Genomic DNA, 57,671 nt, shown 5'->3' on the forward strand with positions numbered 1-57,671 from the left:
CGGCGATGATTTCGGCGATGATTTCTTTTACGGGCAGGATGCTCTTGATGAGGCCGGCCACCTGCCCTATCTCGAGCTCGCCTTCGACGAGGTCGCCCTCGAACATGCCGCGTTTGGCGCGGGCGCGACCAAGCAATGCGGTCAGGTCTTCTTTAGACGGCGCTTTGGTGTATAGTTCCTGGACGTCGTTGTAGAACTTGTTCTTGATCAGCCTCACGGGCGCGAGTTCTTTCAGCGTCACATGTGTCTGCCCTTCTTCGAGCCCTACGACGAGGTTCTTAAAGTCGGTATGGGCCGAACTTTCCACTGAAGCGGCAAACCGGCTGCCCATCTGCACGCCATCGGCGCCGAGGACCATGGCGGCGAGCATGCCCCGTCCGGTGCCGATGCCTCCTGCGGCGATTAGTGGGATGGCGATCTTTTCCTTGACGAGCGGGATCAGTGTAAAGGTGGTGGTCTCTTCCCTGCCGTTGTGCCCTCCGGCTTCAAAACCTTCGGCCACGACGGCGTCGACGCCTGCTTCCTGTGCTTTTAGCGCGAATTTCGAACTGCTCACGACGTGTACCACGGTGATGCCGTGTTCTTTCAGGAAGGCGGTCCATGTTTTTGGGTTTCCGGCGGAGGTGAATACGATCTTCACGCCTTCTTCGACCAGGATGTCCATGATTTCTTCGACATTAGGGTAGAGCATCGGGACGTTTACGCCGAAAGGTTTTGTGGTGGCGGCTTTGCATTTCCGGATGTGGCTGCGAAGCACATCGGGATACATCGAACCGGCGCCGATCAGGCCGAGCCCGCCTGCGTTGCTTACCGCTGCTGCGAGTTTGTATCCGCTGTTCCATATCATCCCACCCTGGATGATCGGGTATTGGATGTTGAAAAGGCTGGTGATTTTATTCATCAGGTTTTGGTTATTGTTTCAGGATTTTTCCACTGGTGACGTTGTTTCCGGCGGTAATGCTATAAAAGTATACGCCCTTCGGCAGTTGCTGCAGGTTGACGGGTGTGGTATCGGTTTCAAAATGCAATGTGACGACCTGTTGGCCCATTGCGTTGTACAAAATCAGGTCGGATGGCATGGCCGTGCCGTTGTTCCTGATGTACAATTGCCCGCCGGCGGGGTTTGGGTATACCGTAAACATTTCCTTACTCGTGTTGCCAATGCCTAATTGCGAATTCATGGCGGCACCGAAATCGGGTATGCCATAGCCGTAGAATGTGTCGGGGCTGCTGAAACGGTCCGCATACTGCCGGATGAGTCCGACAATCTGCGCATTGGTCTTGTCCGGGAATACCTGCCATAGGCAGGCGGTCATGCCTGCGATGATAGGACCCGAGAACGAGGTGCCATTGGCGGCGATGATTGCCCCATTGCTGTCGGCGATGATGGTTTGTTGCCCCTGTGCGGAGACGTCGGGTTTTACCCTGCCATCGTAGCTTGGTCCTAGGGAGCTGAACGCGGCGCGTACTTCATCGGCATCGACGGCCCCGACTGCGAGGACGTTAATCCCATCTGCGGGTACTCCGATGTGCGGATCGGTTGCGGAGGCGCCTGAATTCCCGGCGGAGGCCACGACGATGATGCCGCGCGAGAACGCGATATCGGCGCCGCGCGTGATAAATGCAGTGGTGCCGTTCATGTCGTCGTAATTGTAGTTGTAATTGGGGTTTACGAAGTGGAAATACCCGAGCGATGTCGTGATGATGTCTACGCCGAGGCGGTCTGCTTCTTCCGCTGCTTCGACCCAAAGGGATTCTTCAAGCGGGTTTTCATCGGTATTGCTTTCGGTGATGAATAGGTAATAGTCAGCGTCGGGTGCGGTGCCCACCAATTGGTCTTCTACATAACCGCCCATGGTGGAGAGTACGGCGGTACCGTGGCCATTTGACGTGTAAAAGTTGGACGAACGGGCGACGAAGTCATAGCCTCCTAGAATGTGTCCGTTGGCCCTGAGCCTTGCGAAGGCATCGAGCACATCGACGCCCGGAAACCCGGCATCGAGCACGGCGATGACTTTGCCGTTGCCGGTGTAGTCCTGCTGGTGTAGTTGTTGCCCATTGAGCATGTTGATTTGGCTTTGTGAGGTACCGTATGGAAAGTCGGCGAGGGTTTCAAACTTCTGCTGGAATGCTGCGGGGCGGTTTGGTGCGGGGCGGTTGCCGTTGTCGATGGCGTTGTCCGCAAAGTCGACGCTGGCGACAAAGGGCAGCTGTGTCAGTGCCTGGATGTCGGCGATTTCACCGCGCACGTGGACGGCATTCAGCCATTTGGATTTGGCGTATACGGTCACGCCGGATTGGGATGCGACGGTATTGATGTAGTCCTGGCTGACGGGAACGTCCTTCAAGTCCAGTGGAATGTTCTGTGCGGTGCGGCGGTCGAGGGAACGCTGGGAGAGCATCGTCAACGGGTTGGCGAGGTAGGTATCGGCGTTGGGTTTATCGGTGAAGTAGACCCATGCATCCTGCTGTGCGAACGCCGCTGCGGACAGGGTAAGCCATAATAAGAGTATTGCTTTTTTCATAGCGATTGAAAAGATAGTCAAATTTAGGAAAAAAGATTGGAAGTTGAGGAGGGAGTTCGGAAGATGGGGAGATCGGAAGATCGGGAGATTGGGAGATCGGAAGTTAAGGAGAAAGAAATGGTGGAACCCGACCGCAAAGTCTCGTAATTTAAAAGCGAAGCCCTGTAATTTGACCGCGAAGCCTTGTAATTCCATCGCGAAGCCCTGTAATTCGACCGCGAAGCCTTGTAAAGCGCTTGTCCAAGAATCTGTGGGGATTGTTTCATTAATGGTGGCAACGTTTTCGGGAAATAGAAGTTTGTTGGTGTTTTGTGGGTTTGTAGGCTGTGTATACTTAGGGGTTGCGGTGACTGAGCCGCATTAAATCTCAATTGTGGACCGAAAGATGATAAGCCATGTAATCCTTAATCTGATACTTTCCAGTGTTTTAATTTCAGACTGGTGTCTTCCTGACAGGTCAACGGCCGAACGGAGAGCAGTAAAATGTGGCTTTTCGTGGGGAATGTAAGTGCTTTTTCTATAACAAACATGCGTACGTGGGATCCTTCGTGCCTCAGGATGACAAAATCCTGGGAGGGAGTTTTGAGTGGTATGGATGGATGCTTTTTGAGAGGGGTAATGATCGCATCGCCAGTAAGTCTCCCCCCCTTTGTAAAATGTAAGTGCTTTTTTAATAACTTCGTTTTGCCTCGATGAAATAATCAATTCCAAATGCCGCAACTGACGATAAGTCGCCGGACGGTAGCTGCCATATTAGAACGAACCAGCTTTAAATGAAAAATATCCTAATAATAATGTTAAGTTTGACACTTATTCAATGTGCGACAAACAAGCAAGTCATTTCCAAAACAAGTGAAAATACAAAATTCAACCTTGACACTTTAACCTTGTTCGATAAAAGTAGAAACCGAGAAATTCCTATTGCGATCTATCAACCTAAAGACTCAAAAATATCAAATAAAATCCCAATTATTTTTAGTCACGGTTATGGAGAAAATAATGGAAAAGATTATTTAAGAGATTACACTTACCTTACAGAATTTTTAGTTTCAAACGGCTATTTTGTTGTTAGTATTCAACACGAACTAAAAACGGACGAACTTTTGGCTATGACTGGAAAACTTCAAGAAACAAGAAGACCAAATTGGGAAAGAGGAGCTCAAAATATCTTTTATGTTTTGCAAGAAATTAAAAATAGATATCCAGAATTAAAATTCAATGAATTATCTTTAATTGGACATTCAAATGGTGGAGATATGACAGTTTTATTTGCTCATAAATATCCTAATATTGTCAAAAAAATAATCTCAATGGACAACAGGCGAATGGAATTACCAAGAACATCTGCTCCAAAAATTTTCACATTACGTTCAAACGATTGTCCAGCAGATGAAGGAGTTTTGCCCACAGAAGAAGCGCAAAAGAAGTACGGCATAACCGTAGAGTTTACAGATATAAAACATAGCAATATGGACAATGATGCAAACGAAACCGAGCGAAAATACTTAACCAGCAAAATTTTAGAATACTTGAAAAAATAAATACGTCAGCTAACAACGGTTTCACGCACACGAGAATACGCAGTTCCATCCCGAAGGATCGGGAGCTGCAACTGACGGGAAGCCACCTGGCGTTATGCCCAATATTACCGTAGACTCAACACCACTATGCAGAATTCAAAATTTATTTTACTTTTTATTTTAACCGTTTCCAGTGCCTTTGGACAAAATGTAACCAATCCTTTACCGGCACTTGAAAAAGAAGTTATTCAATGTATTAAAGAAAATAGTAACGAAGAAGTGAACTGTTATAAGGAATATTATCAAGAGCTTCAATTTTGGGAAACTGAGGTTTTTGATGCTGTTTTTGAAATGTTATCGAAGGATAAAACGGAAGATGAAAAAACAGCATTTACAGCAAAGCAAACCGCATGGAAAGAGTCAACCTATTGGTTCTTCACAAAGACCATGAAGGAATTCCAGAAAAAACATCCAAATAAATTTGTATGGGATAAAGACCCTAAATTGAAGGCTGATGCCATAGTGTTTTATCAAAAAAACACGAAGTATTATATTGATAGGATTTCTTATTTGTTAAGTTTAGTAGCAATCAAATAAAGCTATTATTTCAAACGATGCAGCATTGGAAAAAATAAATATACCCATGAGATTATTTAAGCTTCTTTACATAACAATGACAACGATTTGTTTTGTTAATAATGTAGCAGCCCAGGACACACAGCAGTATACCATGATTCCCGATATTAATTTTGAGAAATTCTTAAGAGAATATGGTTACGATGACTATAAAGCACCTGACGGAAAAGTTCTTACATCAAAAATCGCGGAGATAACTTCGTTGAATATTGAAAATAGAAGAATAAACGATTTAACAGGTATACAGGACTTTGTGTCTTTAACCGTTTTGATTTGCAATAAAAATGGATTGACCACCCTGGATTTATCCAATAATAAGGCTTTGGTTCATTTAGACTGTTCCGAAAATAGATTGACCGCTTTGGATATCAACGCAAACACCAATTTGGCTTCGTTAGATTGTGGACAAAATAAATTATCTAATTTGGACGTAACGCAAAATATCAACTTAACTTTTCTTGGATGTGGTAGAAATCAATTGGCCGTCCTGGATATTTCCAAAAATACCGCTTTAACCCATTTGCGATGCTGGGTTAACAAATTAACAACTTTAGATACCTTTAAAAATACCTCCTTAAAAGGTTTGGCATGTGCCCAAAATCAATTAACAACATTGGATTTATCGCAAAATACAAATTTGATAAGTTTAGAATGTAACGATAATCCATTTCACGATTTGGATTTGACCCATAATACCGCTTTGCTTTATTTATCCTGCTCGAAGAATCCGTTGACCACTTTGGATCTTAGTAAAAATAGTGCTTTAACCACAGTAGTTATTAATGAAACTGAATTGACATCCCTGGACGTCACTCAAAATAGTAATTTGGATTTTTTGGATTGCTCAAGAAATCAATTAATTACATTGAGGGTATCCAATACGCCTTTGACAGAATTAGTTTGTTATAAAAACAATTTGACTACTCTGGATCTGAGCCAAAATCCGGCTTTACGCACTTTGGAATGTTCAAATAATCAATTTACAAGTTTAGATGTTTCCAAAAACATTTCCTTATCGCGTTTTTATTGTTCCAATAACCAAATAGCCCATTTAGATGTTTCTGGAAACATTAATTTAGTATCCTTTGAATGCAAATCGAATCGATTAATCAGTTTGAATATTAAAAATGGAAACAATAAAGAATTGCACCACGTATATTCGTTCTTTAATCCTGACCTTACTTGTATTCAAGCGGATAGCGATATTATGCCTCCTAATGACTGGAGAAAAGACGATATCGCAAGTTTTAGCACCAATTGCAAATAAACCAATTGGATGGTTTTATTGTAAAATGTAATTGCTTTTTTGATAACTTCGTTTTAGCCCTATCCCGAAGCGTCGGGAGCAGTAACTGACGTGAAACCTGCGGACGTTAGGCGGGTTTGCAAAAAAACGCATAAAATGAAATATAGTAATGCCTGGTTAATTGATCGCTATGAAAACGGCGACAGTTTAAAATTTATTTATTTCTGGGGAAATACCGACAAAATGGATCTTGTGACAAAGGCCTGCTTTAGCCAATGGTATGATAGTCCATTTTCGGTAAACAATCACACCTATTTAACTGCGGAACACTGGATGATGGCCCAGAAAGCCCTTCTTTTCAATGATCAAAATTCACATGATAATATCCTCAATGCTGTCAAGGCCGGTGAAGTAAAGGAAATCGGGAGGCAGATTAAAAATTTCAATCAGGACGAATGGGATAAGAGGAAACGCGAAATTGTCAGGGTTGGAAACATCCATAAATTTAACCAGCATAAAAACCTTGCCGAATTTCTTTTGAACACCAAAGAACGAATTCTTGTCGAATCAAGCCCCGTGGACACTGTATGGGGAGTCGGTCTTTCGCAGGACAACCCCGATATTGAAAATCTTTATCTTTGGAGAGGTGAAAATTTACTTGGCTATGCATTGATGGAAGCCAGGGATTTTTTGTCGGACTTTGGGCATTTTACCAGCGACATCGATTTACCAACGCTGCCGTGGCTCAAATATCCAAACGTTGAACGATCCGATATGTTTTGGTGCATGGGATTTGGCGAAGATTATTGGCATGATTTTAAAAACGAGTACATGAAACTCGACGAGCGACAAAAGACTATTTATCAGTTAAATCAAATCGCGCCTCCAGGTTGGGAAGATTTCCTTTAATGGCTTTCAGCCTCGGGTGCTTCACCAATCGCTAGCGCTCTGGTCACGCCATTGATGGCTTTCCTGTAAAATGTAATGCTTTTTTAATACCCTTTGTGTGTGAGTGCTGTGCCTGGAATCCCTCGGGATGACAACGTCCTGAGGGGAAGTCGGGAGTCGTATGGCCGTTTTGAAGCGTGTGGTGTATGCAAGTTTTTTTTTATACATTCGTTTTTAGGAGGTGTTGCCCGCACGGATTATAAATCTGCGCCATCCGAATTAGAAATTCGTGCTATCCTGGCGGTGTAACGGTAGTGGTCCGGGCGACAGCGCCCCGATGCATTGGGAGGTGAAGCAAGCTGGCAGATGTTAACTATATTTTACCCATAAAAAATGAAAAATACAATACTTTTTATCCTATTATTATTGAATGGTTTGTGCTATTCACAAAGTTTAAACTTAAACCAGGGAACCATTAAAAATGAAGATTACTTCGTTGAGTTGCCGTTTGAATATGTCAATGGTAAGATTATTATACCGGTCAAAATCAATGATAAAACCTATAAATTTTTGTTGGATACTGGAGCGCCAAATTGTGTGTTTAAAAATTTGAATACCGTTTTAAATCCTGAAATAGTACAAAGCATTAGCGTTTTAGACGCAAACAACAACAAAAGCACCATGAATGTCGTAAAACTGCCGGACATAGCAATTGGCAACATTATTTTTCAAAATGCTGTAGCATTGTCGTCGAATGACGAAGGGAATTTAGTTTTGGATTGCTTTAAAATTGACGGTTTTATTGGCAGCAATATGTTAAGAAATTCAATCATCCAAATTGACACAAAAAATAGGATCTTGCGGATTACCAATAAAACAGAAAAACTAAATTTTAATAAGAAAAGTAAAATCAAACTTTCATTAATTGGGATTCAGAGTAATCCATATATCAGCTTAGCGATAAAAGGTAAAAAATCTATAAAGGAGAAAGTATTGCTAGACACCGGAATGAAAGGATTCTATGATATTTCAAAGAAAACTTATGATTTATTAAAAAGTAAAAATATCGTGGCTGTTATTAATACCGGAAGTGGGACACAGGATATTGGACTGTTTGGAAACGCGAACATGAATGAGCAATTAAGAGTACTGATTCCTAAAATCAACCTTGCTAATTCCACTTTTTTAAATATTACAACCGTTACAACCGATGATAGTAATTCCAGAATTGGTATCAATCTGTTTGAACAGGGTATCGGTACCATAGACTATCTTCATAAAAAGTTTTATTTTGATAGTTATGATGAAAATACAGTTGATTTAACGGAAAAATTAATGGGCTTTTCACCCACAATTATAGGAAATAAACTTGCTGTCGGAATTGTCTGGGATGAGAATTTAAAAGATCAAATATATACTGGAGACGAAATTATAGAAGTGAACGGGATAAATTATGAGCACTTTCAAATTTGTGATTTTTTATCTCAAAAATCTATTTTTAAAAACGTCGTGATTAGTGAAATTACCGTGAAGACAAAAAGTGGCGCGTTAAAAACAATAAATCTGTAAAAAACTACAGCCCAAGGCTGTTTCACGAAATTGCGGGGGTGTTGGACGTATCCGTATTGTTAGTTCCTGAAACTGAAGTTGCCTGTTTGTGGTGGCGTGCGCGAAGATGCTACGCCTGTTCGGGCTAAAGTCCTCGGATGGCCGTGCGTCAGGATGGTAAAGTCCTGAACTGGAAGTCCTGCTTCGTAAGGAAGTACAAATCTATGCCATTCGGAGACTTGCGGTGTCCCGCAGCGCGCACTCGGTTCTAATTTGAAAGATCGGGAGCCGAAATTGATAGCCCTGAGCGACAGCATCCGACGTTTCGGGAGGCGACGCATGCCGCCGCAGGTAGGCAGCCAGGACATCGCTTTTCCATTTAAAAGACAATAATATTTTTATTTTTTTTGACCTTAGATTGAAAAATATTTAATATTATTTTGAAATAAATGTAAAATATATAAAATTTAGTCTACCTTCGCACCTTTATTAATATTTATTTTTTATGAACGAAGGAACAATTAAGTTTTTCAATGAGGCCAAAGGCTTCGGATTTATCACTCCAAATGGTGGAGGCAGCGATGTGTTTGTACATGTAAGTGGCCTTAATGGTACAGTACGTGAGAACGACACGGTAACTTATTCCGTAGAAAACGGACAAAAAGGACCCACAGCAGTGAATGTAAACGTTATCTAAGATATATTTTACTTGTACCAATTAAGCCAGTCTTTACCAGACTGGCTTTTTTTTATTGCATCAATTCGGCAGCCTTCCTCCCCGGTTTCGCTGCGCGCTGTTTGACCACGGAACTTGTCTTTAGGTTTGACTTAGGGAAAGTTCGCACGGTTGCGGCTCATCTTATAAAAACAACCCTTTTTCCATCACTGCTGTCATAACTGTGAATGCTACGCCTGTTCACGCTAACGCCCTACTGGTCCTGTATCTTTGGATGAAAAAGTACTTAAGGGAAATTCTGGATCGTGCGGACGGAAGCTGGGTTATGGACGATCTGGCGTTATTTTGTTAGTGGTTTTGACGGTTGCGATGGATGTTAGTTTTTTTTTATTACTTCGTTTTGTATCCCGGTGCCGCGGCTGACGTGAAGCCGCCGAACGTTACAGGAAAACTTTTACCAAGTTTGCGCAAAAAAAAATATTTATTAAGTATTTTTCGATATTTTTGGGTAGACAAATCATAGTCACAGGACGATACCTCTACGTTTTTATGGATTAATTTGAAGTTGACAATTTAGGCTAAGCGCTTAAAATGTATAGCGTTACGTACCTTAAACATTGCCGGATAATCTAATCATTATTTAGAATTGGATATTCTTGATTGGAAATATGAAGGATGGTTAGCGATAACACACAGGTACCTTAAGACGGGGAAAATAAGCCGAACAGAAACCCAAAAAAGATAGTAGGCAAAACTAAACTTTACTTATAATGAAAACACTAAAAAATTCCGTATTTGCATGGTTTGTTATTATCATTTCAGTATCCGTAATTACCAGTTGTTCAAAACAAGATGACGCCTTAATGAGTCAAAATACTAAAGTCGACAACTATTTAAAACAATTTTATGGCAAAAATATCCAACTTGGAACGTCGTTAGAGACGAAATTTGACCTGCCCAATTTGTCTACCGCAAGATCGGTTGAATCAGAAAACATCATCATTACCGAAGTATTTGTTGGTAACGACAGCCGGGCAAGAGGTTATGTAATAAGCGATAAAGAGACAAACGACTTTATATACTTTATTGATGTTAACAGAGTAGACTACAAGTTAACAACATATAAGGTGGAAACGGATGATACCATAGTATTTGACGATATTAACCAACTTGAAAAATACTTAAATACCGATGAACTGGATTATATCAAAATTGCAGAGGACTACAATAGCGGACAGTCCGCTGAAAGAAGATTTTGGGGTTGGCAAAAATGGGTCGACTGTGATAAAGCAACCGGTATGGGAACAGTAATGGAAACCTATTATGTTTTTGGCGTCGGTGTGAAAACCAGACCGATTCGTGGATTAGATGGCGGAATTATGGTTGAACCGTGTGCTGGTGGCGCCCTTAATGATTAATAATCAACTTAGGCCATTTTATTTTTTTAAAATGGCCTATTAAATACCTATCTATGAAGTATTTTTTTTTCTTTTGCTTTGGTTTCATTCCTTTAATGGTTCATGGACAGGTCTCGGTAACCATCAAAAGCAAAGAGACCGGGGAACCCATATCGTATGCGAATGTTTGGAAATCAAATAAAATTTATGCATCGTCGGATTCTTTAGGCACTTTTTCCATTGGTGAAAATGAGTTAAACATACCATTTAAAATTTCAGCTTTAGGATACAAAACGAAAGACAGCATTTTGATCAATGAGGCAAAAACCATTTATTTGGAAGAAGACTTTATTGAATTGAAAGAAGTATTGTTGTCAAAAAAAGTCAATGCCAAAAAAATCAAAGTGGGTAAGCTAAAAAATGGGGATGTAGGCGTTGTTTCTGAAATGAACAAAGAAACCGCTCAAATTGGTCGATTTTTTTCAAATGATTCGGGAGAAACATTGTTTTTAGATAAATTCAGGTTTAAAGCAATTTGCGCTACCAGGAATTGTATTGTAAATATCTTAATATACGCCGTGGGAAAAAATGGCGAACCAGCTGAAATTATAAATCGCAACAACATTCCGTGTAAGGTAAAAAAAGGACACCATATAAACGAAGTTGACCTAAGTGATTTAAATATTCAATTTCCTCCTGAAGGCATATTTATAATGGTAAATTACCTTTTTTTAGAGCAAAACAAACTGTTCGGTAATAAAAATGAAAACTGGTATTATTATGAGCCATCCATTGACGCTGCGTCTGTTGAAAGCTATACAGATACCTGGTACAACTACAACAATGAATGGAAAAAGAATGATAAATATTCAGTGTGTTTTCAATTGTCTTTAACGAATTAGGCCACCATTATACTGCGTAAAAACCGAAAGAAAAAAGGCTTCCAGTAACATGATCTGTTTAACAAAAATTAGTTTTTTCACGCCATGGCTATTGTCTATTGTAAAATGCAACCGATTGCTTCATAACCAATATGCCTGGATAGGATTGCTGCGCCCTTTCGGACCAGCGCCCTTGCGTCCTCCTGCCCCCGGTGACAACGTCCTGAGGGTGTGTCCTGAGTAGGAAGTACGGTGACAGATTGTGGGGCATTTGCATAGGTGAGAGGCCGTGGTGGATGTGTGTGTTTTTTTTATAACTTCGTTTGGGTCCAGGGAATTCTGAATTCTAACTGTTGCAGGTGACGTGGACACACCTGAGGTTAGCCTAAATTTTTTACTAATGATCGTACCCATCTTAATTTTAAGTGCCGTTTTTATTGCCATTGCATTTACTGTAAATGAAAATAATGCGAAATATTTGCTTTCGGGATACAACACCATGTCTGAAGTGGATAGGGAGAATTTTGACATTAAATCCTACATGGTTTATTTTCGAAAGTTCCATATTTTTCTTGGCGTAACGTTACTGCTCATTGCTGTAGGCTTATTGTACTTTGTAAATTCAGATTGGAGTGGCCTGTTTTTGGGAACTTATCCCCTATTTGTTTATATTTTCTTTATTTGGAAATCAAATCAGTTCACAAAAAATAAAAGCAAGAAACAGCGCCTCACCACATACATCGCCATGGGTGTGATGTCTTTACTTTTGCTAATCATTTTGTATGAATTTAAAAGCTGCCTGACATACAATGGCATTATAGTTCATAACGATCAAATTGAAATCACCGGTGAATACGGAACAGCAATAAATATTAGTGATTTAAAGTATATTGAATTGGCGGATCAGTTGCCTGAAATTTCGTCTAAAACAAATGGGTTTGCCCTCGAAACCATTCAAAAAGGGTATTTCAGGACGGCAGGTGGTGAAAATGTAAAGCTTTTAATTAACTCTGAAAAAACACCTATCCTCTTATTCACGACAAATGACAATCAAAAAATATATTACTCCTCTAAAGACAAGTCTAATGAAGAAATATATAAAGCAATAAAAGGAAAAGTAATCCATTAATAACTGACTTACGCCAAATAACAATTTATTACTGCCCGCAATATTAGATGATTGACAGATACAGATACCACGAATTTTATACTGGGAAAGAAAACGAGTTGGCGTACCAAATCGTTCAATCGCCAACATATAAAAATATCAACTCAGAAAATCTATTTATACAATGTTTGTCGCCTGCGGTAATTAAAAAAGGGTCTGAAAAAGAAAAGACACTGATCGCGGAATGGGATGAAATATTCCAAACGCTGGACAAAGTTAAGAGACTCAAAATAAACATCTTTAATCAGGAGATTTTAAACGTACTGCATAAAATTCCCAACTTAACGGAATTGATCATTGAGAATTCATCTGTTGAAGATGTTTCGCCTTTAAGTAAACTAGAACAATTAACACGGTTAGAAATCTACCACAATACAAAACTGACTGACATCGCATCGATTGGAGATCTTCATCTCAAACAATTGAAGTTTGAGAATTGTTTTAATATTGTCAATTATGAAGTAATCGGAACAATGAAGTCTTTAAAAGGGCTGTCGCTGAATGGAAACTGGACTGCGCCCAAAAACTTAAAAATCAATTCGCTGGTGCCTTTCGAAGGATTGGAAAATTTAGAGCACCTGGATTTGGATTATGCTATTGTCGTGGATAAATCGTTCGAAAGCATTTTAAGAATGACCAAATTAAAACGCTTTGACTATCTGGCAACCATAAAAAAAGAAACCAGGATTAAAATAAAAACTAACCATAAAGCTTTAGTTGCGGGTTTTTTCATGGATTATGATTATGAGAAACATGATTTTTTTGAAGGAAAGATTTGGTAGTATATACTACTGGTAAGAGCGGTTTCGCATTGGGCTGTTCGGCTTTCCGCTTCGCGTGCTGCTTTTCCTGTAGAATGTATGGGCTTTTTCGATAACTTCGTTTTTTAAATGCAGTTGTTCAGCACGGTTTAAAATCCAGGCTGTTTTAGATTAAAAGTCTGCGCCATCGCGAGCATACACCACAACATTCAAAACCCATTTCAATGGACCGCTTTAGTATCGTATCGAACATGACCAAAAAAGAATATTTAAAAGTCATGCTTTTAGGGCTTTACAGCAAACCCGCTTTTATCGCGGTGGTGCTTTTCGGGGGCTATCTCGTTATTTTTAACGAATCTTATCAGCAGGTGATTTTAGGATTGGCCTTTGCGCTGTCACCGTTGATTATTGCTTTGATTGCTGCGCGTCAATTTGGTTCCAGTCCAGGTTCTGGAGACGATATTGCATTCACCTTTGGTGAAAATGGGATTACCGTTGAAGGATCGACCTGCAGGAGTGAATTTACCTGGGAGCATATTGTGAAGCAGAAAGAGATCAGCAATTTCCTGATACTGTACCATAGTAAAAGGGTGGGAAATTTTGTCGACAAGCGGAAATTGAGTGCGGCGCAGTTGCAGTTTATAAAGGACTGCGTGGGTAAAAAAAAGGAGACGCTGTGAGCGGATTTCCGTTGCGGGGTAATGCAGCGTATAGTCGGCAAGAATGACAAAAACTGCATCCGGACATTGCAGGGTTAATTTAACCTCTACAAAAAATATGAAAATCAAATACCTCGTTGTTTTAATTGTCCTGATAAGCAATCCTATTTATGCTCAGGGCGTGGCAACAGTAGTAGACGCGACAGATGGGTCAGGGATACCCTATGCAAACATTGTGGTAGAAAATGAATCCATTGGAACGTCAAGTGACGAAAATGGGGATTTTAAATTTACGCCATTGTTTGTTGGGAAAAACCTTAAGATAAGTGCCGTCGGGTATAAGCCAAAATCATTAAAGTTTTCGCCCGACGCTCTTAAGATCCCTTTGGATCCCAATGTCACGGATCTGGATGAAGTGGTTATAGAAAAGCAGCGTAAAACACTTTTCTATACAATCGGCGAATTTAAAAAGTCGGCAGTGAAACATTTTATGTCAGCGTCCAATAAAACTCCGTGGATGATCGCCCGATTTTTTCCTTACGACACTGTATACAAAGCCACGCCATTTCTGTCATCCGTAAAACTTAACACGCTAAGTGAGATCAATGGCGCAAAGTTCAACATCCGATTATACGGGGTGGCAGAAAATGGTCAACCCGGAGCGCTTCTGGCAGACGAAAACATTATAGGGACTGCTAAACGAGGCAACCGCATTGTTGAAATATCCCTCGAGCATTTGAAAATTGAGTTTCCTCCGGCCGGACTTTTTGTCGTTTATGAATATATTATTATCGATGAAAACAAATACGAATTCGATTACAAAGACCCGGTATCCAAACGAAGGGATCACCATCTGTCGTATGAACCGGTTATTGGATGTATTTATACCGACACCAGTGCGTCCAGTTGGCTGTATAAAAGTGGCGTTTGGAATCATCTGGAATTTAACTCCATACAATACTGCTTGCTAATGGCAGTAGCATTAAAACTCAGTAATTAAATACATTTGTACTAACCCTACAAAATACAAAACCCGTAAGTTTAATTTTATGTACGATTTACCACATCACAAAGAACATAACGAAAAGGAAATCACAGATTTTATCAATCAATATCCATTCGCTTTTATCACGGGCTGTGATGCAGCGCATCAACCCATCGTTACACAGCTTCCCCTATTCCCTGAAGAAAAAGATGGCAAAAAAATATTGCGTGGCCATCTGATGAAAAACACTGATCACCATCTGGCTTTTATGAGCAATGAACGGGTATTGGTGGTCTTTACAGGAAAAAGTACGTATGTAAGCGGTACATGGTATAGCAATCCCTATATGGCTTCAACGTGGAACTATATGAGCGTTCATATCAAAGGTTCCATCAGGTTTCTTGATGACCATGCATTGGAAGAAGTCCTCCGGCTGACTTCCCTTCATTTTGAAAACAACAATGAAAATTCAACGACGGTTTATGACAACCTTCCCATGGCGTTTAAGCAAAGGGTTATGGGCGCTATTGTAGCTTTTGAGATCGAAGTTCTGGAAATGGATACGGTTTTTAAATTAAGCCAGGACAGAGACGAAAAAAGTTATCAAAATATCATCGCACAATTAAAATTGGGAGATCATGATGGGCAAGTCATTGCTCATGAAATGGAAAGGAGATTTGACAATGTTTTTAAAAACAAGCAATAGGAACTTTAGCTGCCTGGCGGTTAATCCCCGGTGCTGCTTTTGATATCTAATGTAACCACTTTTTGTGTAACTTCGTTTTAAACGGTGTTGCCGGTACGGATTGCAAATGCTCGACATCTTTAACGTTAGCGGTCGCTTAAATGGAATCCACAGCATTTAATGATGGTATCAAATGAAATCAGAGACGCATATTAAAAATAAATTAATCGAACCGTTGTCAATACTTTTTTTGACGGTTTTAAGTACTTTGGCCATCGCCCAGGAAAATTCAAACACCAAAGCAGCATTCCACGCCCCTATTTACACGTTATACTACCCGACAGACCACTGGGAGTTAACAATTGAAAATACTGACTTTTTGTATAAATATGTCATTCAGGAAATCCAAAAACCGGATCCCCCACGTCTCCTGATTTATCTTGAAGGACATAGTGATGATGTGGGCGATTCAGATTACAACATGAAACTTTCGCAACAAAGAGTACAGGCAGTGGCTGAATATTTAAAAAGCAACGGTTATCTTACAGACCAAATTAAGATTCAATACTTTGGTGAATCGAAACCAGAAACCAGAAAAATTGCTGTGTCAAATAAACTGAAAGATATTCGTTACGCCAATAGAAGGGTGGTCATCAGAATTGAAAAGATCGATTGAATGCCAACCATTAAAAAAGAGATCCTTTCGTTGCGCTGTTCATTTAGAGAACTTATCGCTATATATGATTCGTAGGTTAGCAGACAGTAACGAAAGCCTAAAATCAAAAAAATGATTGAAACGTTTACCGAGTTCCTGAAATTTGTTTCCGACTACCTGATCAAGGGCATGTCTGTCAGCATCTTGTTGATGATCATTGTGAAACTGGTCTTTAAAAACAAACTTGATTTGTCGACGAAGATTGTAAAATGGATCATTTTGGTGTATTCTTTTGGCGTTTTATTGAATACCGTCCTGCTGTACGCATTTCCGATTGAAAAATATGCTTTTTTAGAACGAGCGACCGGACCCTATGCGTGGGCTTATTGGCTGATGTTTAGCCTAAACGCAATGCTTCCATTCGTTTTGCTTTACCACAAACCGGGCAGAAACCTGTATTTATTGTTCACGATTTCGTTGTTAATGAATATTGGCTGGCTTTTCGAATCGTTTGTAGTGCATGCATCGGGTTTACATCGGAATTTTATCACCGCGGATTATAATCCATATTTACCAAATGAATTCGAGTTACGTGTCATTCTTAGTGGTTTTCTATTGGGAATAATGCTTCTGGTTTTGGAAACAATAGCTGGAAATATTAATCCCGAAATGCGGAAAACAAATCAAATGCAGTGAAAAAATTTGAAAAACGCCGGGCAGTATTTTGCGATCTGTATTAATTATGGCGCATCGGCTTAGCGCCACCCGTTGCTTTGGGTCGTCTTTGTAAATGTGATTTATTTACAAAATTTACATTAGTATTTACAATATAAAGCGATTCATCCGGAAAATATCTCGCTAGATTCGCCGTATCAATTTAAAAATGAAAAACATATGAAAAAAATCCTCTGCGTCCTGATCTTACTGCTGGTTGTGGTAAGCGGACTGGTATTTGCCAATCGTGACATTACAAATGAAACCAGGCCAACCCCAAAGCCGTTGTCTGCTGCTGAAAAGAAACACGCATTGGCCGAAAGGAAAAAATGGGAGGCTTCTCCTGACGGTATCAGGTATAAAGCCTGGGAGGTTTCTCCTGAAGGTAAAAAAGTGCATGCAAGCCATGATAAGATCAGGGCAAACATCAAGGCTTTCACCAGTATGGAGGCCGTGGTCACTTCTGTTACCTTTCAGCGCGAAAATGCGGCCTCATCAGGTCCAAAATGGCTTATCGTTAAGATTAATGGAGACGAATATATGATGCAATTTACGCCTGACGAGTTTCAGCAGTTGAGCAGCCTGAAAGTCAACGACAAGATCACTTTAAGAAGCCGCAGCGCGGGGTATTCGCCCAATCATCCTTATTTGATTTTATCGGGCGACTACATTGCACAAAATAATAAGGTACTTTTTAAACGAGACTTCAGCAAAAATAAAGGTTGTTGAGGAACTGTTTGGGTTGTCGGCAGCTGTGCTTCGTATGGTGTACAAATTAAGTGCTTTTTTTATAACTTCGTCCAGCCACGCTGTGAACGGCGGTTAGCCGCGGCTGAAGTGGAGCCACCGTACGCTGGCGGTAACTTTAAAAAATACATTATTTATGAAGCGACATGTTTTAATTATCACCCTTTTATTCCTTACCACGTCATCCTTCAGCCAAAAGTCGGAATGGATTCATTTTGATTGGCATGGAGAAAATATATTTGGCAGGTATTATGAAAAAACTGCAATAAGTTTACCGATAATAATAGAAAACATGCCCTACAACTTCTGTTGTCAATTGGATTTGGGAGCCACCCGAACGGTTTTCTATGGAAACTCCCTGAAAAATTATTCGTTTAACACGATTAGTCAAAAATTGGATAGTTTGGGCGAACCGTATTATTTAAACGGACATAAGGGAAATTTTCTAAGAAATATCGATTTAAAAATCGACAAAAAGGATTTTCTGAAAACCGATGTCGCTTACATTTATGATTACGGAGATGAAATACCGAAAGATTCTATTAATTCCTTATCTCAAAAGCTTATTGGAACCGTTGCCCCTGATCTTTTTCAAAACAAATATCTGGTAATTGATTTTCCGAACCAAAAAATGCGGCTATATGATGAACTGCCCAATCAGTATAAAAAAGCTGATTTTGTAAATGTCTTAATGCGTAAAGGAAGAATAAAAATTCCGCTGACAATTGGTAATAGAACTGAATATGTAATTTTCGATACCGGAAACTGCTTAGGCGATTTATTGTTAGATAAAGAAACAATAGATTTATTTACCCACCCAAATGATGCCGCTACAGAATTGCTGTCTGGGAAATCATGGGGGCAAGATTATGTAGTTTATCAAAAAAAAATGCCAGAACCTGTTTTCATAAATGGTAAAAAGATCGCAATTACCACGGCACAATTCACGAATTCGGATGATGACGTACAGTTCAACAAAGAAGAAAAAATTATAGGACTTATTGGACCGTTATTTTTTATAAATCAGACTGTAATCATTGATTATAAAAATCTAAGATTTGGAACACTAAAATAAAAAAAAGCTTCCACTAACTGCGGTCAAAAGCAATCGCTTAGTCCGGTTTATTATTCGTTTGTTTCCTGTTTTCATTTTTTCCGGTGAAGGAAATGCGGCCGCCAAGCCGCAGATTGCTTCTCGCATTAGAAGGCTATTGGCGTTTAAACCAAAATCATGCACAAATGAAATATTTAATGATCGCATTGTTGTCAATTTTATCACTTTCATGCACAAAGTCTCCTGAAAAAACACCTCAGAATTTCGCCGAAAAAATTGTGGCGTTTGCCATTGAAAATTCTGATGATCAATTTATTGAGCTTCCCGAATTATACGATTCTTTAACAAAAACCATCCCAGACGATAAAGATGAAAAAACCATTCTGGTACAGATTCTAAAAAAGAAAGGGTTTAAGATTACGAATTGGGGGCGTGGAAATTGGCCTCCATTGGGTGCGCGGATTATTCAAATTACTTTGAAAAAAGATGATTGTGAATGTACTGTAAATAAAATGTACTACGCAACTATGGACGATTCGCTGTATGAAATGCGTGAAAGGATAAAGTGTAGAGCCAGCCATTAACGGCAGTGCCACGCGCCCGGGCGACAGCATACGCAGCGCTGCCAATTGCTGCGTTCCGGTAAAATGTAACCACTTTTTCCATAACTTCGGTTTGGCTTTGCTCTGTTGGGACTTCGGTCTGAGCGGACTCGAAGCGGGCGTCCGGCGACAGTTTCGTCGACGTTCCAATAGCAGAAAATTAAAGAAACACCATGGAAATTTCTCCGATTATCGAAGTTGATGCACTTTTAGCAATCCTCAGTAATCCAAACGTACTGATTTTTGATGTAAGCAATCATAAAAACGCAAAAGCAAATTTTGAAAAAGCCCATTTAGAACGCGCTTTATTTGTAGAAACCAATTCTCAACTGGCCGAAATTAGGGATGATTTGTCGGGCGGTCGCCATCCACTGCCGAAAATAGCGCGTTTTGCTGAAACGGTGACCAGTTTAGGAATCAATGAAAATAGTCATGTCGTTCTTTATGATGATAACGGTGGTTCAAACGCCGCCGCAAGATTTTGGTGGATGTTAAGATCCGCAGGACATCAAAATGTACAGGTCTTAAATGGGGGAATTGGGGAAGCAAAAAGGCGAAACTTTCCATTGGCTACCGGAAGTGAACCCGTTAGAACCGTTTCCCAGCCTTATCAGTTAAAAAAATGGAATTTACCAACTGTTGAAATCAATCAGGTAGCCATTGCGTCACAGGATCCAAACTATTTAGTTGTGGACGTAAGAGATCAGCAACGTTATGATGGCATTGCAGAACCTATAGATTTAATTGCAGGACATATCCCGGGAGCTATTAATATTCCGTTTACAGAGAATTTAGATGCCGATGGTTTATTTCTCAACCCAACAGCGCTCAGAGATAAGTATAAGGCGAAATTTGGTGAAATACGTAATGAAAATATTATTGTCCATTGTGGTTCCGGCGTAACAGCGTGCCACACCATTTTGTCGTTGGAATACGCCGGAATGGGAATCCCGAAACTTTATATTGGCTCCTGGAGTGAATGGAGCAGAAGCAATAGGAAAATAGAAAAAAAGAACGGTTAAATGCCGTTTAACTGCGCCCGGATGCTGCTTCCTTTGTAAAATGTAAGGGGTTTTTCCATAACTTCGTTTTAGCTCCGCTTACTTTCGGACGTTGGCCTCAGCGGACGTATAGTGGCGGGATGTTACCTAGTTCCAGAACAACTATCATCAACGAAAAGAACAATTGACATGGATATTGACCATATTTTTATTTTTACTGACGACAACGGAAAAGTTGCTGACGAATTGGTCGACTTCGGTTTGACAGAAGGAAGCAATCGAATTCATGTTGGACAAGGAACAACCAATCGTAAATTCTATTTTGACAACTTCTTTTTTGAGATTTTATGGGTACATGATGAAACCGAATTAAAAAGTGAGCGCACCATGCCGACAGGACTTTGGCAACGCGCCGAATTTAAGTCAAATCGTTTTTCGCCTTTTGGACTTTGCATCGTCAACGCCGATGAAACGGAAAAGCTCTTTGAAAAGGCTTTTAAATATCAACCCGATTACTTTCCGCAAGGACTGGAAATTGACATCCTAAAAAATGAACACCAGCCGGATTTACCCTGGACATTTAGATTGCCATTTAAAGGACAAAAGCACTACGAAAACGAACCGACAAAACATCTCAATGGAATTTCTGTTTTGACAAATGCGATCTTTGAGTATCAATCGATTGCCCAGGATACGTTCCCGGATCATTTTAAAAATCAAGATAATATTCAATTTATTAAGTCGACCAGACATTGGTTAAACCTTGTTTTTGACAATAGAAAACAAGGAAAAAAGAAGGTATTTGAAAAACTTAGCCTGACCATCGAATATTAGTAATTAAAACCGTACATAGCCACCCTTTACTTCGGCAGGTGTGGCGATTCTGTGTAAATCTGCGTCATCCGGAATGGATCAACGGCATACCAAAATAACAGTTCCGGGTAAATGTTTATATTTGGAAAAGCATTTGCCGTTTATGATCCAGAAAACTACCCTTCTCCTCTTGCTGCTGGCGACACTTACTGCCAGTGCCCAGTCCAAAGAACTGCCATGGCACAACAAGAAATGCGCCGTGGTAATTACCTACGACGACGCTATTTCGCAACATCTCGACAATGCCATTCCGGTGCTGGATTCGCTGCAATTGAAAGCGACGTTTTACATCACGGCAAACAATACCGGCAGCCGCATTGCAGATTGGAAAAAGGTGGCCCAAAGCGGGCATGAATTGGGAAACCATACGCTGTTTCATCCGTGTTTGGGTGGTGAAGGCCGCGAATGGGTGCGCCCGGAGTACGATTTGCGGACGTATTCGGTACAATCGGTGATGGACGAAATCAACCTGACCAACGCCTTCCTCGAAGCGCTTGACGGGAAAAAAGAACGCACTTTTGCCTTTACCTGCGGCGATATGACTGTGGGCGGTGTCAATTTTACCGATAACCTGCGCAAAGACTTTATAGCGGCCAGGGCGGTACGAAATGAAATGCATACGATTGACAAAGTGGACCTGTTTAACATTGACTGCTATGTCGTCAATGGTGAAAACGCCGCCCAAATGGAGCAATGGGTACAGCAGGCCATCGCGACACATTCGCTGCTGGTGATCCTGTTCCATGGCGTGGAAGGCGGCAATGGGCTGAATGTCAAGGGCAAGGAGCACAGCGCCTTTTTACACTACCTGAAAGCCAATGAGAAAGACGTTTGGATTGCGCCGATGATCGATCTGGCGAAGTTTGTCAGGACATATCAGGCGCAACAAAAACAATAAACCAATCCCGTCATGGAACCTGAAAAAACCCTAAAGCGAAAGATTCTTTCAAACAGGCTGACGCCGCTTGTCCTCATGCCGTTGAATCTTGCTTTTTTCTTTTATGTCATTCCGCCCGATGTGGCGTCAGAATATTCTGTCTCGCTCGCGCTTGTCGGAAGCGTCTCTACGCTAATCCTGAGTTTCTGGATTGCCATCATGGTGGTCCCCAAGGCACTCGATAAAGCACCGGTAGCCGTGGGCTTGTTGTGCATATCGACGTTGTTTGTGTTTGGATACTTTTTTATCCTGAAGGGCGTGGATTTCAGTTCTGATGAATTCGCGAAATACGGGCAGTATGCTGAAGCTGTGGTCGTCGACAAAACGCAGGTCTACGGCAGGCGCGGGAAAACGATCCAGGATATGGATGTTTCGTTTAACGATGCCTATGGCACGGCATGGCAGGCGGAAATCACCTTAAGCGAACGCGAATACGAGCAGTTCCAGCAGGGGCAGCACATTATGATCCACTATTCGGCGAAGCATCCTAAGATAGCGAGGGTGGCGTATGAAAAAATGCGTAGCTATTAATCACGCCTTTGGGGTTTAATTGAGAAAATATCGGTCCTCACCCCACCCCTGCTCCAACGCCCCGAAGTGTCGCGAGGGACGCTTAATTGGTGGAATTGCTTGCTATTGGGTATCGCCGCTAACAACGAAGCAATGGCTGCTGACATCGAAGCAATGGCTGCTGACGTCGAAACAATAGCTGCTGACACCGAAGCAATGACCGTTGACATCGAAGCAATGGTTGCTGACATCAAAACATGTCCTGTTTGCATCAGAAAAGTACGTACTTACCCGATTTCTACAGCATTTTATCGTGAATCAAACGACTGAATTATATTGTTTTAAAAAATATTTAATGAAATAGGCTAAAAAATATTTGCAGAATCAAAACTTTATGCCATAAATTTGCGGCAAGTTCTTTAAAAGATTATTCTTATCCAGAAAGACCGAGGGAATTGACCCGATGACGTCTTGGCAACCTGTCGAAAGATAAGGTGCCACCTTCAACCCCGCAAGGGGAAAGATAAGCTAGAAAACTGCACGTAATAGTTCGAAATATTATATGCGCTTCTGACTTATCGGGAGCGCATTTTTTTTTTGTGCGCTTTCGATATCTGGTTGGGAATATTTTTTTAACAACAAAAAATATTTAACAACAATCTTTAAAACATCAACAAGATGAAAGAGCAAACCCAACTTTTGAACTACATTCCTGTAGACGAACTGACCGGATCGATTTCGGTGCCTATTTACCAAACCTCCACATTTGTACAGGAAGCGCCCGGCGTACACAAAGGCTTCGACTATGCGAGAAGCAACAACCCGACGAGAAAAGTATTGGAAGATTTATCGGCCAGGCTGGAAAACGGCACCCATGGCTTTGCCTTTTCGAGCGGACTCGCGGCCATTGACGCTGTCGTAAAACTGCTGTCAGCGGGTGACGAGATCATTGCTGTCGATGACATTTATGGCGGCGCGTTCCGCTTGTTTACCCATGTGTACGAGAAATTCGGGATCAGCGTGAAGTATGTGGACGCTACCGATGCGCAAAACGTCGCCCATGCCATCAGCGATAAAACGGCATTGATCTGGATTGAATCGCCGACGAACCCGACGCTGAAGATTTCAGATTTGCGTGCTATTGGGAAGATTGCAAAGGCGAATAACGTGCTATTTTGTGTCGACAATACCTTTGCTTCTCCTATTGCACAAAAACCGATTGACTTTGGTGCTGATCTTGTCGTGCACAGTGCGACAAAGTACATTTCCGGGCACAGCGACCTGATTGCGGGATTGGTGATTGCAGCGAATGAAGCATTGGGTGCAAAAATCAAATTTATCCAAAATGCATCGGGGGCCATACTTGGACCTTTCGACAGCTGGCTGGTGATTCGCGGGATTGAAACGCTGTCGCTGCGCATCAGGCAGCATGCGGAAAACGCGCAGAAAATCGCGGAATACCTGCAAACGGAGGAACTGATTGGGGATGTATATTACCCGGGATTGCCCACGCACCACAACCATGCCATTGCTAAAAGTCAGCAAAAATATTTCGGTGGTGTGGTTGCGTTTGATTTAAAATTGGATGATAAGGCACTGGCATCGGCGATTGTGTCCAACACGAAATTATTCAAATTGGCGGAAAGCCTTGGCGGGGTCAAAAGCCTGTGCTGCCTGCCGTGTGAAATGACGCATAAATCGATTCCGAGGGAAAAGCGCTACACATCGGGCGTGACGGACAGCCTGATCCGGTTGTCTGTAGGGTTGGAAGATGCGGATGATTTGATTGACGACTTGCGTGAGGCGTTTGCCGTTGCGAAAGAAAGCGCATTGATTACTACAGGAGCCTGATTATCATAATGGGTAAAATTGAATTTTTTAAAAAATAAACTTAATATAAATGTCTAAGATAGTATGTCCATAGTATAAAGTGTAAACTGAATTTTTAACAAAAAGTATGGTTTTTTCGTAACGACCTATTCCGATAAATTTGTATTTTTCCATTAAGGGAAGGGGCAATGGAAGTATTCCCTACGAAATCCTTCAATTATTTCAATACGGGAATCCCAGAAAATTTGTTAAATCTTCGCTGCGGATTGGATCCGATTATACACCCACTCAGGACAACGATTTTAAAGTAAAGCTATGGGAAATTTTGGTACGCAGGTACTTAGGCGCTCCCGCACTTAAAAACATGTCACAAAAGAAATTAAAAATAGGATTGTTCGGATTTGGCTGTGTCGGATTCGGATTGTATGAAGTGTTGCAGCAAACGCCGGGATTGAAGGCTGATATCCGGAAAATCTGCGTAAAGCACCCGGAAAAAAAGCGCGAAATCGACGCGTCTCATTTTACGTTTGACCGCCACGAAATCCTTGACGACAATGAGATCAATGTCGTTGTCGAGCTTATTGACGATGCCGACGCTGCTTTTGAGATCGTATCGGCCGCGTTGAGAAAAGGCAAGGCGGTGGTATCTGCAAATAAGAAAATGATTGCTGAACATTTTACGGAACTCCTGGAATTGCAGCGTGAATTTGGCGTCCCTTTATTATATGAGGCAGCGTGCTGTGCGAGCCTGCCGATTATACGGAACCTTGAGGAATATTACGACAACGACCTGCTTGAGTCGGTGGAGGGGATTGTTAACGGTTCCACGAATTACATCCTGACGAAGACCTTTTCCGAAAATTTAAGCTATGACGCCGCATTGGCCGAAGCGCAGCGGCTTGGTTTTGCCGAAAGCAACCCCATCCTGGATACGGGTGGTTTTGATGCGAAATACAAATTGCAGATTTTGCTGGCGCATGCTTTCGGCTTCATTGCCAAACCTGAGGAATTGTTCAATATCGGCATTGACCGGATTGGGCCGCTGGAATTGAAATATGCAAAAGAAAAGGGATTAAAGATTAAGTTGGTAGCCAAAGCTTTCAAGAATCCTGACGGGTCCGTTTCTGCGTTTGTGTTGCCTAAATTTGTATCGTCGGAAAACAGGCTGTTTGGCGTCGACGATGTCTTTAACGGCGTGGTTACCAAGACGAGTTTTGCGGACGAGCAGTTCTTTGTGGGAAAAGGTGCGGGTGCACATCCCACGGCGTCGGCGGTATTGTCCGATATTTCAGCATTGGGGTATGACTACAAATACGAGTACAAGGAGATTGCGCAACAGCGGGGGTTGTTGCTTTCGGACGATATTGAACTGGATGTGTTACTCAGGCACGAGAAGTCGGCGGCGGAAGCATTGCGGAGTACATTTACCAGCGTGAATGAATCGTATCTCAACGGGGAAAACGGGTACATTACGGGAACGATTGGGTTTGGGAAGTTAAAGCTGCTGCACGCGGAAAATAAGGAACGGTCATTTTTGTTGTTGTAAGATTTGGCCCTCGACTGCACCCGGGTTGATACGAGAATAGTATGGCGGTGGTTGTGTTGGTTGAATTTCCTCACCACCGGCGGCTCGTCAAAGGTAACTTAAGGGGATGATTGAAAGACTTAACGTACTTAATTCTCGCCCCCGGCCCCTCGTGTCGGGAGGGGAGTGTTTGTGGTGAGACTTGACATTGTACATCAATATTTGCCTTGTTTTACCAGCGTTTCAGCTCCCGCTCCATTTGAGAGGGCTGGGGTAAGGAGAATTTAAGAAATAACCCCCGATCCCAACAATTCGTCATCATGGTACCACGCGACAAACTGCCCTTCAGTGATCGCAGACTGCGGCTCATCAAAAGAAACGTACATTCCGTTTTCGAATTGATACAACGTCGCTTTTTGCAATGGCTGGCGGTAGCGGATGCGCGCCATCACCTCGAGTGTCTGGCCGTTTTGCAGGGCCATATCTTCGCGGATCCAGTGGACTTCAGATGGGTTGACGAACAAGGCTTTCCTGAACAATCCGGGATGTTCACTGCCGAGGCCGGTATATACAATGTTTCGGTCTACATCGGTGGCGATGATGAATAACGGTTCGGTCGTACCTCCCACCCCAAGTCCTTTGCGTTGTCCATTTGTAAAATAATGGGCACCCTGGTGTTTCCCGACGACTTTGCCTTGGGCTTCGCCGAAAGGACGCTTTGCCGCTTCGAACGCTAACGCTGATTCGACGGAATCCGTTTCAGGTTTCGCGATGGAGAATACCGCATCGTCTTTATCGACCTGGATAATGATGCCTTCCTTAGGCTGCAGTTTTTGTTGCAGGAATTCGGGCAGGCGCACTTTACCAATAAAGCAAAGTCCCTGAGAATCTTTCTTTTCGGCAGTAACAAGATCCATTTCTGAAGCAATTTGGCGTACTTCGGGTTTCGTCAGTTCGCCAATCGGGAACAGCGCTTTCGCGAGTTGTTCCTGTGACAGCTGGCATAGGAAATAGGATTGGTCTTTGTTGTTATCGGCACCGGATAGTAATTGGTACACCGTTTTGCCATCGACTTCTGTTTCACCTTTGCGGCAATAGTGTCCGGTAGCCACATAGTCGGCACCGAGGCTTAGTGCAATTTTCATGAACACGTCGAACTTGATTTCACGGTTGCAGAGCACATCCGGATTGGGCGTGCGGCCTTTTTCATATTCGGCAAACATGTAATCGACAATCTTTTCCTTGTATTGTTCGCTCAGGTCTACGGTCTGGAATGGGATGCCGAGTTTTTCGGCGACCAATAATGCGTCGTTGCTGTCTTCAAGCCACGGACATTCGTTTGAGATCGTTACCGAATCATCGTGCCAGTTCTTCATAAACAAACCAATCACTTCATACCCCTGCTGCTGCAACAGGTATGCTGCAACGCTGGAATCCACTCCGCCCGAAAGCCCCACCACTACTCTTTTCATTATTGACAATTATTCTGCCGCAAATTTAAGCAATTAAAACCTCAAAACCGTACCGGTTGTGATTGCTTAAAATTATGACAGGTTAAAATAAACTGATTGTAAAATAGTTATCTTTAACCACAACATCGGTCTTATGAAATCCATCGTTTGCTGTTTTTTTATCCTTTGTTTTGGCATGGCACTGAGCCAGACTTCGTACAATTCCATTCCTGATTACAAGACTTATAAATCGCTGAAGGGGAAACCGCTGAGTGATAAATTCTCGAATGTCGAGTCGGTGAAGGTGATTTACGATCTTAAAAACAGGAAACTCTATTACTTCAACAGTACGAAAATCAAGCTCCACTATGAATTTGTTGTGGACCAATTGGGCTATACCAAAGACTTGTATTTTTTCAATGCCGACAATTACAGTGCTTCTGCGGAATCTCGTGATTTCCTGCTAGGGAATCTAAACCATGTGAAGGGAACTGAAAAATGGGTTTTTGAACTTGCCGCTTCTGATCATATGCCGATTGCACTGATAGAGCAATTTTACAAGCTGGTAAGCAGTTCCGTATACATTGGGAAAAAGCTAAAATTTTATTTAAACACCCGCGAAAAGATCGCCGAGTATGCCGCAAAGAAATTCAGCATTCCCTGCGTGGCCTCGGATTATATTTTTAATGATGTCAGCTACCAGGAAGTAGTCCATGGATCGGCGGTTGGTATTCTAAAGACATATACCTTAAAACAACTCGAAACTACCAAACCCGGAAGTGATGAGATCGTAATCATTGATGGAACGCCAGAGATGCTGCCCGACGTAAAAGGAATTATCGTGAACGAACTGCAGACGCCTCTAAGCCATTTGGTCATATTGGGAAAGAACAGGAAAATTCCGGTCATGGCGTATACAAAAGCGATTGCGGACAGACGTTTTAAGGATTTGCTGAATAAAAAAGTGGCGTTGAAGATTGAGGTGGATACGTTTTATATAAGCGCCACCGATAAAAAAATGAACGTCGGGGCAATGGCTAAAAAACGAAAGCTGGAACTGGATACGGTGAGTTTCCGGATCTTTGATTTGTCGCAGGTCACACCAAACGGTGCCAAAGCCATCGGTGCCAAAGCCCAGAATATGTCCTATCTGATTGCTGCAGCTAAAGAACGCCCGATTTTTAAAGTCCCTGAATATGCGCATGCGATTCCTTTTTACTATTACCGGCAGCATGTCAGGAAACAGAAAATTCGGGAGTTGATTGACGAATTACTTTCGCATACCAACAAAAACGACGCCCAGTGGATTGACGAGCAGTTGAAGAAAATCCGATCGGCGATTAAGAAGGCCCCGATTGATGCATCGCTGATCAATGGTATCAATGCGATTACGGGAAACCAGTCGGCGTTTAAGAATTTCCGGTTCCGATCTTCTACCAACGCTGAGGATATTGACGGATTTAACGGTGCGGGATTATACGATTCAAAAACGGGAATCGTCGGCGACAGCGTTAAGACGTTTGAGAAGGCTATAAAAGAAGTATGGGCCAGCGTTTGGAATGAAGCGCCTTATTATGAGCGCGAGCATTTCGGCATCGACCAGCGCGCGGTTGCGATGGGGGTTTTATTCCACCGTTCGTTTCCTGATGAACTGGCGAATGGCGTGGTGATTACGAAGAATATTTCGCGGACAGAGTTCCCCGGGATCACGGTAAACGTACAAAAAGGGGAAAACTCGGTGGTGAAGCCGGAAAAGGGCGAAGTCTGCGAGCAGTTTACCGCGTATAAGTTTAATGAGAATCTGGAAAATTTCGAAGTCGACTATGTATCGCTGTCCAACCTCAACAAAAACGAGCCGATATTGACGACGGCCGAAATCAACAGGATTTGCCTTGCATCGTATTACCTGAGCTCAAAACTGCGGCGGTATTGGAAGAAACCAATTGCCGTTGCAGATATCGAATTTAAGATTGTGGGTAAAAAACGGGAGCTTTACATCAAGCAGATTCGCGTTTTTAATGACTAATAATAGACTTTGATTTTGACTTCCTTGTCTACGGTGTTCACCAAAATCACTTCGTAGTGAAAGTCTCCCAGATCGGTTTTTTCCTTAATGACTTTCCGGATGTGTTTGTCCTCGGGACTAAAGCCGGCTTCATACACCACGACCAATTCACAGCTATTGCTGTATTTTGACACCTTGTCAAAGTAGACAAGGGATGAAATCAGGTACAGGATTAAGATGGCCACCTGAAAGAAAATCAGGACTCCGTATTGCTCCACAGGGTACATCACGTCTAAAATCGACAGCGTCAACGAAGCAAACATGAATATAATGCCATTGATTGAGAACGACTTTGCCCGGAAACGCAACACTGAGAAAATGGCGAAAAGTCCGAAGCCAACACCAATACCGATATCGATTTTGGTAAAAAGGTAACAGAGCGAGAACGTACAAAGCCCGACAACCATGTATAACGGGTGAATGGTTTCAGCCTTATTTCTGTTGGAGAAAAAATAGAGGATCAAAACGGAAACGGTCAGCAGCAGGAACCTACTGCCTAATTCGAGTATACTCATGGTTTGATTTTTACAGACGTAAATCTATAGAAAATAATGAGATACCCGATTATAGTTTAATTTTGTTTTATTACACCTTTGGCGAATTTCTTCACTTCGGGAAATTTCTTTTTTTCTTTCAGCTTTCCATTTTTATAAAATTCCCACACACCTTTCTTCTGCCCATTCACAAATGGGCCTTTAGATGCGATATCGCCGGTACTCTCCCGGAAAATCGCGATGCCGTCGTAATTGCCATTCTTATAATTTGACTCTTCGAGGACGACGCCTTTTTCGGTATATTTTTTATAGCTGCCATTTTTGAGTCCATCTTTGTACATGGCTTCTTCTGCGATGGCACCGCCGGGATAGAACACTTTGCGGACACCGTTCAACTTTCCACTGAGATATGTCTCGAGCGTCATAATTTCTTTTGACGCTTCATGATAGTATTTCCATTCGCCCTCGTTCATTTTATTCACCGTCTTCCCTTCACTGACAATAAAACCTTTCCGGTCAAAGAGGGTGGTGTAAGCCACTTTACCGTTGTCGCTGAAAACCCGTGTGGCAATTACTAAACCAGTCTTGGTATCATCAAAATATTTGAATGTTCCTGTCTCGATACCGTGCTCGAAGGTTCCTTCGTAACGGGGTCGCTTAGACGTTTCGTAAGTTCCTTTCCACACACCATGCTTTTTGCCACTGGCATCAGTTTTATTAATTTCCTGCGCAAATGTCGTTACCGCATTCAGCAGTAAAACAACCATTAGAATCATTCGATTGCTATTCATAATAAAGTTTAAATCAGTTAGACGCACAACCAAAAACGTTTGAACGTGAATAATATTGCGGATTATGCCAATGCAAAAAGCACCCTTACGGATGCTTTGCTGCTATTTTGTTTTTTTGCCATTGGCTTTCTCAGCTTCTGCCTGTTCCATCATGTCCTGGAGTTTTTGCTGGAAGCCGCTTTTTTTCTTAGGCTCTTTCAGCTTGTTTTCCTGAATCTGTGCATGAATCTTGTCGGTATCCACGATGTAATTTTTGATTACAAGCATAATTCCAATCGTAATCAGGTTGGAGATGAAGTAATACAAACTCAGTCCTGACGCATAATTGTTGAAGAAAAACAACATCATCAAGGGCGACACATAAATCATCACCTTCATGATTTTTGCCATATCCGGCATGCCTTCCTGTTGCGGAGCGGCGGCCTGCTGGTCACCGGTTGTCATTTTCATATAAAAGAAAATTGCGATCGATGCGAGGATCGGGAATAAGCTGATGTGGTTTCCATATAGTGGAATGAAAAACGGCAGCTTATATACAGAATCGAACGACGACAAATCGGTTGCCCAAAGAAACCCTTCCTGCCTTAAACTCAGCGCCGATGGAAAGAACTGGAACAGAGCATAAAATACCGGCATCTGGAGCAGTGCAGGGATACATCCGGCCATTGGATTCACGCCGGCCTTGTTGTATAATTTCATGGTTTCCTGCTGTTTCTTCATCGGGTCTTTTTTGAATTTCTCTCCCAATTCAGCGATATCCGGGCGCAGTACTTTCATCTTAGCCTGTGACAGAAATGACTTGTAGGTCACCGGCGACATGATCAGCTTGATCAGGATGGTAAAGAAAATGATGGCCAGTCCCTGTGACATGAACAGGCTGAAGAAATCGTAAGCGGGAATAAAAAGGTAACGGTTGATCCACCCGAAAATCCCCCAGCCTAGTGGGACGATCTTTTCGATGTTGCGGTCGTATGTTTTCAGGATGCCATAATCTGTCGGGCCGTAGTACCAGTTCATTTTCTGATTCAGCTCGCCATTCTCAAATGCCAGTGGCACCGTAGCGCGAAACTGCTTTGTGAATACGGTATCAACCTGGTCGTTGTGGACAAGGTTGTCAGAATACAGTTCGGCTTTTGTAAACGGCTTGTCTGTTAACAGGATCGACGTAAAGAAATGCTGTTTGAAAGCGATGTAAGACACTTTGTCTACGGTTTCAGTCTTGTCTTTACCCTGTCCTAAATAGTCCTGTTTTGAATCCTCATATGCGTAACGCAAATCGGCGTAACGGGCTTCATAGCTAGCGCTTTTCTCATTGCGGAAGCTTTTAAGTGTCCATTCGAGGTCAGCCGGTTTGGACGTGTTCAGTACCTTGTTCAGGCCTTGTGAGCGCACGGTGAAATCCAGCATATAGTCGGTAGGCTTCAACACGTAAGTATATTCCAGGAACGCGTCGGGTCCTGTTTTTAGACGCATGCTGAGCACCTGGTTTTCACCTGATTTTGACAGCGTTGGTTCGAAAAACATGTTTTTGGTATCGATTACGCGGTTGTCCTGCGTTTGCAGTTTCAGGTTTAGCCCGGCGTTATTGTTGTGGATTAACTCCACCAGATCGCCCGATCCTTTTTTGATCCTTTCGTATTTTTTCAGCTTGGCACTGACAATGTAACCGCCTTTGTTGGCAATAGTCAGGCTGACCAGTCCATTTTCAATGGTTGTCAGGTTTTCCTTAGCCGAAGGAAGTGTTGCTGAATACGCGAAATCGCCCAGCGTACCTTTAAGTTTGGCGATTTGGGTCGAATCCCCTTTGAGGGAATCGGCTGTGGGCGCCACGATTTCTGCAGTTTTGGTGTTTTTTTGCTGCGCTGCGTCTTTGGCAAGCTGTTCTTTTTTGGCTTTCTCCGCTGCCAATTCCTGTTTGGTTGGTTCTTTTGGATACATCATCCACATCAATATTCCAAAAATCAGTACAAAACCAACAATCGACTTTACGTCAAGCTTCTTTTCTTCCATCTTGTTTTATAGCTTTCGCTAACAGTTATTTATAAATCATTTTTGCTTTGCTTTCACCGTAGCCGCCACAAAACTCACGAACAGTGGGTGCGGGTTTGCTACAGTACTTTTATATTCAGGGTGGTATTGTACCCCGATAAAAAACGGATGTTTTTCAATTTCGATAATTTCTACAAGTCCCGTCTCAGGGTTAATTCCGGATGGCTTTAATCCTGCGGATTGCAGTTTTTCAAGGTAATCGCCGTTGAACTCATAGCGGTGGCGGTGGCGTTCCATGATGCTTTCTTTACCATAGATGGCATGCGCCAGGGTATTGGGGGTAATATCACACTTCCAGGCACCAAGGCGCATCGTGCCCCCTTTGTGAGTGATGGTTTTCTGCTCTTCCATCAAATCGATTACGGGATGCGCCGTGCCGATATTCATTTCGGTGGAATTGGCATCGGCTAACCCGAGTACGTTCCGCGAATATTCGATGACGGCCATCTGCATTCCAAGGCAGATCCCGAAGAATGGAATGTTATTTTCACGTGCATAACGCACGGCTTCAATCTTTCCTTCGATTCCCCTTTCACCGAATCCCGGCGCGACGAGAATTCCGTCAAGACCGTCGAATTTATCGGCTACATTGTGTGCGTCGATGTATTCAGAATGCACAGAAACGACGTTTACTTTGGTTTCATTAGCGGCTCCAGCGTGAATAAATGCTTCCAGAATAGATTTGTATGAATCCTGTAATTCCACGTATTTTCCAACAAGACCGATGTTTACGACATGCTTTGGGTTTTTAAGCCGTTGCAGGAATACGGTCCAGTTTTTCAAATCGGGCGTATTTTTCTGCGGAAGCGATAGTTTTTTTAAAGCTACGACATCGAGTCCTTCCTCCAGCATTAAATTTGGCACTTCATAAATCGTTGAAGCATCAATAGACTGGATTACGGCTTCTCTTTTTACGTTGCAGAATAACGCCAGTTTCTGGCGCAGTTCATCTGAAAGCTCGTGTTCTGTACGGCAAACGAGGATGTCAGCCTTGATTCCGCTTTCCATCAGCGTTTTTACGGAATGCTGCGTAGGTTTGGTTTTTAGCTCTCCGGCAGCGGCAAGGAAAGGCACGAGTGTCAGGTGGATTACGATGCCGTTATTTTCACCTAATTCCCAGACGAGCTGTCGCACGGATTCGATATATGGTAACGACTCAATGTCGCCTACGGTCCCTCCTATTTCAGTGATTACAATGTCAAAATCGCCGGAATTGCCAAGCAACTGCATTCTTTCCTTGATTTCGTTGGTGATGTGGGGAACGACCTGTACTGTTTTTCCAAGAAATTCTCCGCGACGTTCTTTCTCTATTACCGATAAATAAACCCTCCCGGTAGTGACGTTATTGGCCTGTGAGGTGGGGACATTCAGGAATCGTTCATAGTGCCCGAGGTCGAGGTCGGTTTCTGCTCCGTCATCGGTGACGAAACATTCGCCATGTTCATACGGATTCAGTGTTCCCGGATCCACATTAATATATGGATCGAACTTCTGAATGGTGGTCCGGTAGCCTCTTGCCTGTAATAGTTTTGCCAACGAAGCCGCGATAATCCCTTTTCCCAAAGAGGATGTCACACCACCTGTAACAAAAATATATTTCGTTTGATTCATGCTGTTGTTGTTTGTTGTGTTGCTGTAGTTGTAGTTATGCTAAAAAACGTCGCAAAAGTAGGGAATTAATTAGATAATCGGGTAATTAGATAATTAGAAAATGTGCATCCCTGGAAAAACAATATTATATCGAAATTGATAATCAAATTATCTCATTTTCTAATTTCCGCATTTTCTAAATCCCTTTCGGGTATTGCTTCCTGATATTGCGTAGGAGTTCTTCGAGTCCATTCAGGCGCAGTTCGTAAACCAACTGCATTTGCTGCCCCAATTCGCCTTTGGGAAATCCCTTATTCTGATACCAGACCAGGTAATATTCCGGCAGCTCAATAAGAAAACGCCCCTCGTATTTTCCGAAGGGCATTTTGGTATGGGCGAGCTTGATGAGTTGTTTTTGGTCGGGGGTCATATCTATCAGAAGAAAGAACAAAGAATCAAGAATCAAGATGTTGCTGCCTTAAATCATGACTCTAGATTCTATTCGCTATTATTTCCAGTTAAACATTACCTCTTTCTCGATATCCGGGTGCAGACTGAGGAAAACCGGGCAGGTCATAGCGGCCCGTTCCAGTATTGTCTTATTCTTATCCGATGTACTGACCGACATGTTCATTACGATAATGATTTTAGCGATTTTACGCGGCTCCGCCTGCATGACTTTCGTCACCTCAACCGTAGATCCCGTAAGGTCAAGTTCAAGGTCTTTGGATTTTATGGCCATGATGGACACCATACAGCTTCCCGCTGCATTGGCGACCAAGTCCGTTGGCGAGAAGGCTTCACCTTTCCCGTGATTGTCTGTTGGAGCATCTGTGATGATTTCGCTTCCGGACTGCAGGTGTATTGACGATGTGCGGAGTTCGCCAAGGTAAGTTACTTTTGATGTCATGGTATTAATTTGCTTCTTTAACTGAAAGATCCGTATCGTAATAAAGGATGTAAAAGCCTTTGTTTACATAATTCCCCGAAGGCATTTTTTCGTAATCAAATTTATTTTCTACTTGTTCCGTAGCGTTGCCTTCGATGGTTTCCATAAATGATTTTTCCTGGGAAAGCCTTAACATCGCATCAAAAACCACATCAAAACCGCGGGTTGCATATTGATTTGGGAATATTTTGTTCTTCTCTTTATAATCTTTTTCAAATAATAATGCCTCAGGGGTATCGTTATCCTTAGTCAAAGAAGGGTACATGAGGTGTAGTTTTGCCAGCTTTGCGAGCGAAATTTCTTCAAAATCGAAAGTGTCATTCTTCTCAAGGATGACGAGCTGCAGCTGGTAGTCCGCCATCATTGGAATCAATACATTCATCGTGCTCAGGATTAATCCCGTCTTTTCAGTATCAATGATGACATAATTTGTTTTGCCTTTGACAAACTTCTTCGCAACGCTATCTGCCGATACCAGTCCTTTTTCATTCAGCCCAATCAACTTTACATCCTTGTGGTATTGCGACAGGAATTGTTTCGTAGACAACCTTTTAGGGTCGACGATAGCTGTAATATTGCCATTTTTTAAACGCAGGAATTCGATCATTTCGTTCTTAATCAATTCCGACGACGGCATCGATTGCAGTAAGTTAGGAAACTGTTTACCGGTTTCTTTTGACAATGGCGAAATAACCGGGACGTGGCCTTTGTTGAGCAAGTCAGCGGTCTTCTCCACGTTGGCCTGGTAAAATGGTCCGATAACCACATCGGCTTTACTGATATCATTCTGGCTAATCAGTGTTGCCGCTGCTGATGCGCTTTTCGTCTCCTGTGAATCATAAATCCTCACATCGATGTTTAGGTTTAGGGTTTTTGCCGAGTCCACAGCCATCAATGCACCGGAATAAAAATCGAGTGTCATGTTCAGGAATTTATCCTTTTTGAGGCGGGCTTGTGTTGAGTTTACAGTGTCTCCTTCTATTTTTGAAATATTAAAAGGCAGTAACAGCACCAACTGTTTGCGGACATCGGTTTTGATATTTTTAGAAAGCGCTGTACCGTCTTTGGTTACCGTTTCATTAATTTTTACCGAAGCAGGATATTTGATTGTCATGCCTTCCTTAACGCCGTCACCCAATTCAGGATTAAGCTTAATCAACGCTTCCTGTGTCATCCCCAGTTTTCGGCTAAGGCTGTAAAGTGTCTCCTTTGGCTTTACCTGGTAGTCAGTGTATTCCGGTTTTACAATAATTGGCTTTATTTTTACCGTTTGATCCTCTTCCACCGTAACTTCCTGGTCTGCCTTGTTTGTACACGGAAAAATTTTCAGGCGAAAGCCTATTTGCAATCCATCCTTTACTTCAGGATTATCATTATCGATCTGGCTGACGGTAGTGTTGTATTTTTTTGCAATCGAATATTTCGTTTCCTTTGATTCTACCGTGTGGTAAACAGGCTCCTGCTTTTTATCTGCTTTCTTATCTTTTTTGGATTCTTTAACGGGTGATTTTGACGGAAGATTTATGGATTGCCCTATTTTCAGACCGTCTTTCGAAAGTCCCGGATTCGCCTTCATCAATTCCTCTTCGGTAATATTGTATTTTTTAGTCAGTCCATAAACGGTTTCACCGGATTCCACCACATGTGGTACCAATGTTGTCGCTTCTTTTTTACTGGGGGCAGCTTTCACTTTACTTTGAATCAAAAGCACCATATCCGGTTTGAGTCCGCTTCGGGAGTCAGGGTTCAGCTTGTAAATTTCAGACGTAGTAATCTTATATTTGTCAGCGATCTGTGTAATCGTTTCCCCTTTTGCTACTTTGTGCTTAATAATTTTATCCTGTGCCAATGAAGAACAGGAAAATAGGATCAGGGCGAAGAACAACAGAAACTGTTTCATTGATTTGGTTTTAAATATTATTGCTAAGATACTGCGAAATTACTCCCATTCGATTGTTGCAGGCGGTTTTGAACTGATGTCATAAACCACGCGGTTTACACCTTTTACTTTGTTGATGATGTCATTAGACACTTTCATCAGGAAGTCGTAAGGAAGATGCACCCAGTCCGCGGTCATGCCGTCCGTGGATTCCACTGCGCGAAGGGCCACTACCTTTTCATAGGTTCGCTCATCCCCCATTACCCCAACACTGTTTACGGGCAATAGGATGGCCCCCGCCTGCCAGACTTTGTCATATAGCCCCCAGGATTTCAAACCATCAATAAATACCGCATCCACTTCCTGCAGGATCCGTACTTTTTCAGGGGTAATATCGCCAAGAATCCTGATTGACAATCCAGGTCCTGGGAATGGGTGCCTGCCTAACAAGGCCGCATCGATTCCTAATGTTGCCCCCACCCTACGCACTTCATCTTTGAAAAGCATCCGAAGCGGCTCGACAATCTTGAGTTTCATATAATCCGGCAGGCCGCCGACGTTGTGGTGCGATTTAATTGTGGCTGAAGGTCCTTTTACGGAAACCGATTCGATAACATCCGGATAAATTGTGCCTTGTGCCAGCCACTTCACCTCTTCAATCTGGTGCGCTTCGTCATCGAAAACCTCTATAAAAACACGGCCGATGGCTTTTCTTTTCAATTCGGGTTCCTCAATTCCGGCGAGTGCATCCAGAAAACGGTCTGACGCATCGACGCCTTTCACATTGAGCCCCATATGCTTGTATTGATCCAATACGCTTTCAAATTCATTTTTTCGCAGCAGGCCGTTGTTCACAAAAATACAATACAGGTTTTCGCCGATTGCTTTGTGCAATAAAACCGCTGCTACGGTTGAATCAACGCCGCCTGAAAGGCCTAATACCACCTTGTCACCACCTATTTTCTGCTTCATTTCTTCAACGATTTCTTCTACGAAAGCGTTAGGCGTAAAACTTTGCGGAACGTCGGCAATTTTAACCAGGAAGTTTTCCAACATCGTCTTGCCGTCTGTGGAATGGTACACTTCCGGATGGAATTGGATGGCATAAGTCATTTCGCCTTCAATCCTATACGCTGCATTTTCAACATCGTGTGTGCTTGCGAGTTTAACACCATTTGTGGGTAGTCTTTTGATGGTATCGCTGTGGCTCATCCACACTTGTGAATTCTCGCTTACACCTTCAAAAAAAGTCTCGCCGGACTTGATAAAACTGAGATTAGCACGGCCATATTCCCGTGTGTTTGAAGGCGCTACTTCTCCTCCGCTGAAATGTGACAGGTATTGCGCTCCATAGCAAACCGCCAACAAAGGCAATTCACCGCGGATTTGCGATAAATCCGGATGTGGCGCATCTTCACCGCGGACAGAGAATGGACTGCCGGAAAGAATGACGGCTTTGTAGGTTGATAAATCTGAAGGAATGTGGTTGTAAGGGAAAATTTCGCAGAAGATATTGAGTTCCCGAACCCTTCTCGCAATTAGTTGTGTGTATTGCGATCCGAAATCTAAAATGAGTACGTTGTGTTGCATGTGCAAAAGTAACCTTATATTCGGAAACTGAAAAATGCATTTTTAATTTTTGCAGAAAAATTTATTCGTGCCAGAGTGGTGCTGCACGAAGCTGTTTGCCAAACGTTTTATTGCGTTCCCGTGCGTTGGCCCTAATATTGAAGCATTTTGAATCCGATAAATCGACCAGACAAAACCTGGCAATGGTGTACTCAAAATCATCGTTTATGTTCTCTTATTATTCGATTTACACGAAAAAGCAATGACGCAAAGTAAATTTTTGGGTTCATTACTTTAGAAGCTTTTCAATTTTCACATAACCGATGTGAAATAAATCCTTCTCCGCATTATCATCCCTGATAATTTTCAACGAGTAGTTATTCCTGAAAGCTTCCGGAAGGATGTCACCCACATTGTAAATGTCATCCACATCAATCCCAAATTTGTCGTCTATATGGGATTCGGCACCTTTAAACCCGCAGTGTTTGTAAAATGTTGTCGCTTTGGCCTTTTTAGATGCTTCTGCCATGGTATTCCCGATGGCAAGTACTTTGTAGTGGTACTCTTCAAACTCATTTTCCCTATATCCTCCAAGATTAATAAAAAAAAGTTGTTCGTGTTGTAAATTTTCCTGCTTCGGCACAATCTCAATCCGGTAACCATCGGCTTCTGTGACTTCGCGCCAGGCATCAATATGGATTTTCCCCAAAGCTTCGGGCCAAAACGCCTGCATGTGAGGCACAAGCTCTTTCAACGAAGCGCCAATCCCAAAAAATATATCATGCTGTTCTGTAAAACGACCGGGCGGCGTCGCACCAAGCATCACCATATGTAATTTCATTGTGTCCTTTTTATACAAAATAAGCAATTTAATTTCATTAAATTTCTCTTAAAACCTTTTTTTGCAGCGGGTTTTTGAAATACATTTATTGCATAAAAAATTATCAATCTAAAATTAAAAATTATGAAACGTTTATTATTAGTACTGGCCTTTATTGGCTCAGCGGCAGTTTTTCAAAGTTGCGAGGGCGATCCCGGACCTCCGGGTGCAGATGGCGCGGATGGTGTTGAGAGTGAAGTTTTTGAACTTCGAAATGTGAACTTCACTTTGAATAACAACAATGAGTATACTATTTATGGAACCTTAAATCCCAATATTTTTGACTCCGACAACATCCTCATCTACCGTTTATCAGGATTAATTGACGCGAATACACCGATATGGCAATTGATTCCGCGTACCTTATTCCTAAACGAAGGGGAATTGGATTACGATTATGATTTCAGTAAAGAAGATTTTACGATTTACGCAGGCGGAACATTTAACGTGGGCCAGGTGCCTCAGTACATCAACAACCAAACTTTCAGGATTGTAATCATTCCGGGGTATTTCTCTAAGAAAGCGATGGACAAACAAGACTACAACGCGGTCATTTCTGCATATGGAATTGACGACAGTCATATCAAAGTGATTCAGCCGATAAAAAACAAATAAAAAAAGAGGCTTTCGGGCCTCTTTTTCATTTATCAATTTACCAATTTATAGGATTTATTCTTCCTACGGGCATACTCATTATTTTCGTTTCCGAAGTATTTGTAACTCATCAAACGCGCCATGAGATAGCTTACTGTTGACTCGGCCCCCTGATTGAGGTTTACATTTTTTTCTTCCAATCCATCAAAGCATCCCCCAGTACAAGGATTATAGATGATTTGGTTTAAATGGTTATTGCCCAGGAACCAATTGAACGCCATTTCCATTTTCGTAAGGTAATCAGGATCTTTAAAAATATCGTGGAATTTCCGCAGCGTTATAATGGTGTAAGCCACATCTATTGGCTGTTCACCGAAAGACACCATTTCATCGACACCTTTTTGCTGCCAGGTTTTATTGCATATCACTTTAATTCCGGTCTCGTTAAAAGTCTTAGAAATCAAGAAGTCAAAAGACTCTTTGGCGATGTCCCTGTAAATTCTGTTTCCCGTAACTGTATAGGCACAAAGCAAGGCTTCAGGCAATACACTGTTTGCATAGGTAAGATAACTTTCAAACCATTTCCATTCCGCCGATGACTCGTGTCGATACATCTGAACGAGACGGTCGGCAAACATTTCTGTAAGATCGATTGTCGTTTTACTGTCAATGCTCCTGTTGTAATAGTATATACCTTTAAGGATAAATGCCATGGCTCTTGGCGAGTGTGTGTTTTGTACGAAACGGAATGTCCTTTCGATGATTTCTTCTGCTTTAGAGACTATTTCCTCTGGCAATATCATCGCCAGTGACACCACATATCCGAGTGCCCAAATGGCGCGTCCCGTAGAATCTTCAAGATTAACTTCTCCATTTTGCGTTGTGAAATTGGTTCCGAAATCAACATAATTCATAAACTGCTCATCGCTCATTTCACAATATGCTATGAAGTCGAGGTAAATCCTGATGTATTTCAAATCTTCCTCTTCATGGGTCATTTTATAGTGCTGGCACAACGCAATAAGTGCGCGGGCATTGTCATCAATAGTATATCCTGAATTGATGTCTGGCGCGTTAATTTTTGAAAATTGCAGCATCCCAAAATCGGTGGTCATTTTCTTAATATGATCAAGGTTTACTTCGGGATTCCTGTAATGCAGTTCAAGATTGTTGTTCGAAATCTTCTGCAGGAACCTGGCGTGCGCTACCGCTGAATTTTCCCATGCCGTACCTGTAATTTTATGCAGCCCTTTCAAAATAATATCATGGCGCAGGTTTACGTCAAAAAGGAGCTTGTTTACCGCTTCTGCTAATTCTTTGGAGTTTCCAAAATCAAATAATATTCCGCTTCCATCGGATAAAACTTCTTTGGCATGTGGAATCGGCGTTGATATTACCGGGCAGCCGCAGCTTAACGCGTAAGAAAATGTTCCGCTTACCGCCTGATTCGGGTCATTTGAAGTAAAAATATAAACATCAGTGAGTTGTAAGTATTCCAGCAACTCCTCCAAAGGCAGGTACTTGTTGATGAATTTTACATGCTTATGCAGATTCAGGTCGGTAATTTTCTGCTGAAGCATTTCCCGATATTGTTCGCCTTCACGTAAAGCTACCGTAGGGTGTGTTTTTCCGATGATCAGGAACAGTACTTCCGGTGAGGTCTTGACAATGTTTGGAAGCGCTTCCAGCGTCGTTTCGATATTTTTTCCTGAACTTAGTAAACCAAAAGTAGAGAGAATCTTCCTTCCCTGCAGGTGGTACTTCTCCTTAAGTACTTTTTTGTCAAGGTGCGGCACTAAGTGTGTGCCGTGGGGAATAATTGTGATTTTAGACGCATCGACGAGATAATCGCGGCAAAGGATTTCAGAAGCACCGTTGGTCATTACGATAATCCCATCGACAGTGTCGAGGATGTGTTGCACATTGGCCTTGAAAACTTCATCTGGCCTGGGCAGCACCGTATGAAAAACGACCACCAGCGGCTTGTTTAGTTTCGAAATGAACGCATTAAAATGGACTACATGCTGCGCAAAAAAACCAAATTCGTGCTGTAATAATACAATCTTAATATTATCGTCCGCATTTATTTTCTCAGCAAGATCAATGTAAGATTGTTCTTGTGATGTATTTAAGACATATTTTACATCATCCTTGTACGAATGCTGTTCTTCGTTCGTTTCGAGCGCACATACCTGAATTGAAAAGGAATATACAAACTGTTGCTTCAATGCCTTGATGAGATCATATGAGTAAGTGGCAATACCGCACTGTCTGGGAGGATAGGATGTGATGAGTAATACCTCAGGTACTTGGTGTGAGTCCGTGTTGGTGTGATCCTCTGAAAGATCATTAGGCATAAAAGACAGGAAATTTGCATTCCCGATTTTACTGTTTTGGCCGTCTCTTGTCTCCATAATCTTATTGTTTATTTTCTTCCGGCTGTATTGTTATTGTCTTATTGTTTTGTAATTCGGATAACAACTCCGATAAACTAACCGATGCGCAGGCGATTCTCTCGTCGGCGGCACCATAATAGATGTAAAGCGTGTCGTCAATCAATGCTGTTCCGGTCGGAAATACCACGTTGTTGATGTACCCTTTAAGCTCCCATTCCTTTTCCGGCTCAAATAACGCATACGGCAAGCGGGCAATTTCTTTTGCGGGGTTTTCGAGGTCAAGCAACGCTGCACAGGCAGTGTACATGTAACCGGTCACCACGTCATGTACCCCGTGATAAATAATCAGCCAGCCCTGATCGGTTTCGATTGGCGGGCAACCATTTCCAATATAACTCAGTTCATGCTGGTATTTTGGATCCAGCACAATATGATCCTCCAGGTTTGTAAGGTAATCTTTCCAGAAGTCTTCATCGAGATCGTCGAGTGCTTTGATCTTTGCAATTTGGACACCCGGCTTAATGCGGTGCAGGAAAAAGAGTTTCCCGTGTACTTTCCTTGGAAAGAAAATTACATTTTTGTCCCAGATGTAATTGTCGCCCATATTGAGCCTGAAGTATTTTAGATTGAGATCATCGCTGTGCGTAAGCCATTCCCGAAAGGTATCCCCCTCCACACGCGGCACGATAATACCCTTTTTCTCAAAATGAATCATATCCGAAGATGTGGCTACGGCACCAAACGCGTTCACACCGTCATACGCACAATAAGACAAATAATACGTATCCTCAATTTTTACGATCCTTGGGTCTTCAACGCCATGTTTTTCGTAGTCATGCTCTGCGACAACGATTGGGTGATCGTATCTTTCTGCAACAGTTAGAGGATCACTGAATCGGCAATACCCGATTGTGGAGCGATTTCCTTTTGCCACTGCGCGATACAACATATGAATCTGGCCATTTTCATAAATGACCGCGGGGTTCAACACACCTTCAATTTCGAAATCGAGATCTCTTTTTTCAAGTACGATCCCATGTTTAGTTACACTTACCATATCTTCTGTTTTGAGATTGGTAAAACTATTTATTTCGTAGCTTTTTTAGCTTATGATATAATTTCAAAAAATTACACAATTAAACGCAAATGCTTAAATTCACTACAAAAAAAGCCTCCCTTGGGAAGCTTTAATTGATAAGATATTTGAAAAACATACTAGCTGGCACTGGTTTTACTCACCCAATCTGCTGCCCTGTTTTTGGAAACGTTGATAAAATCCTCGCCTGAGTCAGCTGCTTTAGTAAACTCTTTTTCCGCTCTGCGTTTGAGGCTTTTCAGCTTGTCTTTAAAACCATCAGCCAGGTCTTCAGCCTTATCCAAAACCCTTTGTTTTTTAGACTTGTTTTTCTTTGCCAACAATATTCCTACTAATGCGAGGACTGCAACTCCCGCTGCAACTCCAACGATAACTTTTTTATTGTACATGATTCGATAATTTGAATTAATAATACCTAAAGTTACCACATGAATACCTGCGGCACAAGACTATGTTAAATTCCTTAACGCTAATTAACGAAAGTTTAGGATATTCCCGCTAGTCATCAAAGCCCATGATGCTGGCGATACCTGTTAATGGTATTACTGCCCAGCGCGGACGAGAATTCAGTTCATAGCCCAGTTCATACACTGCTTTTTCGAGAATACAGTATTTCAACAGGAAATCAATTTCGTTTTTATACCCAATATTTAGGTTCCCGCCCTGGGCTACCTCGGTATACGTTTGGAGGAAAACGCCGACGAAGTATTTAAATAGGATTTCACCGGCCTGGAAAAGCTCCTTTTGTTCGTACGGATACTTGTCTTTGTTATTAAAAATCGTGGCATAAATAGAGTAATGGAAAGAGCGGAACATGCCGGCCACATCCTTCAACGGTGGCTGTTTTACCTTGCGGTCGCGGATGGTACTTTCTGGTTCTCCTTCGAAATCGAGCAGGTAAAAGTCATCGCCGTTAACCAATACCTGTCCCAAATGATAATCACCGTGGATGCGGATGCGCTCTGACTTCATTTTTGTCCAATCGAAATCCAGGAATACTTTTCGGATCTCCTTCTTGTGGTCAAGAAACTGGTTCGCGAGTTCTAAAGACAGTCCTTCGAGTTTATGGAGGTTATTTTCCAATATGTTAAGCCGGTTCTGGAATTGGTATGTCAATCGGTTTTTTAACCAGACCGTGTAGTCGCCATTGTAGGTCGTGGGTGTAAACGCGGTATCATGAATATCACTACCCAATGCAATATGCATTTCCGCGGTTCTGGTTGCGAGGGTATGCATTCGCACAAAAATACTGAGCCCGGCCCAGTCAATAATTTCGTGCGGTACTTCATTAATCTTAAGTCTTCGGAAAAGATCAACATCAGGTAGCTTTGAAATTTTTATCTTTTTATGCTTCAGGTTTTCAAAGATGCGGTCCATCTCATCGAGCATAAACTGCCAGGCATCGCCTTGGTTTGGCACCAATTCCTGCATCAATCCCAAAGTGATATTGCCTTCAGACAGCGTTACACTGATGCTGCCGGTGTACGCCGGCGAACTTTTAAAATCCATGCGTTCGGTCAAAAAACGACTGATTTCGTAATCAGGATTGGTGCTGATATAAATACGCCTGAAAATCTTAAGCACAAAGTTACTGTTGTAGATAATCGACGTATTGCTTTGCTCGACGCCCATAAATTTTGAACTTCGGTATTCGCGATCTTCCAATTTTTCGCCTTTATGGAACTTCAGTTTTTGGTCGTCCTTGTCCTTGGCACCGGCAATTTTCTCGAAAAGCAGCTTCCTGAAGTCTTCCTGGTGCAGTGCGTCCACAAGAAATCCTTCGTGCTTACCCATTTTTACCGGTGCAATTACCGTATTGGTGTCCAGTTCGTCTTCAGACATGAACGAAATCGGCATGAAATAGTGCTGGTAAAAAGCTTCCTTGAAATTCACCTCGAGTAAAACGCCATAATAAGTATTTGTTTTTGACGCAATCTTGAAATAATCAATCACCTCGATGTATTTCAGTGTACTCGCTTTGCCGCCATACCAACGCTTGTTTATGATGTATTGTTCGAGTATATCTGACGAAAACACTTTCAGGAATTCCTGGTCATCAAATGCGTTTTTCCATTCGGTTTTGAATACGAAAGGATTTTGAAAACTATCTTCATTGATGCGACTTTCTTTCATCAGCGTTGAATTTTAAATAAGTGAAAAGGCAAAGCGGGAGTCAGTTCGACAAAATTCCACTCTTTATCCCAGTAATAACTGTTTCCTGTGATTTGGTCGATGATATTCAACGGATTGTTCCCCAGCGCAGCGATTGGGATGCGCACCATTGCCTGAACCGGATTATCCCCATCCAGACTAACGACCATCAATGTTTCATTTTGCTTCGCATCGTCAAATTTATAGTACGCCATTACTTGTTCGTTGTTCGTATCACAAAAAACGATGTTATTTGTTTGCTGCAGGGATTCCTGCTCTCTCCGAATCCTGTTTAGACGTGTGATGAGCATCGTCAGTTTGTTTTTGACCGTCCAATCCCAGCAATAATATTCATACTTCTCGGAATTGAGATACTCTTCTTTGCCCGGTGCCATGGGTTCGCAAACCATGTACTCAAACACAGGCCCGTAAAGTCCAATACTCGAGCTTAAGGTTGCTGCGAGGAAGTACTTCTGCAGGTGTACGGATTCCTTGCCGCTTTGCAGTGAAAACGGATTGATATCCGGGGTGTTAGGCCAGAAATTCGGACGGTAAAACTCCTTTTGTTCTGTTTGCGTCAGTTCTTCCAGGTATTGCGTAATTTCTGCTTTGGTATCACGCCAGGTAAAATAAGTATATGATTGGCTAAAACCCTGCTTGGCCAACTCGTTCATGATTTTGGGTCTTGTAAACGCTTCCGCCAAAAACAGCACATCGGGATGTTTTTTCTTAATTTCTGCGATGAGCCAACCCCAGAAATAAAATGGCTTCGTGTGGGGATTATCTACCCTGAAAACACGGATGTCACACTCTTCAATCCAAAACAATGCAACATCCAGCAATTCTTTCCACAGGTTTTTCCAATCTGAGGACTCAAAATAAATGGGCTGGATGTCCTGGTATTTTTTGGGTGGATTTTCTGCATATTGTACGGTTCCATCCGGTCGCCATTTAAACCATTGCGGAAACTCCTTCACATAAGGATGGTCCGGAGCGGCCTGAAGCGCATAATCCATTGCGATTTCAATGCCCATTTCTTTTGCCTTTTTGACCAGCGATTTAAAATCCTCAATAGACCCCAGCTCAGGATGTGTTGACTTGTGTCCGCCATACTGCGACCCAATTCCCCAGGGCGACCCAACATCGCCCGGCTGCGCATCGGTGGCATTGTTCTTCCCCTTCCGGTTGACTTCCCCAATCGGATGTATTGGCGGAAAATACAAGGTATCAAAGCCCATTTCCGCTACCCGTGGCAACAATTGCTCGCAATCCTTAAAGGTACCGTGTTTGCCTTTTTCAGCCGATGCAGACCGCGGAAAAAACTCATACCAGGTGCTGAATAATGCCTTTTTACGATCCACGTATACTTTGAGTTCTATGGATTGGTTTGATAAAAATTTAGTGGGATACTTTTTGAAAATCCCGGTGAGTTCCAGCGAAGTTGCTTCGTTAACTGCCTGATTGTAATCGGTAGCATTCGTAAAATGCGCTGACACTTTTTTTAAGTAAGCCTTCTCTGTTGCTGTCGCGGATTTCAAAATATCCTTTATATATTCCGCTCCTTCTAGCAGTTCTGACTTCACATGCTGGCTGTCATGAATCTTCCTTTCGGTGCCATGCTGCCAGTTCAGCGCATAGTCTACCCAGCCTTCAACCAAATACGTGTAATACCCTTGTTTTTCCACCGTAAATTCAGCAGTCCACGAATCATTCCCCTCCTGTTCCATCCGAACTTCCTGCCAGTTTTTATCTTTTTCATGCCGGTACTTTACACAGCATTCCACAACATCGTGTCCATCAGCAAAGACATCAGCGGTTACTGTCACTTTCTGACCGGTGATTCTCTTCACAGCGAAAGCACCCCCATCCAGTTGAGGCATCACATTTTCAATAATTATGCGGGTTTGGTTCTGCATTTTTAGTTAATTTTATGATTTCTAAATTAATAAAAAATGCAGAACATAATAACTTGCGGTAAAAATTAGTGGAATGACAAAGAATACCAAGAAACCTGCGCAATCTTTGAAGATTCCTAAGGCAATTATTGTTACCGGTAAATTATTATCGTTCATTTCACTAAATCTTGCTACCCGTTTCGCCGCAAGGCTTTTCACCACGCCCATCCGCCACCGAATCCCACGCCGTGAAGTGGAAATGGACACGGGAAGCAGACAGACATTATTACAGATACCACAAATAGACAAAAACATTGTCGTATATGAATTCGGAGAAAGCGAAAGAAAAATACTGTTGGTACATGGTTGGTCAGGCCGTGGCACGCAATTGGTCAGGATCGCAGAAGCGTTGCTTAAAGAAGGATACGCCACGGTAAGCTTTGACGCTCCCGCACATGGTAAATCGTCGGGAAAAACGACGCTGATGCCGGAGTTCATTGTCTGTATTGAAGAAATCAACAAACTTTACGGCCCATTTGAAACGGCTGTAGGGCATTCGCTTGGCGGCATGTCGTTGCTGAATGCGGTTCGAAAAGGCTTTCCCTTAAGCCGTCTCGTGATTATCGGTAGCGGAGATGTCATTAAGGACATCATGGACCATTTTATCATGGCGCTGCAGCTCGACGGTCGGATCAGCGAAATGATGCGGATCTATTTCGAAAAAAAATTTGGAGAAACCATGGAAAGTTATTCTTCGTATCTTGCGGCGCAAACAATCGACATCCCCGTGCTTGTAATACATGACAACGACGATGCGGATGTTGACGTAAAATGTGGCATCCACATCCATAAACACCTGAAAAAAGGTGAACTGAAAATCACCCGGGGTTTGGGACACCGGAAAATTTTGGGAGACCGTGAGGTTATTGAAAATATTGTCGAATTTATTAAACGTTAAATATTATTTTATGAAAAAAACGCTGTTTTTAATTTTATCAATTTGCAGTTTTGCCGTTGCTGGCGCACAGGAAATCAAAACTTCCAACACGTCAGGATTTGAAGTGGAAAAAACGGATGCCGAATGGAAAAAACAACTTACTCCTGAACAATACGAAGTGTTGCGTAATAAAGGAACCGAAAAACCAAACACCGGCGCGTATGTAAATAATTTTGAAAAAGGAACCTATGTTTGCGCCGCTTGTGGAAATCTGATTTTTAATTCTGATGCTAAATTTAAGTCTGACTGCGGATGGCCAACTTTCGACAAGGCTGTAAAAAACTCCATCATTTTCGTGGCAGATGACAGCACGGGCACCGTTCGTACAGAAGCAGCCTGTTCACGTTGTGGAAGTCATTTAGGTCATGTTTTTGATGATGGCCCTGCGAAAACGACGGGAAAGCGTTTTTGCACCAATTCTGTCGCGATAAAATTTGTTGCTGAGAAATAAGATACCTTAAATGGTTGTGCTTTTTTTAAATAATTCCATTATTCGGGCGGCTAACGCTGTTAACTAAAGACTATGAAATATCCAGTTGAAAAATCGGAATCACAGTGGAAAGAAGAACTTGGTCCCGACCGTTATAGGATTTTGCGCCAGAAAGGAACGGAATTCCCTCATAGCGGACAGTATAACCTGCATTATGCCAAGGGAACCTATTGCTGTGGCGCGTGTGGGGAACCGTTGTTTGAAAGCAATTCGAAATTTGATGCCCATTGTGGGTGGCCGTCTTTTGACGAATCGATTCCGGGAAAAGTAGAATACATTCAGGACCGCACCCATGGTATGATCAGGACAGAAATTGTATGTGCGAATTGCGGAAGCCATCTGGGACATGTCTTTGATGACGGTCCTACAGATACTGGCCAGCGTTACTGCGTTAATTCGCTTTCTATTGACTTTAAAGACGAATAAAAAAAAAGCCAGTGCAAAAACACTGGCTTTTTTTCTCTATTTGCCGGGCTTGAGTATATAACTCACGCTGACATTTGCTGTAATTTCTATTTCTCCGGCAGCAAGGGTTTCATTTCTTCCCATTACTGAATCTGCCATTTTCATCGCCATTTCGTTGTACATCGGCCTTGGATAATCTATCTGTGAATTGTCGACTACGGTAAACGCTTCTCCTAAGCTTTGCCCTAAAGCACTCACAAGGTCATCTGCCTTAAGACGGGCGTTTCGTATGGCTGACCTCCGCGCCTCGGATTTATGATACTCGAGCATCGAGGTTTTGAACTCAACTCCTGAAATATTGTTCACACCGGTATCGGTAAGGCCTTCCATTAATTCATCGTATTTTGAAAGATCTTTTAGCAAAACAGTAATCGTTTGTGTTGCCTGGTAGTTGTGTTTTCTTTTCTCATAATCATAATTATCGTAAAGGCTGACGCGCTGGGTTTGATAATTTTCTTTCGCAATATTCATCTTTTTAATATACTTTAATACGGCGTCGACCTTGGTGTCATTCTCTTTCTTTACATCAGCCGATTTTGTCCCGTTTGAAACAATGGAAACGGAAATGCTTACCTGGTCTGGTGCGACTCTTACTTTACCTTCCCCATTCACGGTCAACAAAGGAATTGGCCTATCCTGCGCATGCGCGGCAGAAATAAAAAGCAATGCAAATAACAAAATGGTCTTTTTCATAAAAAAATGTTTTTTTGGGTTTATATTAAAATGAAGGGTAATTTACGAATTATATTTTCCCGAGTTTCGCCATTATGAATAATATAACAATTGGAACTGTCAGGAACAAGACGATGCCGGGTCTGTCAGAGATCAAACCGGGATGCGCAGCAAGGGTGATCAACATCCCGCCAATAGCGCCACCAAAATGCGCGGTATGACCGATGTTGTCTTTTTTGGTCTTCATTCCGTAAATGGAAAAAAGAAGGTAAATTAAACCAAAGAGATAAGCCGGAATAAAATTGATGCGCATGTCAGGCTCAAATAAAATGGACGCATAAAGCACCCCAGTCGTCGCACCAGATGCTCCAACGGCGCGATAACTGTAATCATCCTTGTGAAATACCATCGTCAGGAGGCTGCCAAACAGCAGGCTCACGAAGTATACCAAAAGAAATCCGAACGGGCCACTGTAGCCTATCACAACCGGGCCAAACAAATATAACGCTAGCATATTCAATGCCAGGTGCATAAAGTCGACGTGTAAAAACGCCGAAGAAAACATCCGGTATTGTTCGCCCGCCCTGATGCTTCCCACGTGAAATTCGTATTTCCTGAAAAAGGCCGCGTCCTCAAACCCCTTGAAACTCACAAGCGCGTTGGCGGCAATTAAAACAATCAAATAAGTAATGCTCATTGTAAAGGTTTTGGTTACAAAATTAGGTAAATGGATGTTAACACATTCCAAAACAAAATTAATACAAAGATTAAAAGTATATTTGCAAAAAAAATTCTATGCAGCTTCTTGCTTTCGTATTGGCATACCCATTTTTATGGTGTGTTTCGATGTTGCCATTTCGTGCATTATATATATTCTCCGATATCATCTGTTTCTTTGTGTACCATGTCTTTGGCTACAGAAAACAAACGGTACGGAAAAACCTCGAAATTGCACTGCCTCACTTATCCATAACCGAAAGGCGTACCATAGAAAAAAAATTTTTCCGGCACATGTGCGATATGTTCCTCGAGATGATTAAAACCATGAATATCTCGGACAAGGAAATTAAGGACCGTTTCGTTTTCACAAACATGGAAATGATCCGCGAATATGAGGAAAAAGGAAAAAGTGTCGCTTTGCTGTGTGCGCACTACGCCAGTTGGGAATGGCTCGTTGTGATGGCAAAATACACCAGTTTCAGAAGTATTGCCATCTATAAAAAAATAGGGAACAAATATTTTGACAAACTGGTGCGTAAAATACGTTCCAGACTCCACGCCGAATTGGTCGAGTCGAAAAAATCCATAGAACTCATTCAATACAACAACGCAAATAAAATCAAGGCGTTTTATGGGTTTGCAAGCGATCAGTCGCCACAGCTTTCCAAAGCAAAGTACTGGGACCAGTTTATGGGACTCGTACACACCGGAGCTGAAATGCTTGCCAAAAAATTAGATCTTAATGTGCTTTTTGTAAAAGTGGAGAAAGTGAAACGCGGCCATTATCAGGCCACATTGATGCCATTGGTAGAGAACCCTAAATCAGTTCCTGATTACGAAATCACCAGCATTTACCTGAGGGAAGTTGAAAAACAGATTCTCGAAGCGCCGGAATATTACTTTTGGACGCACAACCGATGGAAACATTCAGGAAAAAAGAAAGCTACTGATAAAACCATGAATGTACCAACGCTTTAATACTTGAAGCCTCATTCTTGTGTGAAAATTCATTGGTCTTACTGTCATATACATAGTCTTTCGACCATTGTTCATGATTTTGCGCTAACGCCCTAATGCTTTCACATACAAACCTGATTTCGTCATTGTTGGTAGTGGGATGAATCGACATCCTCACCCATCCCGGCTTGTCTATTAAATTCCCGGAGTCAATTTTGCAGGTCAGTAAATGTGATCTCTCCTGATCCACATTTAAAAGATAGTGCCCATAAGTTCCCGCACAACTGCAGCCGCCGCGGGTTTGTATCCCAAAACGATCATTCAGTATCTTAACCGCCAGATTGAAATGCAGGTTATCGATGTAAAAGGAAATAACGCCCAACCTTTCTTTGTGCTGTGCCGCAAGTATTCTTATGTTATCGATAGGTTTCAAATCCGCGAAGATGTAATCCACGATTTCGCGCTCGCGGGACAGGATCTTGTCAACGCCCATCTCTTCTTTCAGCCTTACCGCCAAAGCCGTTCTGATAGCCTGTAAAAAACCAGGTGTACCCCCATCTTCCCGATCTTCGATATTGTCGACATATTTATGCTCGCCCCATGGATTCGTCCAGCTTACCGTTCCACCGCCAGGGTTATCCGGAATCATATTGTGGTATAATTTCTTATTGAACACGAGAACACCCGTAGTTCCGGGACCACCCAGAAATTTATGCGGTGAAAAGAAAATCGCGTCAAGATAGGCCTCTGGATCTTCCGGATGCATGTCTATGTTTACGTAAGGCCCTGAACACGCAAAATCAACAAAACACAAGCCATTTTCACGATGCATCAGTTTTGCCACTTCATGATAGGGCGTCTTGATTCCCGTAACGTTGGAACAGGAAGTCACTGACGCAATCTTGAGTGTCCTGTCGCGGTATTTCTCAAGAAGATGCGTAAAATTGTTTAGACAGAATAATCCTTTTTCACAAGCCGGTACCACAACAACCTCTGCTATGGTTTCAAGCCATGAAGTTTGGTTCGAATGGTGTTCCATGTGCGAGATAAAAACCACAGGGCGGTCATTTTTTGGGATATCTGCCGTGTAGGGCTTCAGGCTTTCAGGCACTTTTAGGCCGAGAATCCGCTGAAACTTGTTTACAACTCCGGTCATTCCGGTACCATCGTTAATTAAAACGTCATCCGGCCCTGCATTCACATGCCGTTTAATAATCTTCCTTGCTTCATGATAAGCCAAAGTCATTGCTGTGCCGGAAACCGTGGTTTCGGTATGGGTATTTGCCACAAAAGGCCCAAAATCCGAGATCATTTTCTCTTCAATGGGTCGGTAAAGTCGGCCACTGGCAGTCCAATCGGTGTAAATGATTTTTTTTCGTCCAAAAGGCGAATCAAATTCCTGATCTATCCCAATAATATTATGCCGGAATTTTTGAAAATAGCTTTCTAAAGTGGTGTCGGTACCTTTTTCTACAGCAATCATTTCAGAAGAATTTAGGCCGTAAATATATGATTTTTTAGGGATTCAATTCACGGTAGTTGTCATCTTCCTATTATTGACAAACTTTATAATACGGCTGCATGGTATTTTTTAGTTATTTTGGCATCTCAAAAATTACAAATGCAAACCATACACGCGAACGGTTACGAAATATTATTTGGAGATGGCGGTTATGATGCGGTAAATCGTTTTATAGCTGATAGGGTTTATTCCAAAATATTCATCCTGACAGATACCAATTCCAATGAGTATTGCTTACCACGTTTTTTATCCTTTCTAGCAACTGAAGTGGCGATTGAAATCATCGAGGTTGATGCGGGCGAAATGCATAAGAATATAGAAACCTGCATCGGTGTATGGAATGCGCTTACGGAGTTAGGTGCCGACCGGAAAAGCCTGATGATCAATTTAGGGGGTGGTGTGGTTACGGATCTGGGCGGCTTCGTAGCATCGACATTTAAACGCGGTATCGACTTTACCCATATTCCTACAACCCTGCTTGCTATGGTCGACGCATCCGTCGGTGGAAAGAACGGGATAGATCTTGGCAACCTCAAAAACCACATTGGCGTCATCAACACACCGCGCATGATTTTGATGGACATGACTTTCCTGGATACGCTTCCGCAGATAGAAATGCGTTCCGGGCTGGCTGAAATGCTGAAACACGGATTGATCTATGACAAAAACTATTGGGATAAATTTACAGATCTTGCTGCTATTGACACGAATGACCTGGGACAACTCATTTACGAATCGGTTGTTATCAAAAACGAAATCGTAGCTGCTGATCCCAATGAAAAAGGAATACGGAAATCTTTAAATTTTGGGCACACACTTGGACATGCGATCGAGGGTTGCTTTCTGGAAAACGAATCTAAAACAACCTTGCTCCACGGAGAAGCGATCGCCGCAGGCATGGTCCTGGAATCCCATCTTTCACTACAAAAGGGCTTGATCTCAGCGGAAGAATATGCTGCAGTAAAACGCAACATTCTTGGGATTTACGGAAGGGTAACATTTGATGCAAACGACCTGCAGTCCATCACAGATTTGCTGATTCACGACAAAAAAAACGAATACGGGAAAATTCAATTTGTCCTGTTGGACGGCATCGGCAGTGTTAAAATCGGACAGGAACTTGATAATGAATCTATTACCAACGCTTTCGAAGACTATAAATCTTAATATTTTTTTAATTAAAACGGTTGCATTTCGGAAAATATATTTTTTACATTTGCGCTGATGAACAAACGACAGAAACTCAATAGCGGCTATATTGCCACATCCCCAAAAATAGCCTGCATTTTCAGGGCAAAATCTTTGATTGAGGCAAAAGGAAATTTGTTTTTTGACGTATTCCAATATCCACAGGAAAAACTTCAAATCATTTATGCAAATATCCGGGTTTGAATATAGGTGAAAATTAGTAGTAATTTTTAACCTAAATTCCTGATAAATAAATGAATACAAAATATTTCGATTTAATAAACCAAACTTATTATTTCCCGCAGGACGAATTTACGCTGAGTAAAGACAACCAACTGCTTTTCCATAACATCGACCTCATGAAGTTGGTTGAACAATATGGAACGCCTTTAAAATTTACGTATTTGCCCCAGATTTCCAGCAATATCAAGCGCGCCAAAAATTGGTTCCGTAATGCCATGGAAAAAAATAAATATGATGGTAAATATTATTATTGCTATTGTACGAAAAGTTCCCACTTTGAATATGTGATGAACGAAGCGTTCAAGAACAACATCCATATTGAAACGTCCTCTGCTTTTGACATCAACATCGTTGAAAACCTCCTCGAAAGCGGAAAGATCAATAAAAGCACTTATATCATCTGCAACGGCTTTAAGCGCGACCAGTACATTGAGAACATTGCAAGGCTGATCAACAACGGCCATAAGAATGCGATTCCGATTATTGATAATTTCGAAGAGCTCGACCTGCTTCAGGCCGGTATTAAAGGAAAATTCAAAATTGGCATCCGCATCGCAGCGGAAGAAGAACCCAAATTTGAATTTTATACTTCCCGACTCGGAATCGGGTATAAAAATATTGTGCCGTTTTACAAAAAGCAAATTCAGGACAACAAAAACCTGGAGCTTAAAATGCTGCACTTCTTCATCAATACCGGAATAAACGACAACGCGTATTACTGGAATGAATTGGTGAAGTGTATCAAGGTTTACGTAGCTTTAAAGAAAGAATGCCCTACCTTGGACAGCCTGAATATAGGGGGCGGATTTCCAATTAAGAATTCGCTGGCTTTCGAATATGATTACCAATATATGATTGATGAAATCATCAACCAAATCAAGATTGCTTGTGAGGAAGCCGAAGTTGACGTACCACACATATTTACCGAATTTGGTTCATTTACGGTAGGTGAAAGCGCCGGTGCCATTTATCAGGTATTGTACCAAAAACAACAGAACGACAGGGAAAAGTGGAATATGATTGATTCTTCTTTTATCACCACACTGCCCGACACCTGGGCCATTAATAAGCGCTTCATCATGCTTGCTGTCAATCGATGGAATGATCAATACGAGCGTGTGTTATTGGGTGGTATGACCTGCGACAGTGATGATTATTACAATTCGGAACAAAACATGAACGCCATTTACCTGCCCAAATACAACAAGGAAAAACCTTTATATATCGGGTTTTTCAATACCGGCGCGTATCAGGAAACCATCGGAGGTTATGGTGGACTTCACCACTGCCTTATTCCGCAGCCCAAGCACATTCTCATCGACCGGGACGAACAGGGAATACTGGCTACCGAGGTTTTTTCGGAACAGCAAACGTCGGAAGATGTACTGAATATTTTAGGATATAATAAGAAATAGTTAACGGTATTGGTTTGGCGGTTTAAGAAAAAAATATTTTCTTTGAAAGGATAACTAATGCCACAATCAGATTGCGAAAAAGCAATGCAATATAAACAAACAGAGGACAATGAGTAAAGGACCAATCAGCCAGTTTATTGAAAAACACTACCTGCATTTTAATGCGGCAGCGTTAGTGGATGCGGCAAAGGGCTATGAAAAACAGCTGGCAGACGGCGCAAAAATGATGGTAACGTTAGCGGGTGCGATGAGTACCGCCGAACTTGGGAAAAGTTTTGCCGAAATTATCCGAAAAGACAAAGTTCAGATCATCTCCTGTACCGGAGCCAATCTTGAGGAAGATATCATGAACCTGGTCGCACACTCTCACTATGAAAGGGTGCCAAATTACAGAGACTTAACACCGCAGCAAGAGTGGGATCTACTTGAAAGGGGCCTGAATCGGGTAACCGACACCTGCATTCCGGAGCATGAAGCATTCCGGAGATTACAGCAACACATCTACAAAATATGGAAAGACGCGGACGATAAAGGTGAACGTTATTTCCCTCATGAATTCATGTATAAAATGCTGCTTTCCGGTGTTTTGGAAGAGTATTACGAAATTGACCTGAAAGACAGTTGGATGTATGCCGCCGCGGAGCGCAATTTACCAATTATTGTACCGGGGTGGGAAGACAGTACAATGGGGAACATTTTTGCTTCCTACGTGATCAAAGGTGAATTGAAAGCGTCTACCATGAAATCGGGAATTGAATACATGACGTATCTCGCAAAATGGTATACCGATAATAGTAAAAATGGTGTAGGTTTTTTCCAGATTGGAGGCGGAATCGCAGGAGATTTCCCGATTTGCGTTGTACCGATGCTGTATCAGGATATGGAAATGCATGATGTCCCTTTTTGGAGCTATTTCTGCCAGATTTCTGATTCCACCACGAGTTATGGTTCCTACTCAGGTGCCGTCCCAAATGAAAAGATCACCTGGGGAAAATTAGATATCGCAACCCCAAAATTTATTATTGAATCAGATGCAACGATTGTTGCGCCCCTTATTTTTGCTTACCTATTAGATTTATAACAGCTATCCTATGAAAAGAGTAATTGTTGACTATGCCAAATTAACCAAC

General features: G+C 42.2%; 56 protein-coding genes and 1 riboswitch (1 of these 57 running past the window's edge). Of the genes, 35 read left to right on the forward strand and 21 right to left on the reverse strand.

From position 1 onward, the window contains the following. Positions 1-901, reverse strand: a 901-nt coding sequence (locus CFE23_RS02160; protein WP_291083341.1) for a nitronate monooxygenase, incomplete at its 3' end; no start/stop codon positions are given. A gap of 10 nt (positions 902-911) precedes the next feature. Further along, a complete protein-coding gene (locus CFE23_RS02165; protein WP_363331542.1) occupies positions 912-2,546 on the reverse strand; it encodes a S8 family serine peptidase in 1,635 nt (544 codons plus the stop codon). A 752-nt stretch (positions 2,547-3,298) separates the two neighbouring features. On the opposite strand from CFE23_RS02165, the gene CFE23_RS02170 reads away from it, so the two are divergent. The 5 genes from CFE23_RS02170 to CFE23_RS02190 all read left to right on the forward strand — a co-directional run bounded on the left by CFE23_RS02170 (position 3,299) and on the right by CFE23_RS02190 (position 8,384). After that, positions 3,299-4,066, forward strand: a complete 768-nt coding sequence (locus tag CFE23_RS02170; protein ID WP_291083344.1) for an alpha/beta hydrolase — start codon at positions 3,299-3,301, stop codon at positions 4,064-4,066. Between the two features lie 126 nt (positions 4,067-4,192). Then, on the forward strand, positions 4,193-4,642 hold the full coding sequence (locus CFE23_RS02175) for a hypothetical protein (RefSeq protein ID WP_291083346.1): 450 nt from the start codon (positions 4,193-4,195) through the stop codon (positions 4,640-4,642). A gap of 46 nt (positions 4,643-4,688) precedes the next feature. Continuing rightward, complete coding sequence (locus CFE23_RS02180) at positions 4,689-5,948, forward strand: hypothetical protein (RefSeq protein WP_291083348.1); 1,260 nt, start codon at positions 4,689-4,691, stop codon at positions 5,946-5,948. A gap of 135 nt (positions 5,949-6,083) precedes the next feature. Further along, positions 6,084-6,836 carry an NADAR family protein gene (locus CFE23_RS02185; RefSeq protein WP_363331543.1) on the forward strand — a complete coding sequence of 251 codons (753 nt, stop codon included), beginning with the start codon at positions 6,084-6,086 and terminating at the stop codon, positions 6,834-6,836. A 372-nt stretch (positions 6,837-7,208) separates the two neighbouring features. Further along, on the forward strand, positions 7,209-8,384 hold the full coding sequence (locus CFE23_RS02190; protein ID WP_291083350.1) for a retropepsin-like aspartic protease: 1,176 nt from the start codon (positions 7,209-7,211) through the stop codon (positions 8,382-8,384). Positions 8,385-8,443: 59 nt separating this feature from the next. Here the strand turns inward: CFE23_RS02190 and CFE23_RS02195 are convergent, their stop codons facing one another. Next, complete coding sequence (locus tag CFE23_RS02195; protein WP_291083353.1) at positions 8,444-8,731, reverse strand: hypothetical protein; 288 nt, start codon at positions 8,729-8,731, stop codon at positions 8,444-8,446. 137 nt (positions 8,732-8,868) lie between these two features. Between CFE23_RS02195 and CFE23_RS02200 the strand changes: the two genes are divergently transcribed. From CFE23_RS02200 to CFE23_RS02295, 20 genes are all read left to right on the forward strand, one after another. Further along, positions 8,869-9,060 carry a cold-shock protein gene (locus CFE23_RS02200; protein ID WP_291083354.1) on the forward strand — a complete coding sequence of 64 codons (192 nt, stop codon included), beginning with the start codon at positions 8,869-8,871 and terminating at the stop codon, positions 9,058-9,060. Positions 9,061-9,809: 749 nt separating this feature from the next. After that, positions 9,810-10,457 carry a hypothetical protein gene (locus CFE23_RS02205; RefSeq protein WP_291083355.1) on the forward strand — a complete coding sequence of 216 codons (648 nt, stop codon included), beginning with the start codon at positions 9,810-9,812 and terminating at the stop codon, positions 10,455-10,457. 314 nt (positions 10,458-10,771) lie between these two features. Continuing rightward, positions 10,772-11,338: a hypothetical protein gene (locus tag CFE23_RS02210; protein ID WP_291083356.1), complete on the forward strand. Its 567-nt coding sequence runs from the start codon at positions 10,772-10,774 to the stop codon at positions 11,336-11,338. A gap of 379 nt (positions 11,339-11,717) precedes the next feature. Then, the gene (locus tag CFE23_RS02215; RefSeq protein WP_291083358.1) at positions 11,718-12,446 is read left to right on the forward strand and encodes a DUF3784 domain-containing protein; all 729 of its coding nucleotides are present in this window, start codon (positions 11,718-11,720) and stop codon (positions 12,444-12,446) included. 47 nt (positions 12,447-12,493) lie between these two features. Further along, positions 12,494-13,267, forward strand: a complete 774-nt coding sequence (locus CFE23_RS02220) for a leucine-rich repeat domain-containing protein (protein ID WP_291083360.1) — start codon at positions 12,494-12,496, stop codon at positions 13,265-13,267. A gap of 203 nt (positions 13,268-13,470) precedes the next feature. Further along, the gene (locus CFE23_RS02225; RefSeq protein WP_291083362.1) at positions 13,471-13,926 is read left to right on the forward strand and encodes a YcxB family protein; all 456 of its coding nucleotides are present in this window, start codon (positions 13,471-13,473) and stop codon (positions 13,924-13,926) included. Between the two features lie 97 nt (positions 13,927-14,023). Next, positions 14,024-14,905 carry a carboxypeptidase-like regulatory domain-containing protein gene (locus tag CFE23_RS02230; RefSeq protein ID WP_291083364.1) on the forward strand — a complete coding sequence of 294 codons (882 nt, stop codon included), beginning with the start codon at positions 14,024-14,026 and terminating at the stop codon, positions 14,903-14,905. 49 nt (positions 14,906-14,954) lie between these two features. After that, positions 14,955-15,596, forward strand: a complete 642-nt coding sequence (locus CFE23_RS02235; RefSeq protein ID WP_291083366.1) for an FMN-binding negative transcriptional regulator — start codon at positions 14,955-14,957, stop codon at positions 15,594-15,596. A 172-nt stretch (positions 15,597-15,768) separates the two neighbouring features. Next, complete coding sequence (locus tag CFE23_RS02240) at positions 15,769-16,251, forward strand: OmpA family protein (protein WP_291083368.1); 483 nt, start codon at positions 15,769-15,771, stop codon at positions 16,249-16,251. A 111-nt stretch (positions 16,252-16,362) separates the two neighbouring features. Then, the gene (locus CFE23_RS02245; protein ID WP_291083370.1) at positions 16,363-16,926 is read left to right on the forward strand and encodes a hypothetical protein; all 564 of its coding nucleotides are present in this window, start codon (positions 16,363-16,365) and stop codon (positions 16,924-16,926) included. A gap of 198 nt (positions 16,927-17,124) precedes the next feature. Beyond that, on the forward strand, positions 17,125-17,673 hold the full coding sequence (locus tag CFE23_RS02250) for a hypothetical protein (protein ID WP_291083372.1): 549 nt from the start codon (positions 17,125-17,127) through the stop codon (positions 17,671-17,673). Between the two features lie 154 nt (positions 17,674-17,827). Continuing rightward, positions 17,828-18,766, forward strand: a complete 939-nt coding sequence (locus tag CFE23_RS02255) for a hypothetical protein (protein WP_291083374.1) — start codon at positions 17,828-17,830, stop codon at positions 18,764-18,766. Positions 18,767-18,930: 164 nt separating this feature from the next. Then, positions 18,931-19,329, forward strand: coding sequence for a hypothetical protein (locus tag CFE23_RS02260; RefSeq protein ID WP_291083376.1), 399 nt, complete (start codon positions 18,931-18,933; stop codon positions 19,327-19,329). Between the two features lie 191 nt (positions 19,330-19,520). Next, positions 19,521-20,369: a sulfurtransferase gene (locus tag CFE23_RS02265; protein WP_291083378.1), complete on the forward strand. Its 849-nt coding sequence runs from the start codon at positions 19,521-19,523 to the stop codon at positions 20,367-20,369. Between the two features lie 168 nt (positions 20,370-20,537). Continuing rightward, positions 20,538-21,182, forward strand: coding sequence for a VOC family protein (locus CFE23_RS02270; protein WP_291083381.1), 645 nt, complete (start codon positions 20,538-20,540; stop codon positions 21,180-21,182). Between the two features lie 121 nt (positions 21,183-21,303). Further along, positions 21,304-22,119, forward strand: a complete 816-nt coding sequence (locus CFE23_RS02275; RefSeq protein ID WP_291083385.1) for a polysaccharide deacetylase family protein — start codon at positions 21,304-21,306, stop codon at positions 22,117-22,119. Between the two features lie 12 nt (positions 22,120-22,131). Further along, positions 22,132-22,689, forward strand: coding sequence for a hypothetical protein (locus CFE23_RS02280; protein WP_291083388.1), 558 nt, complete (start codon positions 22,132-22,134; stop codon positions 22,687-22,689). Between the two features lie 132 nt (positions 22,690-22,821). Further along, positions 22,822-22,998 (forward strand): hypothetical protein, encoded by a 177-nt coding sequence (locus CFE23_RS02285; protein ID WP_291083391.1) that lies wholly within the window; start codon positions 22,822-22,824, stop codon positions 22,996-22,998. Between the two features lie 100 nt (positions 22,999-23,098). Beyond that, a riboswitch (SAM riboswitch) is annotated at positions 23,099-23,198 on the forward strand. A gap of 148 nt (positions 23,199-23,346) precedes the next feature. Then, positions 23,347-24,519 (forward strand): PLP-dependent aspartate aminotransferase family protein, encoded by a 1,173-nt coding sequence (locus CFE23_RS02290; RefSeq protein WP_291083394.1) that lies wholly within the window; start codon positions 23,347-23,349, stop codon positions 24,517-24,519. 343 nt (positions 24,520-24,862) lie between these two features. Next, on the forward strand, positions 24,863-26,044 hold the full coding sequence (locus tag CFE23_RS02295) for a homoserine dehydrogenase (protein ID WP_291083397.1): 1,182 nt from the start codon (positions 24,863-24,865) through the stop codon (positions 26,042-26,044). A gap of 263 nt (positions 26,045-26,307) precedes the next feature. On the opposite strand, the gene mnmA is transcribed toward CFE23_RS02295, so the two are convergent. After that, entirely contained in the window at positions 26,308-27,495 is a 1,188-nt protein-coding gene (gene mnmA, locus CFE23_RS02300) for a tRNA 2-thiouridine(34) synthase MnmA (protein WP_291083400.1), read from the reverse strand. 133 nt (positions 27,496-27,628) lie between these two features. Here mnmA and CFE23_RS02305 point away from each other — a divergent pair, with 133 nt between their 5' ends. Then, a complete protein-coding gene (locus CFE23_RS02305; protein ID WP_291083403.1) occupies positions 27,629-29,500 on the forward strand; it encodes a PEP/pyruvate-binding domain-containing protein in 1,872 nt (623 codons plus the stop codon). Here the strand turns inward: CFE23_RS02305 and CFE23_RS02310 are convergent. The 9 genes from CFE23_RS02310 to CFE23_RS02350 all read right to left on the reverse strand — a co-directional run bounded on the left by CFE23_RS02310 (position 29,497) and on the right by CFE23_RS02350 (position 39,701). Continuing rightward, positions 29,497-30,054 carry a DUF4956 domain-containing protein gene (locus tag CFE23_RS02310; protein WP_291083406.1) on the reverse strand — a complete coding sequence of 186 codons (558 nt, stop codon included), beginning with the start codon at positions 30,052-30,054 and terminating at the stop codon, positions 29,497-29,499. The two genes, CFE23_RS02305 and CFE23_RS02310, sit on opposite strands and share 4 nt — an antisense overlap. 56 nt (positions 30,055-30,110) lie before the next feature. After that, positions 30,111-30,824, reverse strand: coding sequence for a hypothetical protein (locus CFE23_RS02315; RefSeq protein WP_291083409.1), 714 nt, complete (start codon positions 30,822-30,824; stop codon positions 30,111-30,113). Positions 30,825-30,926: 102 nt separating this feature from the next. Beyond that, the gene (yidC, locus tag CFE23_RS02320; RefSeq protein WP_291083412.1) at positions 30,927-32,834 is read right to left on the reverse strand and encodes a membrane protein insertase YidC; all 1,908 of its coding nucleotides are present in this window, start codon (positions 32,832-32,834) and stop codon (positions 30,927-30,929) included. 36 nt (positions 32,835-32,870) lie between these two features. Further along, on the reverse strand, positions 32,871-34,484 hold the full coding sequence (locus CFE23_RS02325; protein ID WP_291083415.1) for a CTP synthase: 1,614 nt from the start codon (positions 34,482-34,484) through the stop codon (positions 32,871-32,873). A gap of 175 nt (positions 34,485-34,659) precedes the next feature. Further along, the gene (locus tag CFE23_RS02330; protein WP_291083418.1) at positions 34,660-34,893 is read right to left on the reverse strand and encodes a DUF3820 family protein; all 234 of its coding nucleotides are present in this window, start codon (positions 34,891-34,893) and stop codon (positions 34,660-34,662) included. 78 nt (positions 34,894-34,971) lie between these two features. Further along, complete coding sequence (locus CFE23_RS02335) at positions 34,972-35,373, reverse strand: OsmC family protein (RefSeq protein ID WP_291083421.1); 402 nt, start codon at positions 35,371-35,373, stop codon at positions 34,972-34,974. Positions 35,374-35,377: 4 nt separating this feature from the next. Beyond that, entirely contained in the window at positions 35,378-37,312 is a 1,935-nt protein-coding gene (locus tag CFE23_RS02340; RefSeq protein WP_291083424.1) for a LysM peptidoglycan-binding domain-containing protein, read from the reverse strand. A gap of 39 nt (positions 37,313-37,351) precedes the next feature. Next, positions 37,352-38,881 (reverse strand): glutamine-hydrolyzing GMP synthase, encoded by a 1,530-nt coding sequence (gene guaA / locus CFE23_RS02345; RefSeq protein WP_291083427.1) that lies wholly within the window; start codon positions 38,879-38,881, stop codon positions 37,352-37,354. Positions 38,882-39,149: 268 nt separating this feature from the next. Beyond that, positions 39,150-39,701 (reverse strand): DUF1543 domain-containing protein, encoded by a 552-nt coding sequence (locus tag CFE23_RS02350; protein WP_291083430.1) that lies wholly within the window; start codon positions 39,699-39,701, stop codon positions 39,150-39,152. Between the two features lie 123 nt (positions 39,702-39,824). Between CFE23_RS02350 and CFE23_RS02355 the strand changes: the two genes are divergently transcribed. Continuing rightward, a complete protein-coding gene (locus tag CFE23_RS02355; protein WP_291083433.1) occupies positions 39,825-40,355 on the forward strand; it encodes a hypothetical protein in 531 nt (176 codons plus the stop codon). A gap of 32 nt (positions 40,356-40,387) precedes the next feature. On the opposite strand, the gene CFE23_RS02360 is transcribed toward CFE23_RS02355, so the two are convergent. The 5 genes from CFE23_RS02360 to CFE23_RS02380 all read right to left on the reverse strand — a co-directional run bounded on the left by CFE23_RS02360 (position 40,388) and on the right by CFE23_RS02380 (position 47,893). After that, positions 40,388-42,748: a glycosyltransferase gene (locus CFE23_RS02360; protein WP_291083436.1), complete on the reverse strand. Its 2,361-nt coding sequence runs from the start codon at positions 42,746-42,748 to the stop codon at positions 40,388-40,390. A 4-nt stretch (positions 42,749-42,752) separates the two neighbouring features. Further along, positions 42,753-43,787, reverse strand: a complete 1,035-nt coding sequence (locus CFE23_RS02365) for a pesticidal protein Cry7Aa (RefSeq protein WP_291083439.1) — start codon at positions 43,785-43,787, stop codon at positions 42,753-42,755. A gap of 158 nt (positions 43,788-43,945) precedes the next feature. Then, positions 43,946-44,215 (reverse strand): hypothetical protein, encoded by a 270-nt coding sequence (locus tag CFE23_RS02370; protein WP_291083441.1) that lies wholly within the window; start codon positions 44,213-44,215, stop codon positions 43,946-43,948. A 109-nt stretch (positions 44,216-44,324) separates the two neighbouring features. Further along, entirely contained in the window at positions 44,325-45,959 is a 1,635-nt protein-coding gene (locus CFE23_RS02375) for a trehalose synthase (protein ID WP_291083443.1), read from the reverse strand. Further along, positions 45,959-47,893, reverse strand: a complete 1,935-nt coding sequence (locus CFE23_RS02380; RefSeq protein WP_291083445.1) for an alpha-1,4-glucan--maltose-1-phosphate maltosyltransferase — start codon at positions 47,891-47,893, stop codon at positions 45,959-45,961. The genes CFE23_RS02375 and CFE23_RS02380 overlap by 1 nt, the downstream gene beginning before the upstream one ends. Before the next feature lie 73 nt (positions 47,894-47,966). On the opposite strand from CFE23_RS02380, the gene CFE23_RS02385 reads away from it, so the two are divergent. The 3 genes from CFE23_RS02385 to msrB (CFE23_RS02395) all read left to right on the forward strand — a co-directional run bounded on the left by CFE23_RS02385 (position 47,967) and on the right by msrB (CFE23_RS02395) (position 49,785). Further along, positions 47,967-48,830 (forward strand): alpha/beta hydrolase, encoded by an 864-nt coding sequence (locus tag CFE23_RS02385; RefSeq protein ID WP_291083448.1) that lies wholly within the window; start codon positions 47,967-47,969, stop codon positions 48,828-48,830. A 10-nt stretch (positions 48,831-48,840) separates the two neighbouring features. After that, complete coding sequence (gene msrB, locus CFE23_RS02390) at positions 48,841-49,320, forward strand: peptide-methionine (R)-S-oxide reductase MsrB (protein WP_291083451.1); 480 nt, start codon at positions 48,841-48,843, stop codon at positions 49,318-49,320. A 72-nt stretch (positions 49,321-49,392) separates the two neighbouring features. Continuing rightward, positions 49,393-49,785, forward strand: coding sequence for a peptide-methionine (R)-S-oxide reductase MsrB (gene msrB / locus CFE23_RS02395; protein WP_291083453.1), 393 nt, complete (start codon positions 49,393-49,395; stop codon positions 49,783-49,785). Between the two features lie 36 nt (positions 49,786-49,821). On the opposite strand, the gene CFE23_RS02400 is transcribed toward msrB (CFE23_RS02395), so the two are convergent. Both CFE23_RS02400 and CFE23_RS02405 read right to left on the reverse strand, forming a co-directional pair. Then, a complete protein-coding gene (locus tag CFE23_RS02400; RefSeq protein WP_291083457.1) occupies positions 49,822-50,517 on the reverse strand; it encodes an SIMPL domain-containing protein in 696 nt (231 codons plus the stop codon). A gap of 49 nt (positions 50,518-50,566) precedes the next feature. Further along, positions 50,567-51,193, reverse strand: a complete 627-nt coding sequence (locus tag CFE23_RS02405; protein WP_291083459.1) for a rhomboid family intramembrane serine protease — start codon at positions 51,191-51,193, stop codon at positions 50,567-50,569. 98 nt (positions 51,194-51,291) lie between these two features. Here CFE23_RS02405 and CFE23_RS02410 point away from each other — a divergent pair, with 98 nt between their 5' ends. Further along, positions 51,292-52,194: a lysophospholipid acyltransferase family protein gene (locus CFE23_RS02410; RefSeq protein ID WP_291083461.1), complete on the forward strand. Its 903-nt coding sequence runs from the start codon at positions 51,292-51,294 to the stop codon at positions 52,192-52,194. On the opposite strand, the gene CFE23_RS02415 is transcribed toward CFE23_RS02410, so the two are convergent. Continuing rightward, complete coding sequence (locus CFE23_RS02415; RefSeq protein WP_291083463.1) at positions 52,160-53,656, reverse strand: aminotransferase class V-fold PLP-dependent enzyme; 1,497 nt, start codon at positions 53,654-53,656, stop codon at positions 52,160-52,162. The two genes, CFE23_RS02410 and CFE23_RS02415, sit on opposite strands and share 35 nt — an antisense overlap. A 138-nt stretch (positions 53,657-53,794) precedes the next feature. Here CFE23_RS02415 and aroB point away from each other — a divergent pair, with 138 nt between their 5' ends. The 4 genes from aroB to CFE23_RS02435 form a co-directional block, all read left to right on the forward strand. Continuing rightward, on the forward strand, positions 53,795-54,862 hold the full coding sequence (gene aroB, locus CFE23_RS02420; protein ID WP_291083466.1) for a 3-dehydroquinate synthase: 1,068 nt from the start codon (positions 53,795-53,797) through the stop codon (positions 54,860-54,862). 275 nt (positions 54,863-55,137) lie between these two features. Beyond that, positions 55,138-56,541, forward strand: coding sequence for an arginine decarboxylase (locus CFE23_RS02425; RefSeq protein WP_291083468.1), 1,404 nt, complete (start codon positions 55,138-55,140; stop codon positions 56,539-56,541). 109 nt (positions 56,542-56,650) lie between these two features. Continuing rightward, positions 56,651-57,622, forward strand: coding sequence for a deoxyhypusine synthase family protein (locus CFE23_RS02430; protein ID WP_291083471.1), 972 nt, complete (start codon positions 56,651-56,653; stop codon positions 57,620-57,622). Between the two features lie 10 nt (positions 57,623-57,632). Further along, positions 57,633-57,671, forward strand: the start of a protein-coding gene (locus CFE23_RS02435) for a DNA primase (protein ID WP_291083474.1). Its footprint extends 375 nt past the window's final position; the window shows 39 of its 414 coding nt (coding positions 1-39); the start codon lies at positions 57,633-57,635; the stop codon falls past the right edge of the window.

It is taken from the genome of Flavobacterium sp. BFFFF1 (genome assembly GCF_002256285.1).
Taxonomy (GTDB): domain Bacteria; phylum Bacteroidota; class Bacteroidia; order Flavobacteriales; family Flavobacteriaceae; genus Flavobacterium.

Excerpts from the sequence above, each read along its gene's own strand:
- CFE23_RS02315 (WP_291083409.1), bottom strand. The coding sequence starts at position 30,824 with ATGAATAGCAATCGAATGATTCTAATGGTTGTTTTACTGCTGAATGCG.
- CFE23_RS02405 (WP_291083459.1), bottom strand. The coding sequence starts at position 51,193 with ATGAGCATTACTTATTTGATTGTTTTAATTGCCGCCAACGCGCTTGTG.
- CFE23_RS02335 (WP_291083421.1), bottom strand. The coding sequence starts at position 35,373 with ATGACATCAAAAGTAACTTACCTTGGCGAACTCCGCACATCGTCAATA.
- CFE23_RS02185 (WP_363331543.1), top strand. The coding sequence starts at position 6,084 with ATGAAATATAGTAATGCCTGGTTAATTGATCGCTATGAAAACGGCGAC.
- CFE23_RS02240 (WP_291083368.1), top strand. The coding sequence starts at position 15,769 with ATGAAATCAGAGACGCATATTAAAAATAAATTAATCGAACCGTTGTCA.
- CFE23_RS02215 (WP_291083358.1), top strand. The coding sequence starts at position 11,718 with ATGATCGTACCCATCTTAATTTTAAGTGCCGTTTTTATTGCCATTGCA.
- CFE23_RS02265 (WP_291083378.1), top strand. The coding sequence starts at position 19,521 with ATGGAAATTTCTCCGATTATCGAAGTTGATGCACTTTTAGCAATCCTC.
- CFE23_RS02290 (WP_291083394.1), top strand. The coding sequence starts at position 23,347 with ATGAAAGAGCAAACCCAACTTTTGAACTACATTCCTGTAGACGAACTG.
- CFE23_RS02250 (WP_291083372.1), top strand. The coding sequence starts at position 17,125 with ATGAAAAAAATCCTCTGCGTCCTGATCTTACTGCTGGTTGTGGTAAGC.
- CFE23_RS02170 (WP_291083344.1), top strand. The coding sequence starts at position 3,299 with ATGAAAAATATCCTAATAATAATGTTAAGTTTGACACTTATTCAATGT.
- CFE23_RS02205 (WP_291083355.1), top strand. The coding sequence starts at position 9,810 with ATGAAAACACTAAAAAATTCCGTATTTGCATGGTTTGTTATTATCATT.
- CFE23_RS02410 (WP_291083461.1), top strand. The coding sequence starts at position 51,292 with ATGCAGCTTCTTGCTTTCGTATTGGCATACCCATTTTTATGGTGTGTT.
- CFE23_RS02225 (WP_291083362.1), top strand. The coding sequence starts at position 13,471 with ATGGACCGCTTTAGTATCGTATCGAACATGACCAAAAAAGAATATTTA.
- CFE23_RS02245 (WP_291083370.1), top strand. The coding sequence starts at position 16,363 with ATGATTGAAACGTTTACCGAGTTCCTGAAATTTGTTTCCGACTACCTG.
- CFE23_RS02195 (WP_291083353.1), bottom strand. The coding sequence starts at position 8,731 with ATGTCCTGGCTGCCTACCTGCGGCGGCATGCGTCGCCTCCCGAAACGT.
- yidC (WP_291083412.1), bottom strand. The coding sequence starts at position 32,834 with ATGGAAGAAAAGAAGCTTGACGTAAAGTCGATTGTTGGTTTTGTACTG.
- CFE23_RS02350 (WP_291083430.1), bottom strand. The coding sequence starts at position 39,701 with ATGAAATTACATATGGTGATGCTTGGTGCGACGCCGCCCGGTCGTTTT.
- CFE23_RS02175 (WP_291083346.1), top strand. The coding sequence starts at position 4,193 with ATGCAGAATTCAAAATTTATTTTACTTTTTATTTTAACCGTTTCCAGT.
- mnmA (WP_291083400.1), bottom strand. The coding sequence starts at position 27,495 with ATGAAAAGAGTAGTGGTGGGGCTTTCGGGCGGAGTGGATTCCAGCGTT.
- msrB (WP_291083453.1), top strand. The coding sequence starts at position 49,393 with ATGAAATATCCAGTTGAAAAATCGGAATCACAGTGGAAAGAAGAACTT.
- CFE23_RS02370 (WP_291083441.1), bottom strand. The coding sequence starts at position 44,215 with ATGTACAATAAAAAAGTTATCGTTGGAGTTGCAGCGGGAGTTGCAGTC.
- CFE23_RS02365 (WP_291083439.1), bottom strand. The coding sequence starts at position 43,787 with ATGGTAAGTGTAACTAAACATGGGATCGTACTTGAAAAAAGAGATCTC.
- CFE23_RS02230 (WP_291083364.1), top strand. The coding sequence starts at position 14,024 with ATGAAAATCAAATACCTCGTTGTTTTAATTGTCCTGATAAGCAATCCT.
- CFE23_RS02400 (WP_291083457.1), bottom strand. The coding sequence starts at position 50,517 with ATGAAAAAGACCATTTTGTTATTTGCATTGCTTTTTATTTCTGCCGCG.
- CFE23_RS02220 (WP_291083360.1), top strand. The coding sequence starts at position 12,494 with ATGATTGACAGATACAGATACCACGAATTTTATACTGGGAAAGAAAAC.
- CFE23_RS02255 (WP_291083374.1), top strand. The coding sequence starts at position 17,828 with ATGAAGCGACATGTTTTAATTATCACCCTTTTATTCCTTACCACGTCA.
- CFE23_RS02295 (WP_291083397.1), top strand. The coding sequence starts at position 24,863 with ATGTCACAAAAGAAATTAAAAATAGGATTGTTCGGATTTGGCTGTGTC.
- CFE23_RS02180 (WP_291083348.1), top strand. The coding sequence starts at position 4,689 with ATGAGATTATTTAAGCTTCTTTACATAACAATGACAACGATTTGTTTT.
- guaA (WP_291083427.1), bottom strand. The coding sequence starts at position 38,881 with ATGCAACACAACGTACTCATTTTAGATTTCGGATCGCAATACACACAA.
- CFE23_RS02415 (WP_291083463.1), bottom strand. The coding sequence starts at position 53,656 with ATGATTGCTGTAGAAAAAGGTACCGACACCACTTTAGAAAGCTATTTT.
- CFE23_RS02375 (WP_291083443.1), bottom strand. The coding sequence starts at position 45,959 with ATGAAAGAAAGTCGCATCAATGAAGATAGTTTTCAAAATCCTTTCGTA.
- CFE23_RS02280 (WP_291083388.1), top strand. The coding sequence starts at position 22,132 with ATGGAACCTGAAAAAACCCTAAAGCGAAAGATTCTTTCAAACAGGCTG.
- CFE23_RS02360 (WP_291083436.1), bottom strand. The coding sequence starts at position 42,748 with ATGGAGACAAGAGACGGCCAAAACAGTAAAATCGGGAATGCAAATTTC.
- CFE23_RS02235 (WP_291083366.1), top strand. The coding sequence starts at position 14,955 with ATGTACGATTTACCACATCACAAAGAACATAACGAAAAGGAAATCACA.
- CFE23_RS02190 (WP_291083350.1), top strand. The coding sequence starts at position 7,209 with ATGAAAAATACAATACTTTTTATCCTATTATTATTGAATGGTTTGTGC.
- CFE23_RS02310 (WP_291083406.1), bottom strand. The coding sequence starts at position 30,054 with ATGAGTATACTCGAATTAGGCAGTAGGTTCCTGCTGCTGACCGTTTCC.
- CFE23_RS02260 (WP_291083376.1), top strand. The coding sequence starts at position 18,931 with ATGAAATATTTAATGATCGCATTGTTGTCAATTTTATCACTTTCATGC.
- CFE23_RS02200 (WP_291083354.1), top strand. The coding sequence starts at position 8,869 with ATGAACGAAGGAACAATTAAGTTTTTCAATGAGGCCAAAGGCTTCGGA.
- CFE23_RS02330 (WP_291083418.1), bottom strand. The coding sequence starts at position 34,893 with ATGACCCCCGACCAAAAACAACTCATCAAGCTCGCCCATACCAAAATG.
- CFE23_RS02325 (WP_291083415.1), bottom strand. The coding sequence starts at position 34,484 with ATGAATCAAACGAAATATATTTTTGTTACAGGTGGTGTGACATCCTCT.
- CFE23_RS02270 (WP_291083381.1), top strand. The coding sequence starts at position 20,538 with ATGGATATTGACCATATTTTTATTTTTACTGACGACAACGGAAAAGTT.
- msrB (WP_291083451.1), top strand. The coding sequence starts at position 48,841 with ATGAAAAAAACGCTGTTTTTAATTTTATCAATTTGCAGTTTTGCCGTT.
- CFE23_RS02355 (WP_291083433.1), top strand. The coding sequence starts at position 39,825 with ATGAAACGTTTATTATTAGTACTGGCCTTTATTGGCTCAGCGGCAGTT.
- CFE23_RS02305 (WP_291083403.1), top strand. The coding sequence starts at position 27,629 with ATGAAATCCATCGTTTGCTGTTTTTTTATCCTTTGTTTTGGCATGGCA.
- aroB (WP_291083466.1), top strand. The coding sequence starts at position 53,795 with ATGCAAACCATACACGCGAACGGTTACGAAATATTATTTGGAGATGGC.
- CFE23_RS02380 (WP_291083445.1), bottom strand. The coding sequence starts at position 47,893 with ATGCAGAACCAAACCCGCATAATTATTGAAAATGTGATGCCTCAACTG.
- CFE23_RS02340 (WP_291083424.1), bottom strand. The coding sequence starts at position 37,312 with ATGAAACAGTTTCTGTTGTTCTTCGCCCTGATCCTATTTTCCTGTTCT.
- CFE23_RS02425 (WP_291083468.1), top strand. The coding sequence starts at position 55,138 with ATGAATACAAAATATTTCGATTTAATAAACCAAACTTATTATTTCCCG.
- CFE23_RS02385 (WP_291083448.1), top strand. The coding sequence starts at position 47,967 with ATGACAAAGAATACCAAGAAACCTGCGCAATCTTTGAAGATTCCTAAG.
- CFE23_RS02430 (WP_291083471.1), top strand. The coding sequence starts at position 56,651 with ATGAGTAAAGGACCAATCAGCCAGTTTATTGAAAAACACTACCTGCAT.
- CFE23_RS02285 (WP_291083391.1), top strand. The coding sequence starts at position 22,822 with ATGGCTGCTGACATCGAAGCAATGGCTGCTGACGTCGAAACAATAGCT.